The sequence below is a fragment of the Sphingomonas faeni genome (assembly GCF_024273235.1).
Taxonomy (GTDB): domain Bacteria; phylum Pseudomonadota; class Alphaproteobacteria; order Sphingomonadales; family Sphingomonadaceae; genus Sphingomonas; species Sphingomonas faeni_A.
Window position 1 is genome coordinate 57,672 of record NZ_JANBVH010000007.1, and the last position, 57,671, is coordinate 115,342.

The 57,671-nt window shown below is 64.4% G+C and carries 47 protein-coding genes and 1 pseudogene (1 of these 48 only partly in view); 23 read left to right on the forward strand and 25 right to left on the reverse strand.

All coding sequences use genetic code 11. The annotated features are described in order from the left end of the window. Window positions 1–52: 52 nt before the first annotated feature. The 6 genes from NLI89_RS05305 to NLI89_RS05330 all read left to right on the forward strand — a co-directional run bounded on the left by NLI89_RS05305 (window position 53) and on the right by NLI89_RS05330 (window position 6,774). Window positions 53–1,777, forward strand: a complete 1,725-nt coding sequence (locus NLI89_RS05305; protein ID WP_254686067.1) for a DUF885 domain-containing protein — start codon at window positions 53–55, stop codon at window positions 1,775–1,777. Between the two features lie 81 nt (window positions 1,778–1,858). Next, window positions 1,859–2,059, forward strand: a complete 201-nt coding sequence (locus NLI89_RS05310) for a DUF885 domain-containing protein (protein WP_254686139.1) — start codon at window positions 1,859–1,861, stop codon at window positions 2,057–2,059. A 165-nt stretch (window positions 2,060–2,224) separates the two neighbouring features. Further along, window positions 2,225–2,596 carry a hypothetical protein gene (locus NLI89_RS05315; RefSeq protein WP_254686068.1) on the forward strand — a complete coding sequence of 124 codons (372 nt, stop codon included), beginning with the start codon at window positions 2,225–2,227 and terminating at the stop codon, window positions 2,594–2,596. Window positions 2,597–2,628: 32 nt separating this feature from the next. Further along, window positions 2,629–3,474 (forward strand): alpha/beta hydrolase, encoded by an 846-nt coding sequence (locus tag NLI89_RS05320; RefSeq protein ID WP_254686069.1) that lies wholly within the window; start codon window positions 2,629–2,631, stop codon window positions 3,472–3,474. 176 nt (window positions 3,475–3,650) lie between these two features. Then, a complete protein-coding gene (locus tag NLI89_RS05325) occupies window positions 3,651–5,372 on the forward strand; it encodes a GH39 family glycosyl hydrolase (RefSeq protein ID WP_254686070.1) in 1,722 nt (573 codons plus the stop codon). A gap of 157 nt (window positions 5,373–5,529) precedes the next feature. After that, complete coding sequence (locus NLI89_RS05330; protein ID WP_439144474.1) at window positions 5,530–6,774, forward strand: PQQ-dependent sugar dehydrogenase; 1,245 nt, start codon at window positions 5,530–5,532, stop codon at window positions 6,772–6,774. 222 nt (window positions 6,775–6,996) lie between these two features. Here NLI89_RS05330 and NLI89_RS05335 read toward each other — a convergent pair whose 3' ends face one another. Then, window positions 6,997–7,623 (reverse strand): TetR/AcrR family transcriptional regulator, encoded by a 627-nt coding sequence (locus NLI89_RS05335; RefSeq protein WP_254686072.1) that lies wholly within the window; start codon window positions 7,621–7,623, stop codon window positions 6,997–6,999. A 50-nt stretch (window positions 7,624–7,673) separates the two neighbouring features. On the opposite strand from NLI89_RS05335, the gene NLI89_RS05340 reads away from it, so the two are divergent. Continuing rightward, window positions 7,674–8,522 carry an oxidoreductase gene (locus tag NLI89_RS05340; RefSeq protein ID WP_254686073.1) on the forward strand — a complete coding sequence of 283 codons (849 nt, stop codon included), beginning with the start codon at window positions 7,674–7,676 and terminating at the stop codon, window positions 8,520–8,522. Window positions 8,523–8,880: 358 nt separating this feature from the next. Here NLI89_RS05340 and NLI89_RS05345 read toward each other — a convergent pair whose 3' ends face one another. The 3 genes from NLI89_RS05345 to NLI89_RS05355 all read right to left on the reverse strand — a co-directional run bounded on the left by NLI89_RS05345 (window position 8,881) and on the right by NLI89_RS05355 (window position 10,543). After that, window positions 8,881–9,711 carry a 23S rRNA (adenine(2030)-N(6))-methyltransferase RlmJ gene (locus NLI89_RS05345; RefSeq protein WP_254686074.1) on the reverse strand — a complete coding sequence of 277 codons (831 nt, stop codon included), beginning with the start codon at window positions 9,709–9,711 and terminating at the stop codon, window positions 8,881–8,883. A 365-nt stretch (window positions 9,712–10,076) separates the two neighbouring features. Beyond that, window positions 10,077–10,400 carry a hypothetical protein gene (locus tag NLI89_RS05350; RefSeq protein WP_254686075.1) on the reverse strand — a complete coding sequence of 108 codons (324 nt, stop codon included), beginning with the start codon at window positions 10,398–10,400 and terminating at the stop codon, window positions 10,077–10,079. After that, a complete protein-coding gene (locus NLI89_RS05355) occupies window positions 10,397–10,543 on the reverse strand; it encodes a hypothetical protein (RefSeq protein ID WP_254686076.1) in 147 nt (48 codons plus the stop codon). Before NLI89_RS05355 ends, NLI89_RS05350 begins: the two co-directional genes overlap by 4 nt. A gap of 126 nt (window positions 10,544–10,669) precedes the next feature. Here NLI89_RS05355 and NLI89_RS05360 point away from each other — a divergent pair. After that, a pseudogene (locus NLI89_RS05360) lies at window positions 10,670–11,372 on the forward strand (acetyl-CoA hydrolase/transferase C-terminal domain-containing protein); the annotation flags it as partial. 5 nt (window positions 11,373–11,377) lie between these two features. On the opposite strand, the gene hemN reads toward NLI89_RS05360, so the two are convergent. After that, entirely contained in the window at window positions 11,378–12,709 is a 1,332-nt protein-coding gene (gene hemN, locus NLI89_RS05365; protein ID WP_254686077.1) for an oxygen-independent coproporphyrinogen III oxidase, read from the reverse strand. Window positions 12,710–12,824: 115 nt separating this feature from the next. Between hemN and NLI89_RS05370 the strand changes: the two genes are divergently transcribed. Then, window positions 12,825–13,523 carry an OmpW/AlkL family protein gene (locus NLI89_RS05370; RefSeq protein ID WP_254686078.1) on the forward strand — a complete coding sequence of 233 codons (699 nt, stop codon included), beginning with the start codon at window positions 12,825–12,827 and terminating at the stop codon, window positions 13,521–13,523. Between the two features lie 58 nt (window positions 13,524–13,581). Here NLI89_RS05370 and NLI89_RS05375 read toward each other — a convergent pair whose 3' ends face one another. Next, a complete protein-coding gene (locus NLI89_RS05375; protein ID WP_254686079.1) occupies window positions 13,582–15,231 on the reverse strand; it encodes an amino acid ABC transporter ATP-binding/permease protein in 1,650 nt (549 codons plus the stop codon). Continuing rightward, window positions 15,228–17,015 carry a thiol reductant ABC exporter subunit CydD gene (gene cydD / locus NLI89_RS05380; RefSeq protein ID WP_254686080.1) on the reverse strand — a complete coding sequence of 596 codons (1,788 nt, stop codon included), beginning with the start codon at window positions 17,013–17,015 and terminating at the stop codon, window positions 15,228–15,230. The genes NLI89_RS05375 and cydD overlap by 4 nt, the downstream gene beginning before the upstream one ends. A gap of 121 nt (window positions 17,016–17,136) precedes the next feature. Between cydD and NLI89_RS05385 the strand changes: the two genes are divergently transcribed. From NLI89_RS05385 to NLI89_RS05400, 4 genes are read left to right on the forward strand one after another with little or no spacing between them, the layout of a single operon-like run. Next, on the forward strand, window positions 17,137–18,720 hold the full coding sequence (locus NLI89_RS05385; protein ID WP_254686081.1) for a cytochrome ubiquinol oxidase subunit I: 1,584 nt from the start codon (window positions 17,137–17,139) through the stop codon (window positions 18,718–18,720). A 14-nt stretch (window positions 18,721–18,734) separates the two neighbouring features. Continuing rightward, window positions 18,735–19,874, forward strand: coding sequence for a cytochrome d ubiquinol oxidase subunit II (cydB, locus tag NLI89_RS05390; RefSeq protein WP_254686082.1), 1,140 nt, complete (start codon window positions 18,735–18,737; stop codon window positions 19,872–19,874). 25 nt (window positions 19,875–19,899) lie between these two features. Further along, complete coding sequence (gene cydX / locus NLI89_RS05395) at window positions 19,900–20,022, forward strand: cytochrome bd-I oxidase subunit CydX (protein ID WP_082470763.1); 123 nt, start codon at window positions 19,900–19,902, stop codon at window positions 20,020–20,022. Window positions 20,023–20,077: 55 nt separating this feature from the next. After that, window positions 20,078–20,788, forward strand: coding sequence for a Crp/Fnr family transcriptional regulator (locus NLI89_RS05400; RefSeq protein ID WP_254686083.1), 711 nt, complete (start codon window positions 20,078–20,080; stop codon window positions 20,786–20,788). Window positions 20,789–20,800: 12 nt separating this feature from the next. Here NLI89_RS05400 and NLI89_RS05405 read toward each other — a convergent pair whose 3' ends face one another. After that, the gene (locus tag NLI89_RS05405; RefSeq protein WP_254686084.1) at window positions 20,801–21,328 is read right to left on the reverse strand and encodes a hemerythrin domain-containing protein; all 528 of its coding nucleotides are present in this window, start codon (window positions 21,326–21,328) and stop codon (window positions 20,801–20,803) included. A 272-nt stretch (window positions 21,329–21,600) separates the two neighbouring features. Here NLI89_RS05405 and NLI89_RS21985 point away from each other — a divergent pair, with 272 nt between their 5' ends. Next, window positions 21,601–21,810: a hypothetical protein gene (locus tag NLI89_RS21985; RefSeq protein ID WP_439144475.1), complete on the forward strand. Its 210-nt coding sequence runs from the start codon at window positions 21,601–21,603 to the stop codon at window positions 21,808–21,810. A 96-nt stretch (window positions 21,811–21,906) separates the two neighbouring features. On the opposite strand, the gene NLI89_RS05415 is transcribed toward NLI89_RS21985, so the two are convergent. Both NLI89_RS05415 and NLI89_RS05420 read right to left on the reverse strand, forming a co-directional pair. Further along, window positions 21,907–23,193, reverse strand: a complete 1,287-nt coding sequence (locus tag NLI89_RS05415; RefSeq protein WP_254686085.1) for a glycoside hydrolase family 130 protein — start codon at window positions 23,191–23,193, stop codon at window positions 21,907–21,909. Window positions 23,194–23,333: 140 nt separating this feature from the next. Beyond that, on the reverse strand, window positions 23,334–24,134 hold the full coding sequence (locus NLI89_RS05420) for a class I SAM-dependent methyltransferase (protein WP_254686086.1): 801 nt from the start codon (window positions 24,132–24,134) through the stop codon (window positions 23,334–23,336). Between the two features lie 229 nt (window positions 24,135–24,363). On the opposite strand from NLI89_RS05420, the gene NLI89_RS05425 reads away from it, so the two are divergent. Then, window positions 24,364–24,648, forward strand: a complete 285-nt coding sequence (locus NLI89_RS05425) for a hypothetical protein (RefSeq protein ID WP_254686087.1) — start codon at window positions 24,364–24,366, stop codon at window positions 24,646–24,648. 3 nt (window positions 24,649–24,651) lie between these two features. Next, a complete protein-coding gene (locus tag NLI89_RS05430) occupies window positions 24,652–24,942 on the forward strand; it encodes a DUF1488 family protein (protein WP_254686088.1) in 291 nt (96 codons plus the stop codon). A gap of 122 nt (window positions 24,943–25,064) precedes the next feature. Here the strand turns inward: NLI89_RS05430 and NLI89_RS05435 are convergent, their stop codons facing one another. Both NLI89_RS05435 and NLI89_RS05440 read right to left on the reverse strand, forming a co-directional pair. Next, on the reverse strand, window positions 25,065–25,811 hold the full coding sequence (locus NLI89_RS05435) for a hypothetical protein (RefSeq protein WP_254686089.1): 747 nt from the start codon (window positions 25,809–25,811) through the stop codon (window positions 25,065–25,067). A gap of 373 nt (window positions 25,812–26,184) precedes the next feature. After that, entirely contained in the window at window positions 26,185–28,674 is a 2,490-nt protein-coding gene (locus tag NLI89_RS05440; RefSeq protein ID WP_254686090.1) for a zinc-dependent metalloprotease, read from the reverse strand. Between the two features lie 118 nt (window positions 28,675–28,792). Here NLI89_RS05440 and NLI89_RS05445 point away from each other — a divergent pair, with 118 nt between their 5' ends. The 3 genes from NLI89_RS05445 to NLI89_RS05455 all read left to right on the forward strand — a co-directional run bounded on the left by NLI89_RS05445 (window position 28,793) and on the right by NLI89_RS05455 (window position 34,373). After that, complete coding sequence (locus NLI89_RS05445) at window positions 28,793–29,284, forward strand: Lrp/AsnC family transcriptional regulator (protein ID WP_254686091.1); 492 nt, start codon at window positions 28,793–28,795, stop codon at window positions 29,282–29,284. Between the two features lie 263 nt (window positions 29,285–29,547). Further along, entirely contained in the window at window positions 29,548–32,685 is a 3,138-nt protein-coding gene (locus NLI89_RS05450) for a TonB-dependent receptor domain-containing protein (RefSeq protein ID WP_254686092.1), read from the forward strand. 50 nt (window positions 32,686–32,735) lie between these two features. Next, on the forward strand, window positions 32,736–34,373 hold the full coding sequence (locus NLI89_RS05455; RefSeq protein WP_254686093.1) for an amidohydrolase: 1,638 nt from the start codon (window positions 32,736–32,738) through the stop codon (window positions 34,371–34,373). Between the two features lie 191 nt (window positions 34,374–34,564). Here the strand turns inward: NLI89_RS05455 and NLI89_RS05460 are convergent, their stop codons facing one another. The 4 genes from NLI89_RS05460 to NLI89_RS05475 all read right to left on the reverse strand — a co-directional run bounded on the left by NLI89_RS05460 (window position 34,565) and on the right by NLI89_RS05475 (window position 42,357). Further along, complete coding sequence (locus NLI89_RS05460) at window positions 34,565–35,569, reverse strand: sugar kinase (RefSeq protein ID WP_254686094.1); 1,005 nt, start codon at window positions 35,567–35,569, stop codon at window positions 34,565–34,567. A gap of 1,007 nt (window positions 35,570–36,576) precedes the next feature. Beyond that, window positions 36,577–37,641, reverse strand: coding sequence for a serine hydrolase (locus NLI89_RS05465; RefSeq protein WP_254686095.1), 1,065 nt, complete (start codon window positions 37,639–37,641; stop codon window positions 36,577–36,579). A gap of 192 nt (window positions 37,642–37,833) precedes the next feature. Beyond that, window positions 37,834–39,261 (reverse strand): DUF389 domain-containing protein, encoded by a 1,428-nt coding sequence (locus NLI89_RS05470; RefSeq protein WP_254686096.1) that lies wholly within the window; start codon window positions 39,259–39,261, stop codon window positions 37,834–37,836. A gap of 261 nt (window positions 39,262–39,522) precedes the next feature. Beyond that, window positions 39,523–42,357 (reverse strand): TonB-dependent receptor, encoded by a 2,835-nt coding sequence (locus NLI89_RS05475; protein ID WP_254686097.1) that lies wholly within the window; start codon window positions 42,355–42,357, stop codon window positions 39,523–39,525. A gap of 513 nt (window positions 42,358–42,870) precedes the next feature. Here NLI89_RS05475 and NLI89_RS05480 point away from each other — a divergent pair. The 3 genes from NLI89_RS05480 (at window position 42,871) to NLI89_RS05490 (ending at window position 47,250) form a co-directional block, all read left to right on the forward strand. Next, the gene (locus NLI89_RS05480; RefSeq protein ID WP_254686098.1) at window positions 42,871–44,430 is read left to right on the forward strand and encodes an alpha-L-fucosidase; all 1,560 of its coding nucleotides are present in this window, start codon (window positions 42,871–42,873) and stop codon (window positions 44,428–44,430) included. A gap of 59 nt (window positions 44,431–44,489) precedes the next feature. Next, a complete protein-coding gene (locus NLI89_RS05485) occupies window positions 44,490–46,565 on the forward strand; it encodes a beta-galactosidase (RefSeq protein ID WP_254686099.1) in 2,076 nt (691 codons plus the stop codon). Window positions 46,566–47,127: 562 nt separating this feature from the next. Further along, the gene (locus NLI89_RS05490; RefSeq protein WP_254686100.1) at window positions 47,128–47,250 is read left to right on the forward strand and encodes a DUF3606 domain-containing protein; all 123 of its coding nucleotides are present in this window, start codon (window positions 47,128–47,130) and stop codon (window positions 47,248–47,250) included. Between the two features lie 268 nt (window positions 47,251–47,518). Here NLI89_RS05490 and xth read toward each other — a convergent pair whose 3' ends face one another. From xth to NLI89_RS05520, 6 genes are all read right to left on the reverse strand, one after another. Continuing rightward, window positions 47,519–48,316 (reverse strand): exodeoxyribonuclease III, encoded by a 798-nt coding sequence (xth, locus tag NLI89_RS05495; RefSeq protein WP_254686101.1) that lies wholly within the window; start codon window positions 48,314–48,316, stop codon window positions 47,519–47,521. A 25-nt stretch (window positions 48,317–48,341) separates the two neighbouring features. Then, the gene (gene ligD / locus NLI89_RS05500; protein WP_254686102.1) at window positions 48,342–50,834 is read right to left on the reverse strand and encodes a DNA ligase D; all 2,493 of its coding nucleotides are present in this window, start codon (window positions 50,832–50,834) and stop codon (window positions 48,342–48,344) included. Further along, on the reverse strand, window positions 50,831–51,844 hold the full coding sequence (locus NLI89_RS05505; protein WP_302675614.1) for an ATP-dependent DNA ligase: 1,014 nt from the start codon (window positions 51,842–51,844) through the stop codon (window positions 50,831–50,833). The genes ligD and NLI89_RS05505 overlap by 4 nt, the downstream gene beginning before the upstream one ends. A gap of 315 nt (window positions 51,845–52,159) precedes the next feature. Continuing rightward, on the reverse strand, window positions 52,160–52,426 hold the full coding sequence (locus tag NLI89_RS05510) for a hypothetical protein (RefSeq protein ID WP_254686104.1): 267 nt from the start codon (window positions 52,424–52,426) through the stop codon (window positions 52,160–52,162). A 66-nt stretch (window positions 52,427–52,492) separates the two neighbouring features. Then, entirely contained in the window at window positions 52,493–53,008 is a 516-nt protein-coding gene (locus NLI89_RS05515) for a YciE/YciF ferroxidase family protein (protein WP_056415662.1), read from the reverse strand. A 107-nt stretch (window positions 53,009–53,115) separates the two neighbouring features. Next, window positions 53,116–53,607, reverse strand: a complete 492-nt coding sequence (locus NLI89_RS05520) for a nucleoside deaminase (protein ID WP_056413848.1) — start codon at window positions 53,605–53,607, stop codon at window positions 53,116–53,118. A 350-nt stretch (window positions 53,608–53,957) separates the two neighbouring features. On the opposite strand from NLI89_RS05520, the gene NLI89_RS05525 reads away from it, so the two are divergent. Then, complete coding sequence (locus NLI89_RS05525; protein WP_254686105.1) at window positions 53,958–54,767, forward strand: SirB1 family protein; 810 nt, start codon at window positions 53,958–53,960, stop codon at window positions 54,765–54,767. 33 nt (window positions 54,768–54,800) lie between these two features. On the opposite strand, the gene NLI89_RS05530 is transcribed toward NLI89_RS05525, so the two are convergent. From NLI89_RS05530 to NLI89_RS05540, 3 genes are all read right to left on the reverse strand, one after another. Further along, complete coding sequence (locus tag NLI89_RS05530) at window positions 54,801–55,175, reverse strand: hypothetical protein (RefSeq protein ID WP_254686106.1); 375 nt, start codon at window positions 55,173–55,175, stop codon at window positions 54,801–54,803. A gap of 68 nt (window positions 55,176–55,243) precedes the next feature. Continuing rightward, window positions 55,244–55,531, reverse strand: a complete 288-nt coding sequence (locus NLI89_RS05535; protein ID WP_254686107.1) for a hypothetical protein — start codon at window positions 55,529–55,531, stop codon at window positions 55,244–55,246. Window positions 55,532–55,535: 4 nt separating this feature from the next. Beyond that, a protein-coding gene (locus tag NLI89_RS05540) for an error-prone DNA polymerase (RefSeq protein ID WP_254686108.1) crosses the window boundary here: on the reverse strand, window positions 55,536–57,671 show its 3' portion. 1,128 nt of this gene lie beyond the right edge of the window; only the last 2,136 of its 3,264 coding nucleotides appear in the window; its start codon lies beyond the right edge, outside the window; the stop codon is at window positions 55,536–55,538.

Consider the following 57,671-nt stretch of genomic DNA (forward strand, 5'->3'; position numbering starts at 1 on the left):
TTGCCTACCGGGGCAGATACGACGGCCGCAACAAGCGGAAAATGGGGACACGATGAGGTTTGAATATGTCGCGGCGACGGTGCTTCTCGCACTTGCTCCAGCAACGGCGTGGGCCCAGCCGAGCGCGGCTGATGCGCAGCTCAAGGCGATCTACGACGCTGAATGGGAATGGCGACAGAAGGAATTCGCGCAGATTGCGGACGGCTTGCGCAGCAAGTCCGACGATCATTTCCCCGCCGTCGCCCCCGCTGACTGGACGCGCCGGCGCACCTACTGGAGCACAGTTCTCGACCGCATCGCGCGTATTCCCGCGACGCAACTTTCACCCGAAGAGCGATTGAACGCCGCTGTCCTCAAGGAATCGCTCCGCGGGGAAGTCGCGAACATCGACTTCCGCACCTACGAGGCGCCGCTCAACAGCGATTCCTACTTCTGGGGCGAAGTGAAGCCCTATGCCCCGCTCGAGACCGCCGACGACTATCGCCGCTACATCGGCCGGCTCAAGGACGTGCCGCGCTGGTTCGACCAGAACATCGCCAACATGCGCGCCGGACTGAAGCGCGGCTTCACGCCGCCACGCGTGTCGCTTGCCGGGCGCGATGCGACCATTGCCGCCTTCGCCAAGCCGGGCGCCGACAATCCACTGGCCGAACCGTTCAAGGCTATGCCCGCTTCGATCCCGGCGAGCCAGCAGGCAGCGCTGCGCGCCGAGGGACTGGCTGCGGTCGATGCCGCCGCGGCCCCTGCCTATGCGAAGCTGCTCGTCTTCTACCGCGGCACCTACCTCCCCGGAACGCGCACGACGGTCAGCGCCGCCGCACTGCCTGACGGCGAGTCGTTCTACAAAAGCCAGATCCGCGAATACACGACCCTCGATCTCACACCGGAGGCGATCCATCAGATCGGCCTCAAGGAAGTTTCGCGCATCGACGCCGACATGAAGGCGACGATCGCCACCACCGGCTTCAAGGGCAGCTTCGCCGACTTCCTCGCGTTCCTGCGCAGCGACCCGCAATTCTACGCCCGAACCCCCGACGAACTGCTCGGCTTCTCAGCCTATGTGGCGAAGCGGATGGACGGACGGCTGAAGGACGTCTTCACCACCCTTCCCCGTTACCGCTTCACCATCCAGCCGGTGCCCGACGCGATCGCGCCGGTCTACACCTCGGGTCGCGGTGGGCTCAGCGCATGCCTCATGAATACCTACGACCTGAAGTCACGCCCGCTTTACAACATCGTTGCGCTGACGCTGCACGAATGTGTCCCCGGTCACAGCCATCAAGCCGCAATGGCATTGGAAGCCCCCAGCCGCCCCGCCTTCCGCCGCCAGACGTACTTCTCGGGCTATGGCGAAGGTTGGGGGCTATATTCGGAATGGCTCGGCACCAAGCTCGGCATGTACCGGACGCCGTATGAGGAATTCGGTCGCGAGACCTTCGAGATGTGGCGCGCCGCGCGCCTCGTCATCGATACCGGCATCCATTCGATGGGATGGAGCCGGCAGCAGGCGATCGACTACCTCGCCGGACACACAGCGCTCGCGAAGCTCGACGTCGAGATCGAGGTCGACCGATACATCAGCTGGCCGGGGCAGGCGCTGGCCTACAAGCTCGGCGAGATGAAGATGCGCGAGCTGCGCGCAAAGGCCGAGGCGGAATTGGGCGACCGCTTCGACCAGCGCCGCTTTCACGACGCCCTGCTCAACATGGGCTCGGTCCCCCTGCCAGCGATGGAAGCCGAGATGATGAAGTGGATCGCGGCAGAGAAATCACGCTGATACGGCCGGCTTCGCCCCGGGTGCGCGTAGCGCGAGGTCCAGCGCTATTGCGTTTCGTCCGGGCGGGCGTGCAGCTACCATATCGACCATGCTGCCCGGCCGCGCGTACGGAAGGCCAAGGCAATCGCCGGCGATCGCTTCGACGTGAGGCATTTCCGCGATGGACTGGAAGCCGGTGCGATGCCGCTGTCGATGCTTGAGCGGATTGCCGAGGAACATGCGCGCGGGCTTTCGGGCATGCTCCTTCGAAATTCGATTTGTGCCGACGCACTTGGACCATAGTCGGCCATTCGCGCGTCCTCACGCGCTTCCCGACTTCAGACGCTCATTCATCTTTACGCCATGACGCTTGGCTGCCTATCTCTGCGTCATCACTATCGTGACTGAGAGGATAGCGGCCAGCGCGGTCGTTTGAGGACTTGTCGCGGTAGCCCTCCCACTTGGGCGGTGGATCCCAAGTGGCATTCGCTGACGGTGAAGTCATCATCGTTCGGAAATGATCAGAAACCATTGGACTATGGTAGCGCTATCGATATCTATGGAAAAAACGATAAGAGTGGGAGAGCGGCTATGGGATTCGGCACCCGCATGAAATCCGTCCATCGATGGATTGGCCTCCCTTTTTCGTACCTCCCTACCTTGACGATTTGCACAACCTCGTCCGCGCTGGCGCAGACGGATTTCACGGCTCCTATCGCCACCCTGGCGCAGCCGGACCCGGTCGTCATTGGTACGGGTGAACTTCCCGGAGCAAGGGCGACTCCGGCTTCTACCCTGACCGCGCGTGCGGCAGTGGCCGCAACGGTGGAAGCCAAGTGAACCGGGCCGTACTCATCGCACTTGCGCTGCTGGTGAGCGCGCCGCTGGGAGCGCAGGATCCCGCTCCCGAGCAACCGCCGCACTACTCTGTGATCAAGCTCTGGCCCAACGGCGCGCCGGGATCATCTGCGCACCGTGGCGGGTCCGAGATCGCGCGCGACTATTGGGTTCGCAACATCCACGATCCGTCGCTGATCGCCTTCCCCGCCTCATCTGCGCATCGCAACGGGGCGGCGGTGGTGATCATGCCCGGCGGCGGCCACAAATTGCTGGTGTGGACCAATGAAGGCACCAAGGTCGCGACTGCACTAAATCGCATGGGCGTCACCGCGTTTGTGCTCAAATACCGGTTAGCGAACGAGCCTGGGTCGAAATACTCGGTTGAGGGCGATGCGGCGGACGATGCGCGGCGCGCGCTGCGCTGGGTTCGCGCGCATGCCACCGACTACGGCATCGACCCGACGCGCGTCGGTGCGATGGGCTTTTCAGCCGGAGGCGAACTCGTGTCTCTGATCGCGGACAATCCAGAGCCGGCAGGACGCAGCGCCGTCGATGCCGTCGACAAGCAATCTGCACGCCCTGATTTTCAGGTGCTTGTCTTCCCCGGACCGCGCGGCATCCCAGCCACCGCCGTCAAGAACGCGCCGCCCGCCTTCCTGGTCGCCGGAAGCCGCGATCCCTGCTGTGCGGCACCCACGGTCGCGCTCTACGAACAGCTTCGGAAGAGCGGCGTGTCGGCAGAATTGCACATGTATGCGGACAGCGGCCATGCGTTCAACCTCGACGAGTCGGGTCGGATCTCGATCCTGCATTGGCCGGATCGCCTGCAAGACTGGATGGCCGACGGCGGCTGGCTTGCTCCCCGAACGGCGAAGTGAGGTGCAGATGGTGCCGCTCGATCGGACCGAGCATCCTGGGCCGCGCTCTGCAATCTCCACCCCAGCACCGGCATTGCCGGACTTCAGCAACTCGCGTGAGATCCACTGTCCATTCCAGTCTCCGGCTTGGGTCATGCCGCATCGTGTTTGCTTCCGCAGGAACAGGTGACGGCATCATGATGCGGTTGGTAATGATCGGTGTTGCGGCGATCGCCGTTCTCGCTCCCGCAAGAGCCGATCCGACCGATGCCGCCGACGCGTTTTCCGTGGTCGTAGAGGTCGATGCCGGTCGCCCAGAACGGCCCGTCGAACCGGTGTGGCGGTTCTTCGGCGCAGACGAGCCGAACTATGCGACGATGAAGGACGGGCGAACTACCCTGGCGACGCTAGGCAAACTCGCACCCGACCACGTGTATTTCCGCACCCATAACCTTTTCACCTCGGGCGATGGCACCCCTGCATTGAAATGGGGGTCCACTGGTATCTATTCGGAAGATGCGAGTGGCCGCCCAGTCTACAACTGGACCGTGGTAGATCGGATTTTCGACACGTACCGCGCACGTGGCGTGAAACCCTATGTTGAGCTCGGCTTCATGCCCGAGGCGATGTCGACCAAGCCGATCCCCTATCAGCATGATTGGCGACCGGGCAGCGGCGCATTGCGCACCGGCTGGGCCTATCCTCCGCGCGACTACGGACGGTGGGAGGAATTGATCTACCAGTGGGTGCGTCACTGCATCGACCGCTATGGCCGCGAAGACGTCGCGAGCTGGTATTTCCAGACCTGGAACGAAGCCAATCTGCCACAATATTACTGGGACGGTACGCGTGAGGAATTCTTCCGGCTTCACGATGCCGCGGTCCGCGGCGTCCGGCGGGCGATGCCGGAGGCGCGCGTCGGAGGACCGGACAATGCCGGTGCCGGCGACGATTTCCTTACGGCATTCATGGCACACGTACAGGCGTCGGGCACGCCCACCGACTTCCTGTCCTTCCATGCAAAGGGTCAGCCCCTGCTTGTCGAGGATGGGACTGGCAGTCATGTCCGCATGGGCTTGAACACCCACCTCAAAGCCGCCGAGCACGAGTTCACAGCGATCAGCGCCAACCCGGCATTCATAGACAAACCCATCGTCATCGGGGAATCCGATCCGGAAGGCTGCGCGGCGTGCCAGGGGCCGGCCAACGCGTACCGCAACGGAACCATGTATTCGAGCTACACCGCGGCATCGTTCCCGCGGCTGCTCGCGCTTGCCGATCGCCATCACCTCAAACTCGAAGGTATCCTGTCATGGGCCTTCGAGTTCGAGGATCAGGCACCGTTCGCGGGCTTTCGCCAATTGACTTCGAACGGCATCGACCTGCCGGTCATGAACATGTTCAAGATGTTCGCGCGGATGAAAGGTCGGTACTTGCCGGCCGTGTCCGACCATCAGGTCGCGTTGGACACCGTGATGCGCGACGGCGTGCGCGGCATCGCGGATGTAGGCAGCATTGCCAGCCTCGACGGCGATGCGCTGTCGGTGCTCGTCTGGCACTATCATGACGACGATCTGCCGGGGCCCAAAGCGGCGGTACAGTTGCGGCTCCGTCGACTACCCCGCGCCCATGCCAAGGGCACCGTGATAACCCACTACCGAATAGATGCGAGCCATTCGAACAGTTTCGCCGTCTGGCAGGCCATGGGATCGCCGCTAGCCCCGTCGAACGAACAACGCGCCTCGCTGCTAAAGGCCGCAAAGCTCGCGACCATGGATGCCGAGCCCAAGACGCTTGCGGCTCGCAGCGGCGACGCCAAGCTGACGTTCGACCTGCCGCGCCAAGGCGTCTCGCTACTGGTCATTACCCCGGCCTCGCGTGAAACCAGGCGTCGAAGGATCGTGAGCAGCCGTCGATGAGACGCGCGCACATGATCTTCGGTCTATGATTGGACGGGCAGCGCATTAAACCGACGCGATACGCCTTGGCCGAATGACTGCCGTTTGCCTGTGCGCATCGGATACGGACCGGCAGGCTGAGAGAGGATCGCCTGTGCCTAATTATAGTAGAATGTCCATGGCTACACTCTTTCTGCTGGTCGGGTGTGGGCCGACTCCCCCCGCCTCGGCACCAGCCGAACCCGACACATCCGCATTACCGGTGAACTACGGGACGGCGACCCCAACCGCGTCCAAGCCCTTTAAGATCAATCCCGTCGCCTCGTTTGATTCGCCTTGGGCGCTGGCCTTTCTGCCAGATCAGAGGATGCTGGTGACCGAAAAGCCCGGCAGGTTGTGGCTGGTAACCGCGGCGGGAGTAAAATCGCCCGTCAGCGGAGTGCCTCGCGTACACTTCGAAGGACAGGGCGGGCTGCTGTTCATCGCCACTGCGCCTGACTTCGCGCAGAGCCGGCAAATATACCTTACATATTCCGAACCTGGCGAAGGCGGCGATGGCTTGGCGCTTGCCCGAGCAACGCTCGATTTCGGCGCGGCTCAACCGACGCTGAAAGACCTTCGGGTGCTCTGGCGGCAGCTGCCCCGCGGCAATGGCGGGCAGTTCGGCGGGTACATCGCGTTCTCGCCGGACGGGCGCTATCTTTTCCTCACCTCCGGTGAGAGGCAGCGGTTTACCCCGGCGCAAGACCCCGACCAGGCGCTTGGCAAAATTCTGCGACTGAGGCTGGACGGCAAGCCTGCACCCGGCAACCCCGGCGCGGGCAAGGTTGGCGCCACGACTATTGGCATCATCGATCCGCCGGCTAATACCGGTTCCGCCGCTACCACGCCGGTGCGCAAGGCCACGATACCCGGCCCGAACCTGACTCGGGCGGAGACATGGACGACAGGTCATCGAAACCCCTACGGGCTGGCGTTCGATGCGAAAGGCCGCCTTTGGTCGACTGAAATGGGTCCGCAGGGCGGTGACGAGTTGAACCTGATCGAACCGGGCAAGAATTATGGGTGGCCGGTCGTGTCGTACGGCAAGAACTACGACGATACGCCGATCGCCTCTCCTGTCGGCAAGGCGAAATTCCAGCAGCCGGCGCTGTATTGGACCCCGATCATCGCACCGGCCGGACTCACCTTTTATGACGGCACGATGTTTCCGCAGTGGCGAGGCTCCGCCTTTGTCGGTGGACTGGCGTCGGAAGCGCTGATCCGCATCGCGTTCGACGGCGCGGTCCCCAGCGAAGCGGAGCGGTGGACGATGGACGCGCGGATCCGCGCGGTCATGTCCGGCCCGGACGGGGCGCTATGGCTGCTGGAAGACGGACCTGCCGGGCGACTGCTCCGCCTGTCCTCCAACCGCGCAGGGTGAAAGTCCGACAGGGGTAGCAGAAACAAATTTGCTTAGGACCGCCAGGTCCGACGCGCGGCTTATGGCTCGACGAGCGACTTAAAGGCCGCATGGACCCAGTCGCGGACATTCAGCGCTGCCCGAGCGCTCGCCAGAACCTGCCATCCGTTCATCTCCTGCACGGTTGGTTTGAGCATCGTCGCGCTGCATAAACGGCGCAGTACGATGGCTCCTCTAGCGGTTTTATGAGCCCGGATCCCGAGATGGCCGCTCTTCGATGAAGCCAAGCAACAGGGTCTCAGCGAGGTCTCGCGCATTCGGTGCCAGCGCCCCGTCGGGCAGTTCGCCCGCAGTCCAGAACGACAGCACCCCACGAAAGGCGAAGGCGAGCTGCCCCGGCAAGCAACATAGCGCTTGATCCCGCCGAGTTGCGCTCAATCCGTCCCCCGCGCCGAGCGCCAGCGTCCAGAGCGCCGTCGAGCGCGCCCAGACCTGTCCGGGCGAAGAGCTGGTGGTGCCGAGCCAGCTCATCACTGCGCGGTTGATCGCCGGTTCCTCCAGCATCACCGCCGCCGCCGTATCGATGGCAAGCATTACGCGCGCGGCCGTGTCTGTCAGCGGGGGCGCGGCGGCGAAGCGGATTTCCATTGTATCGATCCGACGTGTGGACAGCGTCTGCATAATCGCTGCTTTGCTCCCGAATTGGTTGAACGGGGTCGCAAAACTAACGCCGGCCTCCGCTGCGAGGTCGCGCATCGAGAAATCGGCTTTGCCGTCGCGGAGCAGCCGTTCGGCCGCGTCGATCACGCGCTGACGAAGGGGCTCGCCTCTAACGCCGGGCGACGAAGGTTCGATCTTGCTGTTTGTCATCTCACTATCTATATCATGATATAAGTACTTTGACAGTTCGGAGTTTAGCCATGGCGATCCCCGCTTCTAAGACCTTTCTCATCACCGGCGTCAGCTCCGGCTTGGGCCGAGCATTCGCCGAAGCCGCGCTGAACGCCGGCCATCGGGTGATCGGCACCGTCCGCCGGGCTGGCGACGCCCAAGCCTTTGCCGCACTCGTACCCGACCGCGCTCACCCGCTGATGCTCGACGTGACCGACTTCGACGCCATCCCGGCAGCTGTGGCGGATGCCGAGCGGCAGGCAGGCGTGATCGACGTGCTGGTGAATAATGCCGGGTATGGCCATGAGGGCGTGCTGGAGGAATCCTCCATCGACGATCTGCAACGTCAATTCTCGGCGAACGTGTTCGGTCCGGTCGCGATGGTGAAGGCGGTCCTGCCCGGGATGCGCAAGAGGCGCCGCGGCCACATCATCAACGTCTCGTCCATGGGCGGCTTCATCACCATGCCGGGAATCAGCTTCTACTGCGGCAGCAAGTTCGCCCTGGAAGGCATCTCGGAAGCGCTCGGCAAGGAACTGGCGAGTTTCGGGATACGGGTGACGGCGCTCGCCCCAGGCCAGTTCCGCACCGATTGGGCCGGACGGTCCATGGATCGCACGCCACGCACCATTGACGACTATAACGCGGTCATGGACCCGATCCGCGCCACTAGGCAGGCCAAGAGCGGCAACCAGCCCGGCGACCCGACAAAGGCTGCGCAGGCACTGCTCGCGCTGGTCGAGTCAGAGAGCCCGCCAGTCCGGCTATTCCTGGGCGATGACGCGCTGGGGCTGGTTGAACAGAAGCTCGAGGCGATGAAGGTCGAACTCGGCGCTTGGGATGCCCTCTCGCGCTCGACGAGCTTCGGGGCTGATTAACAGGCAACTCGTTCGAATTATGGTCGGCCTTGCGACCCGGCAGTTTCGACCCGGTTCCTGACGTTCAGCCGCAATTTCGCACCTACCAAATTCAGACATCCATTCATGTCGGCGCTGCGCGTCGATGACCTGCCTCTGAACAAGAAGCGGGAGTCAGTCGCCGTACCCAGCGTCTTCCACAATCGACTATTTTACTGAAAAAGCAAAGCCACCGGCGGTTCCAGGTGAACACGGAACACAAGCCAGCGATGGTCACCAGTCGACCTCCAACAGGGAGCGACCCTATTGGGATGCTTTGCTTAAAACCTTCCGCGCGGGGATTCCTCCTTTGAGAGATGATGCCGATGCGAGCTTTACTTTAGCCCTCCAACCAATCGGTTGTGATCTCGCCTCTATGCCCCTCCGGCGCCAGTACGGCGCGCAGGGCTTCCAGCAGAGGTGGTAGCGCCTGTATGAAGGCGTAGGGCGGGTTTACGATGTAAAGGCCTGCGCCATTATAAATGCCGTGCTGATCGTCATCGTACAACCAATGCTCCACACTCAATAATTTCGGGATGCCGATCTGGCGTAACTGCTCCTTCCACCGCCTGTGCGCGACGCGGTCTTTCAGCGGAAACCAAATCACCGTCACGCCATGCGCCCATTTGCGGTAAGCAGCCGCAAGGGTGGCTGTGATACGCGCGCGGTCATCGGGTTGCTCATACGGCGGGTCGACCACCACCACGCCGCGCGCGGTTCGGGGCGGCAGCATCGCCAGCCAAAGCTCGTAGGCGTCGCGCTCATGCACGGCAGCGGATGTGTCGCGCATCACACCGCGCAGAGTATAGGCGTCCTGGGGATGTTTCTCGTTCAGGATTAGAAAATCCTGCGGGCGCAGTAGCTGCGCCAGGATCCGCGGCGAGCCGGGGTAGAACCGCGGCTCGGCTCCGGCATTCACCGCCTGCACGACGGCGCGGTAGTCGTTCAGCAAGGAGTTCGGGTCGGCAAAGGCCCGCAGCACACCCTGCGTGGACTCGCCGGTGCGTTGTGCATCCTCGCCGTCGAGGTCGTACAGCCCGCAGCCGGCATGGGTGTCGATCAGGGTCAGCGCACCCGGTTTTTGCTGCAGCGCCCGCACGAGGGCGATCAGTAGGCTGTGTTTCACGACGTCGGCACTATTGCCGGCATGGAAGGAATGGCGATAATTCATTGCGACTCTAAATCCTGACCATCTGCCTTTATGCGTGCCATCTGGCGCGGTTGCCGCGCGCGAGGCGACCCAAGTCACCCAGCCGGTGCTGGTATAAAGTCGGGCGGAAACCTTCAACGGCCTTCTGCGCGAGGCCTGGAGCCTGCGTTAGCGGTCGTCACCAGGAACGGAAGCGCGAGGCTCCGGGAGCGGCGCTGACCCAATCACGGCCACTGAAGCCTGAGCCACCGTCTTCCGAAACCGGACGTCCATTCATCGAGTTTGAATAGAGGCCTAGGTCACGGCCAGTGCTGGTATGAAATGCGCCGCCCCAGCCCCCATCTACGACCCGGGTGGCGGCTGCCTTCATGGCAGCGCCTGCATCGTTAATTAATAACGATGCGAGATCGCTGCATAATTGCCATGGTCGAAGTCCAGCTGTTCGACATCGTTCTCACGTCCGATGGCTCGGGATTGCCTGAAGCGGGCGGATCGACAATCTCCAAGTAGGAGCCCATCCGAAACCGGAAATGATCGGCGTCGGAGACAAAGCACAGCGACTCCTCTCCGTATCGCCCGCAGGAATAGGCGACCGTCACATCGCCTCGCTTGAATTCCTCCTGATAGTTCGACGATTTCACGCGCATGAAACCGCCGGCCCGCAACTCCGGAACAAGGCGATCGATCGCCGACCCAACCGGCTCGATCACTTGCCGCCCGCCGCCGTCTTGCCGAGCTTCACAAGCTTGCTGGAAACCGGGTCGTATTTATAGGCCTTGTCAATCAAATACTGCAACTTGCGGTCGAACCCGGTCAGCTTGGGGGTCACCGCTATCGCCCATAGGTTACGCATCGTCCTCTCCTCGTCGGAACTGAGCGCGTCGTACGCTAAACAGATTGGTCAGCGCTTTGCCGAGCCGTGGACGCGACGGCAGCCATCAGGACCAACGGTTGCTGACGGAGTGATACCAGTCGTGCCAACATCGCCAACGCGGTGCTGAAGGGCCTCGTCACCGGGCCGTTCGACGCCATGACCTCATATGCCGAGTTCATCCAGGACGGAATGCTGGACCTGCTCGATTCCGGCAAGCTGCGGATGGCGTCGGCGACCGCGTTCTCGCTCAGCCCCGAGGCGGCGGCACGGTTGAATGCCGACATGGGTTGCCTATCGCGACCGGATGATCCTGCGCCCCCAGGAGATCAGCAACCATCCCGAACTGATCCGGCGGCTCGGCTGCCTGGCGATGAACGGACTGATCGAGGCGGATATCTACGGCAACGTCAACTCGACGCACATCATGGGATCGCGGATCCAGAACGGCATCGGCGGCTCGGGCGATTTCGCACGCAACGCCTATGTATCGATCTTCATGACCTCGTCGACGGCGAAGAACGACGACGTTTCCGCGATCGTGCCGCAGGCGAGCCATGTCGACCATATCAGCCAGGACGTACAGGTGCTCGTCACCGAACAGGATCTTGCCGACTTGCGCGGGCTGAGCCCGAAGCAGCGGGCCGCGGTCGTCGTCGAAAATTGTGCGCATCCGGATTATCGCTCCGCGCTGGCGGATTATTATCGGCACGCGCGTGCAGGATCATACGGACAGCAGACCCCGATGCTGCCGGGCGAGGCGCTGTCATGGCACCAGCGGTTCCTCGACACCGGCACGATGCGGATGTGAGCGGGCTACACGGCAGTGCTGAACTGCCGCGCGCCGGGGGATCTGTAGGCGTCGATCGTCGCGGCGATCGAGCGGGCATAGGGGCGGGCGTCGGCCGAGAGGCCGAGCGTCGCGCCCTCCCATTTCACCAAGCCCCTGTGTTCGAAGGGGGCAAGGCGGTCGTGGATCAAGGCCAGCTCCGGCATTCCGGACAGGTCAGCGGCGCCTCGCGTCAGGATCGCCTCGATCGCCCGCCCCCGCACACGGTCCTCGGCGGTTCGGCGAAGGCCGCGGACGGTGGCGAACCGACCTGCCGCGAGCGCGATGTGATAACGACCGGTGTTCTTCTCGTTCTGGAGCAGGAAGCCCGGAAACTCGCTGATCGCGCTCGCACCCAGTGCGATCAGCGTGGCCGCGGAATCTTCGGTGAAACCCTGAAAGTTGCGACGTAAGGTCCCGTCTTCGCTGGCTTTGGCGAGCGCATCGCCAGGCTTGGCGAAATGGTCGAAGCCGATCGCGGCATAGCCGGCTCCGGTCAGCGCCGTATGCGCCAGTGCGGCCTGGGCGAACCGCGCCTGCCCATCCGGCAGCGCGGTCGCGTCGATCCGGCGCTGGCGCGGGATCAGGCTCGGCACATGCGCGTAGCCGAACACCGCGAGCCGATCGGGCGTCATCGCCAGGCTCTCGACCAGCGTCGCTTGCAGCGCAGCGTCGGACTGACCCGGCAGGCCGTACATCAGGTCGAAGTTGATCGATCCGACACCGGCCCCGCGGAGCAACTCCGTCACCCGACGGATCTCGTCCACCGGCTGCACCCGCCCGATTGCGGCCTGGATCACCGGATCGAGCGTCTGCACGCCCAGGCTCACGCGCGAGACGTGGAGGCCGCCGAGCATTGCGGCCCATTCCGCAGTGAACCCACGCGGGTCGATCTCGACCGACAGCACCGCATCCTCGCAGCGAAAGCTGGACGTGATACGCTCCACCAGTCGCGCGAGCTGCGCCGGGGCGACCGCGTTGGGGCTGCCGCCGCCGAACGCGATCCGGCCCACCTTCGCATGCCCGATACGGTCCGCGACGAGCGCGATCTCGTCCTCCAGTCGCGCCATGTACGCGTCGAGCCGTGCGCTGCGGTTGGCCGCGCCGGTGTTGCATCCGCAATACCAGCAGATCTGCCGGCAATAGGGGATATGCACGTAGAGCGAGACGGTCTCGTCCGGAGCGACGCCGACCAGCGCGGCGTGCATGTCCGCGGGGCCGACCGTGTCGCCGAACTCGGCGGCGGTGGGATAGCTCGTGTAGCGCGGTACCGGCACCGCGAGCAGCTCTGGATGATAGGTCCCCATGGACCGCGACATGGGCGGCGGCGGGCGCGACGTCTTTGACCGCGGTCAACCCGATTCTTGTCCGCGGTCAACGCCGGCGCGGCGACGCGCGCCTAGCCCGACGGCATTGGATTACAGGAGCCGGACCATGTCATCGTCGATCAAGAGCCTCGCCATCGGTGCGGCATGTGCCGCTACGCTCGTGGCCATCCCCGCCTTCGCGCAGACCGACGCGGTACCGCGCCAGGGCATCGCGGCGGGTGACGTCTTGCTGCGCGTGCGGACGATCCTGGTCGCGCCCAACGAGAAATCGGGCAGCATCCTGCCCGCCTTCCCCGGCGAGCGTGTCAGCGTGAACGACAGCGTCATGCCCGAGGTCGACGTCACCTACATGGCGACCGATCATATCGGCTTCGAGCTGATCGCATCGACCACCAAGCACCACGCGGACGGCCGCACCGGCACGACCGGTTCGATCGGCAAGCTCGCCTCGACCTGGGTATTGCCGCCGACACTAACCGCGCAGTATCATCTGAATCCGGCGGGGAAGGTTCGACCCTATGTCGGTGCCGGGCTCAACTACACGATCTTCTGGAACGAAAAGGCGTCCGATGGCCTCATTGCGGCGGTCGGACCGACCGACGTCCATATGAAGGACAGCTTCGGCTGGGCGGCACAGGCAGGCGTCGATATAGACATCACGCCGAAGGTCTTCCTGAACCTCGACGTCAAATACATCGACATCGATACGACCGCGCGGCTGCGGACGACGGCGGCGGGCACGCAGCGCGTCGCGATCAGCCTCGACCCGCTGGTGTTCGGGATCGGGCTCGGCATCCGTCTGTGACGACCGAGCCGGCGGAGCGAGCGATCCCAATCACGGCCGGCTAAAAGCCCGACGGTCTTCAATCTCGGCTATATCGCCGCGGTTGCGGCAAGGTATCCGTGGGTTGGGCTACGATCGCATCCGATGCGGGCGCGACGGCGATACGCCGGTCGCACAGCGCGACCATTGCCGGACGGTGGCTGACCATGATCAGCCCCTGCCCGGTTCTGGCGAGCCGCGCAGACAGGCGCCCGGCGACGCGGCGTTCGGTGTCGGCGTCGAGTCCTTCGGTCGGTTCGTCGAGCAGCAGCCACGGCGCCGGCGCGAGATAGGCACGGGCAAGCGCCAGCCGCCGCCGCTCACCGCCCGACAGTCGCACACCGTGCTCGCCGATCCAGCTGTCGAGGCCGTTGGGCAGCGCCTCGATTACGTCGGCCAGTGCGACGTCGACGAGCGCCTTCCACATCACCGCATCGTCGGACAGCGGATTGCCGAGCGCGAGGGTATCGCGGATCGTGCCCGCCAACAGCGCGGCGTCCTGGGGGGCCCAGCCGAACGTCGCGCGGCGGACGGCAAGCGGGATGGTGGCGACGTCGTGGCCGTTAATGAACGCCGTGCCGGGTTCCACCGTTCGCAGGCCGAGCAGGCGTTCCACGAGCGTGGTCTTGCCCGTGCCCGACGCGCCGACGAGCGCAACGCGCGTGCCAGGTGGCAGGTGCGTGCCGAGCAGACCGATCGACGAAGCAACGATGCACGCGGTTTGCTCGCCCTCTTCAGTGATGTCGGGCAGCAGGTCGTTCAGTCGCGCTACGGCCTCGCGCTCGGAACTCCGCTGGGCTAGGCTGCGCAACACCGGCCCCGCCCCGTCGATCGTCATCACCGCCGCTAGTGCGCACAAGGCAGCGATCGGTGCGCCCGAGGGTGCAGCGAGCAGCAACGTCGCGAGTCCCGCCATGCCGAGAGCTACCGCCTGGACGAACTCGAACCAGCCCGCGGCGCAGGCTTGCGCGCGTTGCGCCTCCGCCAGACGCCGGCTGTTCGCGTCGACCGCGGCCATCGCCTGCGCCTCGACTCCGTAGCAGCGAAGTTCCGCAGCGGCATCGGCCACGCCGGCGAACGCCTCCTTCAACGCCCCGGTCGCGCGCTGCACCTCGCGCCCGGGTGCTTCGAGGCGTCGAGCAAGCAAGGTCGCGAACGTCAGGAGGCCGGCCAGGCACAGCACCAGCGCCACCGCCGGTCGCCACCCGCCAAAGGCACACAAGACCATGCCGCTCGCCAGCGCCGCGATCATACCCGGCACCGCCGAGAGCCGGACGAACTGCGCCTCGACGACGGCCACGTCCTGCACGATCCGCGCGGTCGCTTCGCCTTGCGTCAGCGCCAGCGCATGATCCGAAGGGCCCCTCGCCAGGCCGAGGAACAGCGCAGGCCGGATGCGGGCGAGCGCGCCGAACGCCGCGTCATGACTGGCAAGCCGCTCGCCGTATCGCCCTGCGGTGCGGAGGATCGCGAGCAGGCGGATGCCTGCGCTCGGCAGCATGTAGTTGAAGCCCTGCGCGGCGATCGTTCCCGCCAGCCCGGCGACCGCCGCGGCGGTGATGAACCAGCCCGACAGCCCGAGCAGCACGACCGAGGCTGTCGCGACGATCGCCGCATAGCCACCCGCACGCCACAGGCCGCGCCGTTGCCGTCGTCGCTCGTCGGCGATCAGCGTATCGAACGCCGTCATGGCCGCTCTCCCAGGTCGATGACGACGTCGGCAATCGCGGCCAACCGCGCGCTGTGCGTCGCGATGATCGTGGTGCGCCTGACGCAGGCGCGCGCGATAGCCTCGATTAGGCGCGCTTCGGAGTCCGCATCGATATGCGCGGTCGGCTCGTCGAGCAGGAGTACGGGTGCCGGCTTCAACAGCGCGCGGGCGAGCGCGATCCGACGCCGCTCTCCCCCCGACAAGCCGCTCCCCCGTGCGTCGATCACCGCCCCCAACCCGCCGCGCGCGAGGAGCATCGGCGACAGGCCCGCGACCCGTGCGACCTCGGCGATCCGCTCGGCCGACGCGGTCGGATCGGCGAGTGCGATGTTCGAACCGATCGTCCCCGCCAGGATCAGCGGCGATTGCCCCATCCACGCAGCGATTGGCGCGATGCTGCCGATCTCCGCCAGATCGAGCACCGCGTCTTCCCCCCTCCCTGAAAGGGAGGGGTTGGGGGTGGGTTGGCCAATTTTGGCCGCCGACGACGGATAATGCGGAAGCCGACCCACCCCCGGCCCCTCCCTTTCAGGGAGGGGGGAAGGAGTGCAGATCGTGATGCAGCCCTCTGACAAGGGGGCGATACCGAGCAGCAGATTCAGCAGGCTGCTCTTGCCGCTGCCCGAGGGGCCGATCAGCGCGACTATCATGCCGGGATAAGCTTCGAACGAGAGGTCGGACACAGCGGCGCAGTCCTGGCCATCATAGCGGATCGAAACCGAATCGAAGCGGATCGTCGGCGCGACACCGGACCAGACGGGCACCGCCGGTGGCGGCGCTGCCTTGGCGCTCTCCACATCGGCCAACCGCTCGGCCGCGGTCTCCGCTGCCTGTCGGTCGTGATACGCCGACGCCAGCCGTCGCATCGGTGCATAGAATTCCGGCGCCAGCGCGAGCACGAAGAACGCGCGGCCCAAGTCGAGCGTCTCCGGAACCGGAAACGGGAGCAGGCCCAGCAGGTTGAACCCGGCATAGACCGCGACGAGCGCGACCGACAGCGCGGCGAAGAACTCGAGCGCCCCAGATGACAGGAACGCGATCCGCAGCACCTGCATCGTCCGCCGCGCAAGATCCTCCGACGCATCGCCAAGCGCGGCGGCCTCGCGCCCTTCAGCACGGAAGGCCAGGACGACCGGCAGCGCCCCGATCCGATCCGCGAACAGCCCTGACAGCCGCGCGAGCGCGACGAACTGGCGGCGCGATGCATCCGCCGCGGCCCCGCCTGCGAGAATCATCGCAGCGAGAAAGGGGAAGAACGTCGCCACCAGGATCGCCGCTGCGATCGGGCTCGCGACTGCGGTCGCGGCGAGTACGATCAGCGGCGCGATCGACGCCGCCATCCGCGCTGGCAGGAACCGCGCAACATAGCCATCGATCGCGTCGACCTCGTCCACCGCCGCGCTCATCAGCGTGCCCGTCGTCGCGTCTGATCCGGGCGCACGGTGAAGTGCGGCCTCGACGATCCGCCGCCGCAACCACGTTTTCGCCCGGTATGCGCCACCTGCGCCGACGTGCGCCGCCAGCATCGCGCACGCACCGCGCCCGCTTGCCGAAACGCCTGCCAGCAAGACCCAGGGCAACATTGCCCCGACACCGTGCGGGACCGCGACCACGCCACCCGCCAGCCCGGCCGCGAACCCGATCGCCGCCACGGAGTCGAGTAGCAGCAAGCTCGTCGACGTTCGCACGCCGCCGCCGTCCGCGACCGCCGCCTTCAGATAGGCGCGGGAAGCCTGGGCGCGCTCTTTGGCAATGCTGCTCATACCCACCGCAATCGGCGGACCACCCGCGCGCGTCTTTGACCGCGGTCAATGTTCGCGCCGCCGCCGGCGCCTAGCCCGGCCTCCAGACAGCGCCGTCGACGGCACTGTGGGGAGCTTAATCATGGACCTTGGGGTCATCGATCTGTCGCGGCTGCAATTCGCGCTGACCGCCCTGTACCATTTCCTGTTCGTACCGCTGACGCTCGGGCTGTCGATGATGCTGGTCATCATGGAAGCCGTGTACGTGATGACGAACCGGCCGATCTGGCGCGTCATCACGCGGTTCTGGGGGCGGATTTTCGCGATCAACTTCGTGCTGGGCGTCGCCACCGGGCTGACGATGGAATTCCAGTTCGGCACGAATTGGTCGTATTTCTCGCATTATGTCGGCGACATCTTCGGCGCGCCGCTGGCGATCGAAGGGCTGATGGCGTTCTTCCTGGAGGCGACATTCGTCGGGCTGATGTTCTTCGGCTGGGACCGCCTGTCGAAGCTCGGCCATCTGATCGTCACGTTCATGGTCGCGCTCGGCACCAATTTGTCGGCGCTGTGGATCCTCGTCGCGAACGGCTGGATGCAGAACCCGACCGGCGCAGAGTTCAACACCGACACGATGCGGATGGAGGTCAGCGATTTCGGCGCGGTGCTGTTCAACCCGATCGCGCAAGCCAAGTTCGTCCACACCGTCAGCGCCGGCTATGTCTGCGCCGCGGTGGTGGTGCTCGGCATCTCCGCCTTCTGGCTGCTCAAGGGCCGCTACACCGCCGTCGCTCGCCGTTCGATGACGGTCGCCGCGGCGTTCGGGCTTGCCGGGTCGCTGTCGGTCGTCGTGCTCGGCGACGAGAGCGGTTACGCGCTCACCGACAACCAGAAGATGAAGCTCGCCGCGATCGAGGCCGCGTGGCACACCGCGCCCGCGCCCGCCGGGCTGACGCTGTTCGGCCTGCCCGACGTCGCTGCGCGCGAGACACGCTACGAGGTGCAGGTGCCCTGGGTGCTCGGCCTGATCGCGACGCGCAGTCTCGACAAGGAGGTGACGGGGATGTCCGAACTGGTGCTGAAGGCACAGGAGCGGATTACGTCAGGCGTCATCGCCTATGACGCGGTCCAGCATCTGAAGGTCGATCGCACCGACGTCGCGCAGCGGGCGCGGTTCGAGGCGCACAAGCGCGACCTCGGCTATGCGCTGCTGCTGAAACGCCACGTCCCCGATCCGCGGATGGCGAGGCCGCAATTGATCGCCGCGACGGCATGGGACGTGGTGCCGAACGTTCCGCTGATGTTCTGGAGCTTCCGGATCATGGCGTTCATCGGCTTCTTCATGATCGCGCTGTTCGGCACCGCGTTCGTGCTGACCTCGCTCAGGCTGCACACCCAGACGCGCTGGTTCCTGAAGCTCGCGGTCGTCGCGATCCCGCTGCCCTGGATCGCGATCGAGCTCGGCTGGATGCTTTCCGAGATCGGTCGCCAGCCCTGGGCGATCGAGGGCGTGCTGCCGACCTTCCTGGCCGCATCGTCGCTGACCCGCGGGGTCCTGTGGACGACGATCATCGGCTTTACCGCGATCTACGGCACGCTGGCGGTGATCGAGGTGCGGCTGATCCTGGCGACGATCCGAAAAGGTCCGTTCGAGCATGACGAGGACCCGAAGCCCGTCATCGGCCTCGTTCCCACGACGCCTCCCATTCTCCCCCTGGCCGCCTGACAGGAGACACGACGATGTTCGATTATGAAACGCTGCGTCTCATCTGGTGGGCGCTGATGGGAATCCTGCTGATCGGCTTCGCGCTGACCGACGGCTTCGATCTCGGCGTCGCGGCGCTGCTCCCGTTCGTCGGGCGCACCGATGCCGAGCGGCGGATGGTGATCAATTCGATCGGCCCGACCTGGGAGGGCAACCAGGTGTGGTTCATCCTGGCGGGCGGCGCGATCTTCGCGGCGTGGCCGTTCGTCTACGCGATCAGCTTCTCGGGCTTCTACCTCGCGATGTTCCTCGTCCTGGCGGCGCTGATCCTGCGCCCGGTCGGGTTCAAATACCGGTCGAAGCGGCCGGACCCCGCCTGGCGGTCGCGCTGGGACTGGGCGCTGTTCGTCGGTGGGTTCGTGCCGGCGCTCGTGTTCGGCGTTGCGGTCGGCAACGTCCTTTCGGGCGCGCCCTTCCGCCTCGACAGCGACCTACGCGCGTTCTTCGACGGCAGCTTCCTCGGGCTGTTCACGCCGTTCACGCTCGTGTGCGGCCTGTTGTCGGTCGCGATGCTCGTGCTCCACGGCAGCGCGTGGCTGGCGATCAAGATCGAGCACGGCCCGGTGCACGATCGCGCGCGCAAATTCGGCACGGTCGCCGGCATCGCGTCGCTCGCGCTGTTTGCGATCGGCTGGGGGTTCGTGGCCTATGGCGACATCGGCTACCGCATTATCGGCGCGATCGATCCTTCGGGCCCGTCCAATCCCTTGCACACCACCAGCGAACTCGCCCGCGGCGGCTGGCTCGCCAATTACGCCCTCTATCCATGGATAATTATCGCTCCCGCACTCGGGTTCGGCGGCGCGGCGGTTGCGCTGGTCGGGATCAGGCGCGGATCGGAAGGCGCCGCGTTCGCGGGGTCGTCGGCCTCCGCGCTTGGCATCATCGCGACCGTCGGACTGTCGATGTTCCCCTTCATCCTGCCGTCCAGCATCGACTCGCATTCCAGCCTGACGGTCTGGAACGCGTCGTCGAGCGCCAAGACTCTCGGCATCATGCTGTTCGTCACCGTGGTGCTGTTGCCGATCGTCGTCGCCTACACCGCCTGGGCGTACAAGGTGATGTTCGGCCGCGTGACCACGCAGGACGTCGCGACCAACCCCGATTTCTATTGATCCCCAACGCTAAGGATATCTGATCATGTGGTATTTCACCTGGGTCCTGGGCCTCGGTCTCGCCGTCGGCTTCGGCATTCTCAACGGCATCTGGCACGAGTTCCATTTGCCGATCGAGGACGATGCCGACGCTCCGGCGAACTCGTAACGGTCACGTAAAGAATTCGCGCGGGTATCACGAGCCTTTAGCCTATACTGGATCAATGGCTCACCATGACATCTGCGCGGATTGCGCAGTCCGCGATCAGGCTCTGTGCAGCAGCCTTACGGATGTCGAACTGCAGGCGCTCAACACGCTCGGGCGCCGCCGCAAGATCGCACGCGGCCAGACGCTGATCTGGGCGGGCGACGACAGCATCATCTGCGCGAACCTGTTGTCGGGCGTCCTCAAGCTTGTCGCTGCCACGCCCGATGGTCGCGAACAGATCGTCGGGCTGCTGTATCCCGCAGATTTCGTCGGACAGCCCTATGCCGGTCAGGCCGACTTCACGATCACCGCGCTGACCGAGTCCGAGCTGTGCATCTTCCCGCGCGACGCGTTCGAACGCGTGCTGGAGGATCATGCGCGGATGGAACGCCTGCTGCTCCAGCGGACACTCGCGGCGCTCGGTATCGCGCGTACGCGGATCCTGTCGCTGGCGCGCAAATCGGCGCAGGAGAAGATCGCCGGATTCCTTCTGGACATGGCCTTGCGCGCGACCGCGACCGGCTGCCGCGCGACGCCCGACGGACCGATGACGTTCGACCTGCCGCTCACGCGTGGCCAAATCGCGGACGTACTCGGGCTGACGATCGAAACAGTCAGTCGCCAGATGACCAAACTAAAGACCGCCGGCGTAATCGCACTGCCGGGCGGTCGCGCGATCACGATTTCCAACCCGAATGCGCTTCAAGGTTGCGCTGAGGCAGCCTGAAAACGCGCGCGTTTAACCCAACTCCCGCTCGCACAGGCTGTTGGCGAGCATGGCCCGCGCATTACGGCTGAGACGCCCAGCACCAAGCGTCAGAATCGCAAGTTCGGTGAAGTCCATCGCTAGGCGACAGCCTTCGAAAAACCCGCGCAGCATATAGCCGAACGCTTCCGCACAAGGTGTTGAGGCGCCCGACAGAACGGCGAGGATATCGTCCACATGGACCGAGTCGGTCAGATGCCGCGCTCGCATGCGTCCGACAAGGGCGGCCGCGAGCGGATCGTCGAGATCTTGCGCGAACAGCGCGCCGATAACGGCACTTTCTTCTCGGGAATGGCTGTGAACGACCGCGCGCAAGCACCGGCTCATCGCCTCCACGTCCGATGGCCGGTCGGGCAGCCCGTCGGCACAGGCTTCCAACCTGTCGCATACCGCACGAACGCGGACATGATCGGCAACAAGCCGGGCGAGATCAGTTTCCTCGATGACGTGCCAGCGCGCGAACGGCACGACACGGCCGGCAGATTCGTCATGCTCGATCATCGCGGCTCTCCATGGCCGCAGTTTGCATGGCCCCGCGTGCTCAGCATTGACGGGGATCAAATCGCTGTCCTCCTAGCGACGCTACGTCCTGCCGCGGCTACAGCCGCACCGCGTTCAGCCTCGACGCGTTGGTTGTCACCGCGAGTGACGACATTGCCATCGCCGCGCCGGCAGGCGTCGGAGACAACGAGATGCCTGCCATCGGATACAATACCAAAGCAACCGGTACACCGATCCCATTCAACAGGAACGAGACTGCAAGGTTCCGGCATATGTTGCGCATCGTCGCGCACCAAGGCCGCTGGATCGCCCTTGGTCAGCGTGATGCCAGCGCTTACGATATCGAACTCCTTATCCTCGCCACGCCGGCCCGCCGGGCCGAGGGATTGCAGCGCTTCACCGAAGCTTGTCGGGCGCTAGCCCGTCTGCCTGCCACTCGGCCCAGCACGCCAATTCACGTAACCACCGTACATTTCAGCTGATGTACCCAACGGAGGCCTGGTAGAAATCAGTTTCGGTAACGTCCGAACTGTCACCATCGGCTGGCAGCGATGCCCCACTCTGCGAGCCAATATAGATCAGACGGGGTGCATCACGGACAGCAAATCATCGACGTCGCCGACCGCAAACGCCGAATACTCGTCGCCGATCGCGTACGGCAGCAGGATGCGGCGGTCCCGGATCAGCGCACCACAGCTATAGGTCACGTTCGGCACATAGCCCCCGCGCTGCTCCGCGCTGGGAAAAAGCAAGGGCGACGGCGTGCGGACGAGTACCTTCGACGGGTCGTCCTTGTCGAGCAGGCAGGCACCGATGCAATATCCCCGGACCATGCCGACGCCGTGCGTGAAGACCAGCCAACCCTCGTCTATCTCGATCGGCGACCCGCAATTGCCGAGCTGCACGAACTCCCATGGGTATTTCGGCGCCATGATCGGCGTTCCGGTTTCCCACGTATGCAGATCGTCCGATCGCAGCAGCCAGATATTCTCGCTGTCCTGGCGGCCCAGCATCACGAACTGGTTGTCGATCCGGCGCGGGAACAGCGCCATCCCCTTGTATCCGGTCATGGCGCCGGCAAGCGGCCGCATCTCGACCCGCCGCAGATCGATGCCGCGCAGGATTTCCTGGCGCGCATCCTTGCCGTCGAACGCGGTGTAGGTGCCGATGATGCTGCGGACCCCATCGTGATCGGTGAAGTTGACGAGCCGCAGATCCTCGATGCCCTGACGCTGGCTGGGCAAGACCGGGAAGATGACGGTTTCCGACGCGTCCTGGCTGTCTTCGCATACCAGGCGGACCCACGCGTCGTCATGCCGCTCGATCCGGGGCGGGACGCCGTGCGGGCTAGACGGGTCGATCACCAGTCGGTCGCCTGGTCCCCACTCGCCGGTCCGAAACGTGATCGACGAGATATGCCCCTCGCCGATCCCGCGGAGCGACATGACGAAACGCACCGCACCCGGCACCGACGGCGCTTCGTCCGTCAACGATACGATACTGGGGTTGAAGAGCGCGGCGGACTCGAACGCGTATTCCTGACTGAAATAGGCGCCGATCAAGAGCCGTTCGTCCTCGTCGAACTCGCCCTCGTCTATCTCGTGCCGCACATCCTCGAACCGGCGGAGCAGCACCTGCTCGACGTTGCGATGGCGCTCCCGCATCGGCGTCAGCAACAGGTCGCGCATCCGCTCGCGCATCGTATCGTCGAGCGCCCGGATACGGTCGACGACGACCTGGCTGCGCGGCGGATGATCGGCCTCGAACGCTGCCGGATACCCGAAGCTGAACGGCCGGATCACGGTGCGTGACGGATCTGGCTTCAACTCGACGTCGAGCGTCGTGAACACTTCGGCAGCTTTCATCGGCATCGGCCCTTCGAACAGGGTCGCGGACGGGAGGCTCGCGACCTAGTAGGTAACGATGCCGAGCCCGTCGCGATCCCAGGTCCGAGGCACCCAGGTCTGAGGCAGGCGCCCCACGGACGCTGGTCCGCGATGCTCGATCAGCGCCCCTTCACGAACTTGATCGTGAACCGATCGCTCTCGCCGATGGCGGCATATTTCGGGCGATCGACGTCCTTCAGTCGATAGCTCGGCGGCAGCGTCCAGACGCCTTCCGGATGATCGTGGGTATCCTTGGGGTTGGCGTTGATCCGGGATTCCCCGGCCAGTTTGAAGCCCGCCGCCTGTGCCAGTCGAACCACCGTCGATCGCTTGATGTAACCGCTCGTCTTTTCGCGCGCCGTATCCATCTCCTCTGGCAGGCGATGATCGACCACGCCCAGCACGCCACCTGGCTTGAGTGCTGCATAGAACGCCTTGAATACGCGTTCCGCTACCGCCGGATCATCCTGCATCAGCAAATTGTGGACGTTGCGGAACGTCAGCAGCACGTCGGCGCTTCCGGCCCGGATGGTCGATGCGCCAGTCTTGAAGTCGATGGTCGCGACCTGCACCGCGCCGTACGTCGCGGCCTTCTCAGCAAATGCCGTGCGCGTGCGTTCCGCCTGTGCGGTCGGCACCAAGGCGACATATCGCCCACGGCCCTTGACCAATGGCGCCAGGATCTCGGTATACCAGCCGCCGGCCGGCAGGAACTCGACCACCGTCTGCGTCGGCTTCACGCCAAAAAAGGCCAGCGTTTCCGCAGGGTGGCGATACCGATCGCGCGCCCGGTTCGCCGGCGCCCGCGTCGGCGACGCGACGACTGCGGCGATGTCCTTCGAGGGAGCGACAGACTGCGCGACCACCCCCGTGGCACCCAAGGTGGCGAGGCAGGTCACGGCTGTGAGCAGTCGGTTCATATCGTTACTCTCCCTGGATATCTTTCGGCTACCATGCCCCGAGCGAGCCGCCCGTACAATCTCGAGCGGGTATCTAACGGTACGCAGCGTGTGTCATCAAACATCGACACACGCGTAAAGTTCGGCATTCGTGATCGAAAACAGCGTCACTCCCGGCGGAACCAGTCTCCAAAGGTGAGCGCTTTAACAATCGAGAAACCGGCGTCGCCGGCAATGATGGGGTTCAAGCATGACGGAAGCGACCTGGGGCGACGATATGAAGACGCCGGAGATCGACTGGCGGATGAGTGCCGCGTTGGAGAACGTCCCCCGCGGGGGCGAAGACGTCGCTGAGGTGACCAGCCTGGAGGGCGCAGTCCGTACCTGGACAGCACTGGACAGCGCACATCGCGACGCTGCCATACTCACCCCGGAACGCGCCGTGCTGATTGACGGCGTATCGCATGTATCTCTCACCGACGACGGGATCGCCGCGCTGGCCGAGCGGCTGCCCAGCGCGAACGACGAGGGCTGAGGCATGGCACCCGCGAGTGTTCGGTTTGAACGCGGCGAGTATGCGTGGTCGGCAGAGCGGAACGGCGTGCTGTTCCTGGGCCACACCGCCCTGGGAATGGTCGAATTCCTGATCACGAGCGAGGCATTGGCCGAGTTTATCAACCCTGACCTCGAAGGGATCGACAGCGAGACCGCGATCGAGACGTATGTCGAATTCGAAACCGATATCCATCGCATCGCGCGCCGAGAGTTCGTCAGCCGGTTGGGCGGCGAGCCCCCTGTCCTGATTACGGCAGCTGACGTTTCGACATGAGCCTTGGAAGCCGGTCAGAACACTGGGTTACCGAAAATTGGGAAACTGAAATGCTTCGGCAGATGCTGTAATAGACCGCCTAATGTTTAGGCTTCACACCAAGCGCCCGAACAATACGGTGATCAGAAATAAGCCATGGGCCGATGACCGCGACGTACAGCGCAATGGCGACCCAGCGGCTGACGAACGCCTGCGGTACCGCCAGCATATAGAGCGCGATGCTGGCCCAGGCTTCCCAGTCGGAGCCGATCGCGGGAACGACTGCGGACATCTTGCCGTTGCAGACGATAATCACGCCTTCGGTGAGCGAATGGCCTATTGCGGCGAGCCCGAGCACGATCCCATGGCCGCCGCCGCGCCCGCCGCGCCAGGAACGCACCACCGGTATAGAGTAGCATCGACTGTACGATCGGTCGGAACACCTCGTCGCGGAAGCGGTAGCTGAACTGATCGGGGATCTCATCGAACACCCCCGGCAGCGCCTGCGAAAGACGTCCGGTACTCGCGATCTGCTGGAACGCCGGGGGCTCGCTACCGGGAAAGGCCGCGAGGAAATCCTGGGTGTTGCCCAACGCATTGCCCTTGGCCCCCGCGAGATCGACCGACAGCGTCTTCTCGGAGACGAGATACTGCGCCGACGCAGTGACGATCGGTCGGTGCAGCATCCGCATCGCGTCCGCCCCCGTCTTCGCCGCATCGACACCGTGATCGGCGGCGCTGAGGGCACGCGACGTTCGATCCAGCCGCATCTGGGCCGCGTCGCCGCTGAGCGCGGTCTCCGCCTCGGCGGCCGATGCGAGGAACACCAGCGCGAGCGGGATCGACCAGTGCCATGTTCCCCTAACCGCTATCGGCCTCGAAGTCCCCATTGGACAACGCTCTTGCAGCGCATTCGGCGCGATGCGACGGATAAGCAGGTCAGGGTGCCGCCCAGAATCTCGGCTTACTGGCGCCATAGTCATCCGCTGATGCAAGCGGCCGTCCATCTCATACTGAGTTTCGGGCGATGATATGGAATCTGGGACACGGCATTCGAGCGCTCTTCGCGCGCTAATAGCGCGAGTAATGCACGGTATTTGCCTCGTTGCCACTGGGAAGCTTACCAAGCGAGCAGCGCGTCGCCACCAATCGACAAGACCACACACGATCATTGGCGCACCTTTTCGCGGCTCCCGACTTCAAGCGCACATTCACACCGACATTCGCCGGCGTGCGGCAGATACGGTCCGAACATCGCATCGCTCAATCGTCGAACCAGCCGGTGTCGCCGCCGATCGGCATGCCCGGGGGAATCGTCGGTACCGACTGCCGCTTGTCGAGTTCGCGCGTCAACTTGTCGTCGTCGCTCAGCAACATAGCGACGTGCCGACTCCATGCCCCGTCTTCGCCGTTGCCGGCCTTGCCCAATTTGGTGGCGATTCCGCGCAAGCAGTCGCCGAGCAGCGCGGCGACGTCGGGCGATGTCGCGTCGTCCCGCGCGGTGCGCGCCATCGTCATGATCGCGCGGTAGGCGATCCGGCGGCCGACCGCATCGCGGCGTGCATCGACGGTGGCGGCTATCAATCGATCGAGCAGGGTGTCGACGCCCGGCATTCCCGGTTCGCGACGATGCTGTTCGTACACCCGGGCAAGGCGCGCTGGCGCCAGCAGCGAATCCAGCGTCACCTGCGCGGCGACATCGGCCGCGACCAACGGGTCGAACGCGGCAGCCCCGGCATTGCGAAAGACCTCCTGATCGAACTGGATGTCGCTGCGCCCGTTCATCGGCGACGACAACGGCATCACCAGCGTGGCGGGAACGGTCAACGCATCTGCCGACAGCGTCGCCAGCATCGCGGCGATCGCCGCATCCTGAGTTGCGGCGGCTACGGGAGCTGCAGGAGGATGATTGTCGCCGGCCACCGCATAGGCATAGTCGATCCCGCCGACCAGCTTGCCCACCGCGTCGATATCGTAGCGATGCAGCAGCCATACCGGCACGAACTTGCGCCGCAAGTCGGACAGCGCCTCGCCGTTCCGCAGCACGCCGGGGCCGAACTGCGCGATCGCGATGCGACGGACCGCCATCATGTGATCGAGCGAGGCAATCGGATCGGGGCCGTCGTCCCACATGCTGCCCCAGGGACTCGGCGTGTCGGATGCGCGGCCGTCGACATCGGTGATGAAACGCACGCCCTTCGCCTGGATCGCCAGTGCCTTGGCGCGCGCCGCGACGTCCGGATCGGTACCGGGTGCGGAATCAGCGTAGAGCCAGTCGACCGTGAAATCGTCCCACGCGCCGCCGCCCGGCGCATAGGCCTCGGAGAGGTCGATCCGGCCATCGGTCAGCTTGATCCGCGGTCCGGGGTAATCCATCACCGTGGTGCGCCCCTGCGTGCTGCCCGCGAAATTGTGCATGAAGCCGATCGCGTGGCCCACCTCGTGCGCGCCGAGCTGGCGGATGCGGTCGAGCGACGCCTTGACCGGGTCGTTGCCGCCCCCGCTGTTGGTCTGCGCGGTGCCGACAAGCCCCTCGAAGATCGCCATGTCCTGACGCACGCGGAGCGCGCCGATCACGACATTGCCCTTGATGATCTCGCCGGTGCGCGGATCGACGATGCCGCCGCCATAGGACCAGCCGCGCGTCAGCCGGTTCGACCAGTTGACCATGTTGTAGCGCACGTCGAGCGGGTCCGCGCCGACCGGGAGCAGTTCGGCGCGGAAGGCGTCGACCAGCCCGGCCCTGTCGAACGCCGTCGCCCAATAGTTGACGCCTTCCAGCAGCGCGGTGCGGATCGGTTCGGGCGCGGCGCGATCGATGTAGAAGATGATCGGTTTCTTCACGCGCGAGCGGGCGGCGGCGGGGTCGAGTTTTTCCAGCCGGAACCGGTTGGCGAATTGCTGGACCACATCCTCGCCGAGCGGGGTGCCATAGTCGTAATATTGGCTGCCGCCCGCGGCCGAGCGGATGTCGAACTTGCGCGAGACGAATCCGGGCGCGGGCAACAGGACGAAGCTGTGATGGACGGTGAAGCCGATCTGGCGCGGTTCGCCGGCGATCCGCTCGACCTCGCGGCCGGGGGTGTCGGACTGATAGGTCTGGAGCGCGTCGACCTCGATATTGTCGGGGAACACCTTGACCGACGCGGCGTCCGCCACGCTGAGCGCATCGACCAGACGGAATCCCTTGCCCGCCGCCGTACCGCCAGCCGCACCGGCCATCGCCCAGCTGGCATTGAGCGACTCCGCGATCCCCAGCGTGTCGCGCGTCAGGAAGGGGGCGATGTCCACCGTCACGCCGCCGCCGGGTTCGGTCGAGACGATATCGAGCATCGCCATGATGCTGGTCGGGAAGCTGGTGCGTCCGCCCGCCATGACGCCCGCGTCGCCGGTCGCGCGGAACCGATGGTTCTCGAACGTCACCGCGACCTTCTTGCCGATGCGCCGGAACGCGACGATGTGTTCGGGGCCGAGCATCCCGCGATCGAGCCGCAGATTGGCGGATCCGATCCCGGTGCGCAGCGAGGTGGCGTAGATGAAGCGTCCCGACGCCCCATCGGCATCCGCAGCGGGCAACGTGACGAGGATGCGGCCGTCCGCGGCGGTCGCCTTCACCGGCAGCAACAGGCCGCCTGCCGCCACGCTCGCAGGCGCGGCGGCCGCACGACCGGCGGCCGGTTGCGCACCGGCGGGAACAGCCGCGCTCGCCAATGCCGCCAGCCCGACGCCCGTGCTCCACATGATTCCGCGCATCATTGCCCCCTTTTTGCTGCCGTGCAGCGAAACTAGCACGATCGATGTTGCGGTATCGGGCAATATTGCGCAACTTTATGTTCAGGATTGACGCAATGCAGCAATCTTAGGGGGAACAATGCGCGAAATTGAGAATAATCCGGTCGATACCACCGATTACCGTATCCTGCGCGAGGTGATCCGTGATGGCCGCGCGTCGGATGTGATGCTGGGCGAGCGCATCCATCTGTCCAGCACGGCGACAGCACGCAGACGCAAGATCCTCGAGGAAAGCGGCGTCATCGCGGGCTATACCGCCAAGCTGGACATGGGGAAGCTGGGGTTCAGCATCACCGCCCTGGTCTCAATCGAACTGAGGTCGCAGGCCGAACAGGTGCTCAACGAATTCGAGTCGGCGGTCATCGCGTGTCCGTCGATGTCGTTCTGCAGCTTCGTGTCGGGCGAGGTCGATTTCATCATGATCGTCCATGTCCGCTCGTTCGAGGATTACGACCGGGTCTATCGCCGCGAGCTGTCGATGCTGCCGCACGTCGCGCGGATCCGCAGCAGCTTCCTGATGCGCGAAGTCGCGCAGCGATCGGTCGCGCCCGCCGTCGTCAACGATCAATGATGACGAAAGACTCGGCGATATCGCAACTTAAAAATCACACAGGCGCTCGAAACCGTCGAAGATTGCCCGAATGATCGAGGAATCTGCAAAAGTAACATGGATTTCATGTGCAGATTGCGAGGAAGCGGCAGGCAGCATCTGATAGGCTCCGGACAGGAACAGGACCGGGATACCCGGCCATCCCGATAGCAGGCAGGAACCAACGAGAACGATAATCCGGGAGGATATCTGGACGGCACCCGATCATTCGAAGGGGGCTATCCATGACTGTTCTGTACGGCGTCGACCGCGGCGCTTCCGCCACGTGCGCCTATTCCATGCCGCGCTCATTCGCGCATTCGAAAAGCCGCAGGCTGGTCGGCGTCGGCGTGGGGGCGCTGGCGCTTTGTCTCGCCACCGAAGTCGCGACGGCGCAGGCCGGCGCAGAACCGCAGGCGATCGCGTTCCAGACCGAGCGCGGCCCGGCCAAGTCCGCGCCGACCGACCGGGAAACGACGAACGTTCCCGGCGGCAAGCCGGAAATGGCGGTCGATCCCGTGACCGGCGATACGCCAGCCGACGAAGGCGACGCGATCGTCGTCACCGGATCGCGGATCGAGCGCAACGGCTACAGTGCGCCCACGCCCGTCAGCGTCATCACCGCGAAGGAATTGCAGGCCGAGGCGCCCGCCAACATCTCCGATTTCGTCAACACGCTGCCCGCGGTCCGCGGCAGCGGCACCTCGGCCAGCAGCAACGGCTCGCTCAGCAACGGCGCGGCCGGGATCAACTCGGTCAACCTGCGCAATCTCGGCGCGAACCGTACGCTGGTGCTGTTCGACGGCCAGCGTTCAGTCGCCTCGACGACCACGGGCCAGGTCGACGTCAACACCTTCCCGCAGGCGCTGATCGAGCGGGTCGAGGTGGTGACCGGCGGTGCCTCGTCGGCCTATGGATCGGATGCCGTGTCGGGGGTCGTCAACTTCATCCTCGACCGCGACTATACCGGGTTCAAGATGGAGTATGAGCACGGCGTCACCACCTATGGCGACGCGCCGAACCACAAGGTGACGGCGACCGGCGGCAAGGCATTCGCGGAAGGACGCGGCCATCTGATCGTGTCGGGCGAGCATTTCTCGCAAAAGGGCATCCAGTCGATCGATCGCGACTGGAACGACAGCGGCTATTTCCTGGCGAACAATCCCGCCTATTCCGCAGCACGCTGCACCGATGCCGCCACGCTGGGCACACCCTGCGTCAACGAATTCCTGATCGCGTCGGGGATCGGCACCGGCCAGTTCACGCCGGGCGGGCTGGTCAGCACCGGCCCGTTGCGCGGCACCTATTTCGGCTCGGTCGATCCGACGACCGGCAAGGCGAGCGTCAATCAGCTGAACTTCGGCGCCACCAGCGGCCAGTGGATGGTCGGGGGCGACACCGACATCACCACCGCCGGCCATCGTAGCAGCGCGACCCTGCAACCCGAGGAGAAGCGCAGCAGCGTCTTCGGCCGGCTGAGCTACGAAGTGTCGCCGCTCGTCGAACTGTACGGCCAGTTCTCGTACAGCAACTATCGCGGCCAGAGCTATTACCAGCAGACGCCAACCACCGGCGTGACGATCCAGCGCGACAACGCCTATCTGCCAGATGCGACGCGCGCGGCGATGGTGGCGAACAATCTCAGTTCGATCCAGATCGGTACCAGCAACATATTCCTGCCACCGCAGGGCAGCGACAACGAGCGCCAGGTCTTCCGTTATGTCGCGGGAGCGGACGGCGCCTTCTCGACCGGATCGATAGACTGGAAATGGGGCGGCTATTACCAGCTGGGCAAGACCAAGACGAACGAACTCCTGACCAACGCCTGGAACGTCAGCCGGATGGCGGCGGCGACCGACGCGGTCGTCGCGGCGGCGGGCAACAGCGGCGGCTACGCGGCCGGCACGGTGGTGTGCCGGATCAACGTCGATGCGAACCTGAACAATAACGATCCGTCGTGCGCGCCGCTCAACCGGCTCGGCACCAACGGCGCCTCGCCCGAGGCGATCGCCTACGTCCTCTACAACGGCCGCCAACCGCTCCGGAAACAGGAATTGAAGCAGCAGGTCGCGGCGATCAACTTCTCGACCAACAGCCTGATCGATCTGTGGGCAGGCCCGATCTCGGTGGCGTTCGGCGCGGAGTCCCGCAAGGAGTCGGTCTCCGGGTCGGTCGATCAGCTCTACCAGCCGATCGTCGCCAATGGCGTCACCACAGGGACCTGGATCTACGGCAACTACCTGCCGACCAAGGGCCGGTACACCGTCAAGGAAGCCTATATCGAATCGGTCATTCCGATCTTCAAAGGCATGGATTTCAACGGCGCGTTCCGTTTCACCGATTACTCGACCTCCGGCACGGTCAATACATGGAAGACCGGCCTGACCTGGCAGGTGATCCCCGACATCAAGCTGCGCGGCACGATCTCGCGTGACATCCGCGCGCCCAACCTCAGCGAGTTGTTCGCACCCGGCACCGGTCGCACCAACACCGTCAACGTGCCGCAGGTGAACGGCAGCGTCGCCGCCAACCAGTTCAACGAATCCACCGTCGGCAATCCCGACCTGCGCCCGGAAATCGCCAAGACCTACGGCGCGGGCGTGGTCCTGACGCCCAGCTTCCTGCCGGGCTTTGCCGCCTCGGTGGATTATTACGACATCAAGCTGGACGGGGCGATCGACTCGCTGCTCGCCCAGACGATCGTCGACCAATGCTATCAGCAGGCGATCGCCGATGCATGTTCGTTCATTTCCACCACCGGCGGTCGCGGCGTCACGACCCTGGGCCTGCCCGTGACGAGCATCGAGGTGAAGCCGACCAACTTCGTCAGCGTCAAGACACGCGGCATCGATATCGAATCGAGCTATCGCCGTGCGATCGGCCCCGGCAACCTGACGCTGCGCGCGCTCGCCAGCTATGCGTTCGAGTTGACCAGCAACAACGGCGTCACCGCAACCACGGATCTGGCCGGCCAGAACACCGGTGGCCTGCCTGACTGGACGTATCGCTTCAGCGCCGGCTACGATCTCGACTCCGGATTCAGCATCCAGGGTATCGCCCGCGGGGTCAGCGGCGGCGTCTACAACAACAACTACGTCGTCTGCACCACGGACTGCCCGCTTTCGACCGCCGATTACCGCACGGTCAACATGAACAGCATCAAGGGCCAGTTCTTCTACGATCTGAACGCCAGCTACGCGTTCGAGACCGGCGGCGCGAAGGCACAGGTCTTCCTGTCGATCCGCAACATCCTGAACAGCGATCCGGTGCTCGTCGCCAACGGGCCGACCGGCAACAATACCCCCGCATATCCGCAGACCAACCGCGCACTCTACGACGTGCTCGGCCGCGTGTTTCGGATGGGCGTGCGCATCGGCATCTGAGGGGCGCGCCGCCCCTCCCCTCACGACATCACCGTACAGGAGTTTATGACATGGCCGATACCCGTTCACTGATCGCCGCGCTGGTTGCCACCGGATTGTTCAGCACTGCCGCTACCGCTGCCGAACCCGCGCCCGCCCAAGCCGCTTTCGCGCCTGCGGGCATCGATCGGGACGCCCTCAAGAAGCAGGCGGTCACCGACGTCGAGGCGCATGCGAAGCTGATCCAGCAGATGGTCGACTCCCTGTTCAGTTTCGCCGAACCGGGGTTCCAGGAATTCCAGACGATGGAATATCTCACCGGCATCCTGAAGAAGGAGGGCTTCACCATCACCAAGGGCGTGGCCGGCATCCCCACGGCGTGGACCGCGACATGGGGCACCGGCGGGCCGCTGGTGGCGCTCGGCAGCGACGTCGACGGTCTGCTCGGCCTGTCGCAATATCCGGGCTCGCCAACGCTCAAGCCGATGATCGCGGGCGCGCCGGGTCATGGCGAAGGCCATAATTCCGGCATGCCGATGATGATCGCCGCAGCCATCGCCGCCAAGGACGTGATGGTGAAGAACAAGATACCCGGCCGCATGATGCTGTGGCCCGGCATCGCCGAAGAACTGCTCGCGACCAAGGCCTGGTACGTCCGCGACGGCCTGTTCAAGGGCGTGGACATGTCGATCTTCGCGCATGTCAGCAGCGATTTCAGCACCGGCTGGGGCAACAGCGGGAACAACGCGCTCGTGTCCGCCGAATACACCTTCCACGGCAAGACGGCACACGCGGCCGGCATGCCGTGGGAGGGGCGCAGCGCGCTGGACGGGGTCGAGGTGATGGACGTCGCCTGGAACATGCGTCGCGAGCATCTCCCCGTCACGCAGCGGTCGCACTACGTCATCACCAATGGCGGCGGGCAGCCCAACATCGTGCCCGACATCGCCAGCGTCTGGTATTATTTCCGCGACCTGGATTTCGGCAGCGTCCGCGACCTGTACACCACGGGCAACGAGATCGCCGACGCCGCGGCCAAGGCGACCGGCACCACCGTCGAGCACAGGCTGCTCGGCTATGCCGCGCCCAATTACGGCAACAAGCCGCTGGCCGAGGCCGCCTATGCCAATATCAAGGCGGTCGGCATGCCAAGCTGGAGCAATGACGACCAGGCCTTCGCGAGGACCGTGCAGGAAACCAACAAGCGCACCGTCAAGGCGCTGCCGACCACGATCGCGGACCTGTCCACCCCGGCCAACCGCGAACGTTCGCTGGGCGGCGGATCGGACGATATCGGCGACATCATGTGGACCGTGCCGACGATCACGGTGCGCTATCCCTCAAACATACCCAGCATGATCGGCCACAACGTCCTGTCGGCGATCGCGATGGCCACACCGATCGCACACAAGGGCGCGGTGGCGGGCGCCAAGGCGGTGTCGATGACGGTGCTCGATATCATGACGACCCCTGCACTCGTGACCGAGGCCAAGGCGTTCCAGCAGACCGTGCAGTTCAAGGACCAGAAATACGACCCCGTCGTCACCGCCAACGACCCGCCGGCCATTCACCTGAACAAGGAGATCATGGATCGAATGCGGCCGGCGATGAAGAAATTCTATTACGATCCGGCGAAATACCCGACCTATCTCGACCAGCTGGGCATCAGATACCCCGCAGTAACGGCTCCCTCGCCGACATCAGACTGACGCTCCTCACCAGGGTCGGGGCGATGGTGACGGCGCATTGCGTTCCGCCACCATCGCCCTTCTGACTAAGGCAGGCGGACTGGGTACCTGGCTTGTCGCCGTAGGAAGGATCGGGACATGGTAATGCCTTTGATCCGCCCCGCGTCCAGGGCGCAGTCGCACATCCCTTGCAATTCGAACGACAACATCATTTAGCGCCGGACATCCCCCGCAGTCGCTGTAAACATCCGCGCTTCGATGGACGTCGTTCGGCTATGATCTCCGGCAGTTGCATGCTTCAAGGCCGCCAGCACCAGCCCGCGCGCCGCAGCGACCTCACAGCTGTCTTCCATGCTCGACAACACGCCAGCGGCGAACGCATCGCCCGTGCCGATCCGGTCGACGATCTGGCTGACCACGATCGTCTCGGTCTCGAACGCGTCGTCGCGGCGATCAACACGCGCGGACAGTTCGTGCGTGTCGGCATCGATGACACGACGGGCAGTCGAAGCGATACAGGTCAGGCGCGGGAATAATGCGAACGCCGCCTCGCACGCGCGACGGCGGGCATCCGGCGTGTCGCCTGCGAAGTCTTCGCCGAGCAACAGCGAGATATCGCGGTGATTGCCGAATAGCAGGTCCGCGCCGGTGACATGATCGAGCAGGATTTGCTGCGGATCGGCGCACCAGCGCGCCCACATGCTCGCGCGGAAATTGCCGTCAAACGAGACCTTCACGCCCGCCGCCTTGGCCGCGGCGATCGCATCGAGCGACAGGCGAGCGGCGTCCGGGCCGATCGCCGGGATGATCCCCGACAGATGCAGCCATTCAACACCGTCGAGCGCAGCAGGCCAGTCATAGGCCTCGGACGGCGTCACCGCGAAGCTGCTATCGAGGCGGTCATAGACGATGTGCGCGCCTCTCGGGCCGCTTGGCGGCGATAGAAAATACAAGCCCAGCCGACCGTCCGCGCGCAGAACGCGCGACACGTCAACTCCGGCAGCACGGACCGATTCCAGCGCGGCATCACCGATCGATCCGGACGGCAAGGTCGTGATCACAGCGGCAGGTTCGCCTAGCCGCGCGAGCGCCACCGCAACGTTTGCTTCTGCTCCGCCAAAATGTGCATCGAGCCGCGATTCCTGGAACAGATGCCCGCGATCAGGCGCAGCGAGGCGTAACAGCATTTCGCCGAAACAGAGTACCACGCCTGTCATACTCCGGACTCCTGTGTCGCGACACTTGGCGCTGCCTGAGGGCCAAGCATGCGCCATAACGCCAATGTATCAGCGAGTGAATGGGGGACTGCCGCGTCCTTGATAACGCGGGAAATAGGCCGAACTCGGCGACGACGCGAGCGACGACCTGCTGCGGATCGCCCGCTGGCTCCGCCCAGATCGCAGCGAACCGCGCGCACAACGGATCGTCGGAGACGTGCGGGGCATCGGCGGTGTAGGCGATCCGCCCAGTAATGCTCCGGCGATGGCGCCGGCTGTCCGCCCCTTGCGTCAATCGGTCCGCCACGGTCGCGATCCAACGTTGCGGCGCTTCTGCGAGCCGTCGATCGCGACCTGACTAAGCGGCGTAGCATTCCGCGAACGCCGTAGTCCGCGGCGCCAAGAGAAACGGAACTGTCCAGCGCATCCCTGCGCCAGCGGGCTGTGCGATACTCATCGCCGCTACGTTCGGCTCACCAGTGCCCAACTTGCGAGCGTTTCCCGTGTCGATTGGTTCTCGATCGCGACCTCATCGAAGCTCACGGAAACCGCGCTGAGCGGCGTTACACCTTGCCAGCGGGCTGACGGCGCGGAACCGTCGATCCATCGGGAAAGCGGGATACGCGCCGGCGCAGGCGACCCCTAAGCCCCTGATCGTAGAGCTTTCCGCCCCGGTTCCCGCCCCCTTGTCGGTGGAAATCCTTGCGAGGCGGGGCGTCTGGCGGGGAAGCGCCACAGCATCGATCCCGAGCGTGGCGAGTGCCGGCAACCCGGTCTTGCAGGTGCTGCGCAAACATCAAGGTCGCGCAATCCCGAATCCCTCAATGGCCTCTTCCGGAGTGGCCGGAGCCACGGCCAAGCCAGCTGCGACGAGGCGACGGTTGCGCGGCGATGGCACGTGCATCCGTGAACCGTAGCAAATTTCCCGAGATGCTCCAGACCGCGTGTCGTGCATGTCCGACACGAACGCCAGCGCCGCCGCCCCCCAAAAAAACTCCCCGCCGCAATCAATCCATCGTGGCGACGACCGCGCGCGTCACGTTTCCCATCAGCCGCATTCGCATCGCGATCGGCTGGCGGGTGCTCGCGATCATCACGGCGACGGCGTAACGATGACCGTTCGGCGCCACGAGCAACCCGACGTCGTTATACCCGGTCGACAACGTACCCAGATCCTGTCCCGTGCCGGTCTTGTGGGCGAGCGTCCAGCCGGGGCGCAGCCCGGACTTGAGACGCAGCGGTCCGGTCTTGCTGGAGCGCATCAACGTCAGCAGGGACTCGGTCGATCGTGCGCGCAACAGCTTGCCCTGCGCCAGCAACGACAGCCCCAGCGTCACGCCATTGGCCGAGGCGCCGTCGATCGGCGCGGCGAGGTACCGCGTCAGCGCTCGTTCGCGCGCCGCATACGGCATCGCAGCGCGTGCCTGCAGAAAGCCCCAGCCCCCTGCCCATTCCTGGCGCCATTCCAGCCCCGCGGTACGTGCTTGCAACTGCCGTTCCCCGGGCCCGAAACGGACGCCGGCAACGCGCTTTTCCGCGAGCATCCGGTTGATCGCCGCCGGTCCCCCGACCCGCCAGAGCAGCACGTCGTTGCAGGTGTTGTCGCTACGCGTCATCGCCCCCCCCAGCAGCGCACCGATCTTCGTGCGATACCCGTCCTTGCCGACCAGCGCGCGAATGGGCTGGTGGAAGAGCGTGAGATCGGAGCGGGTCACCGTCACCGGATCGCTCAGCGACAGCCGCCCCCGATCGACGGCATCCATGACGGCGATCGCGACCCAGAGCTTGCTGACGCTTTGCTGGGGACGCGGCCGGTCGCCGTCCCATGCCACCACCCAGCCCTCGTCGATATCGCGCACGCTGATGCCGACCTGCCCCTTGAAGCCCGCGCCCAGCGCCTGCACGGCGTTGAGCAGATCCGCCGGTGGCTGGCCCGACCGATAGCTGGAGCGCGCGGGTCGCGCCGTCGACGTCGGCCGGGGCGTCGCCGCAGGCGCTGTCGTCTGTACCGTGATCGGCAGCGCCGCAGCAGGAACAGGCGCGCGTCCAGCAGGGACACAGGCGGCGAGCACGCAAGCACTCCCGAGCCCCACGGTGCGCCGAAACAATAATACAAACGACAATAAGACTTCCCTTTGCAGGCTTTGTAACGTCGTCGCGTTCGGACGAAACCCGACGACCGCGGCGTTCGACGTGAATTGAAGCCCGTTCGACGCAGGGGCGATCCGACATGGCCTCGCTCGAGGTCACGCCGGATCGCGCCGTTAAGGTCCGCCCGACGTTGAACCGGCGTCCGCAGCCTCCCCTAAAAGAGCCCATTCCAGACGGAGGCGCCCGCCAGCGCTGCCGACCGCTGCCCTGCCGCCGCGCGCGGCAATGCCCTCGGCCACCGCGGTTCGCTGGCGCAACGTTCCGCCGCTCACGTCGAGCGTGCGGGCCAGCCGGACGGACACCCATTCCGCCTGATCGAGGGCGGCATCGTCGATCACGCCCGCCTTGATCGCGATATCCGGCAAGGCGACGTCGCCCGGCGGGGCAAGGGTCATATGCCAGTCGGGCACGGCGGCATCCGCCCGTCGCTCGAGGTCGCGATACCCCGCAATCCCCAGGCCGGGCAGCGGCGCCGCGGTGGCGCGTATCGTTCGCGCCGCGCCATCGACGATGACCGACGTGGCCGGAACCCCCGCGATCAGCGCGACATCTGCGATCGCCCGGTCGCGGGCTCGGGCGGCGAGCAAGGCGTCGCCATTGCCGGCGCGGGCGATCTGCGCCGCCTCGACCGCGCCGGTTTCGGGAGAAATCCGGACCTGGTCGATATGGACGTCGACCGGTCGGGCCAGCCGCCGGCGCAGGTCCGCGGCGAGCTTGCGGTCCGCATCGGGCTCGATCCGCGGCGTCAGCATCACCGCCCGCACCCGGACCGGGGTGACGCCGTGGTCGATCTCGACCTGGCTCAGCCGCGCGCCTGCCGGAAAGTCTTCGCCCAGCGCATCGCGGACCTGCCGCTGCGCGACCGCCTCGAAGGCGATCCTGCGCAGCCCGGCGCCGAGCGGGATCGACAGCACGCCGATCGCGACCGCGAACAGGACGAGCTGCAAGCCGGTATGGTGCGGCGACAAATGGCTGCCGAAGCCATAGCAGCGCGCGACCAGCGCCGCGGTCAGCGCGATCGTGATCGCATTGGTCAGGAACAGCAGCAACGCGCCGGAGAAGACGACCCAGTTCCACGTCGCGATACCGAAGCCGACCACCACCAGCGGCGGCATCAGGGCGATCGCGATCGCCACCCCGACGACCGTGCCGCCACGCCCGCGGATCAGCGCATAGCCGCCCGCGATCGCCGACAGCAGCGCGACGAGCAGGTCGAACAGCGTGGGCTGCGTTCGCCCGGCGATCTCGCTGGTGATCGTCTGGACCGGGGACAACAGGATCAGCGCCACCGACAAGGTGACCGCAATGACCGCCCCCAGCAAAAGCGCGGTCGCGGCGCGGCGAATCTCGTGGAAATCGAGCGTGGCGATACCGAAACCGAGGCCGATGATCGGCATCATCAGCGGCGACAGCAGCATCGCGCCGATCAGCACCGCGACCGAGGGCATGAGCAGGCCGAGCAGCGAGATTGCGGCGGAGATGACGATCAGGAACGCGTACCGGCCCGACCATCCGGCCTCCTCGGCGATCTGTCGCAGCACGGATCGACTCCCTGCGTCGCGCCGTGCCTCGCCAGCGCCAGCCAGGTTCGGGGCAGCGCGAGGACTCCCGTGGGTTTCACATCGATGGGAAGGCCTCCGTCATGGCGAACGTTTTCGAAGCGACCCTGATACAGCTTCTCGACGCGGACCCAATGGCTTGCGCCACCGCTTTCGGGCATTCCATCGGCTGACGCGCTCAAAAAAAATGGGCCGGATCCGAAGATCCGACCCAGTGGGGAGAAACGCCTGAAGTGCGGCGGATCAGAAGGTGATGCGCGCCACGCCGCTGATCTGGCGATCGCTCATGATAGAATCGCGCGGCCGGGTGGTGATGCCGTAATAGGTCGACCGCACGGTGTTGGTGAGGTTGGTCCCGTTCAGCGTCAGCGACAGACGCGGCGTCACATTGGCGGTGATCGACGCATCCAGCTGCCCCGACGCCTTCTGGAACTGCGGCAAATTGCCGGTGCCGTTTGCCGACGTCGTCACCAGGAACTCGCTGCGCCAATTATAGGCGACGCGGGCGGAAACGATCCCGCGCTCGTAGATGCCGATCAGGTTGTAATTATACTTCGACAGCCCCTCGAGCGACAATTGCGTCACCGGACCGTCGCTGGCCGGGCTCGGCGCCTCGGAGTCGACGAAGGTGAAGTTCGCCTGGACGCCAAGACCGGCGAGCGGCCCCGGCAGGAAGTCGAAGAACTGCTGATACGCGACTTCGGCGCCCTTCACCTTGGCCTTGGCGGCGTTGCTGTAGGTGGTGACGTCGTAGGTCGCGGTGACGCCATCGGTGAAGGTGACGTCGCGGGGCGTGATGACCGTCTGGATGTAGTTCGAGATATCCTTGTAGAACCCGGCAATCGTCAGCGATCCGGTCTTGGCGAAATACCATTCGAGCGAAGCGTCGAAATTGGTCGACTTCATCGGCTTGAGATACGGATTGCCGGTCGAGGTCACGTGCTGCTGGTCGATCTGCGCGGTGCCGGGCTCGGTGATCGTCAGGCTCGGATTGAGCTGGTTGAAGTTCGGGCGCGAGATGTTCTTCGACGCGGCAAAGCGCAGCTGGAGACGGTCGGTCAGGCGCCCGCGCACGTTGAGGCTCGGCAGGACCGACGTGTACTGGTTCGCCTCGTTCACCTCGGTGAAGGTCGGCGCCGCGGTCGACTGGGTGCCGTCGGGCGCGGTGATCAGGTCGACCTGCTGGTAGAAGCCCGATACCGCGACCTTGCTCTGGACCACGCGCACGCCGAGGTTGCCGTCGATCGGCACCGGCAGGTCGTCCGCCTTGAAGAACGCAGCGGCATAGCCGGTATAGGTCTTCTGCGCCTGCGTGTTGGTCCCGCTCGGCACATAGCCCGGCGTGGTCGTGATACCGAGCGACTCCCGCGTATCGTCGTAGTTCAGGACCGTCGGCAGCGAGAAGGCCTGGATATCGCCAAACAGATCGGCCTGCCCGCGGAAGAAGCCGCTGAGGTCGACATAGCGCAGGTTGGTCGCAGCGCCGGTCAGCCCGGTATAGCGATAGCCGGTATCGCTGGTCCGGTTGCGGCGGTCCGCGAACCGGAAGCCGGCCTTGATCGAGCTCAGGATGCCCCCGTCGAAGCGGTATTCGCCGTCCAGGCGACCGACCTTGTCGGTACCCTTCGAGTTGTTGAGGTTATCCAGGTAAAAGCCCTTGCTGTAGGTCGCGGGGTTCGCGAGCCCATCGGCGGACGTGATCTGGAACGACGGGATCTCGCCCGAGATGTCCTGCGTCAACGTGGTGGCGACGCCGCTCAATCCGACGATCGAGTTCAGGTTGTCGGTCTTGGAATCGACATATTGGAGATCGCCGGTGATCGTCAGATTGGCGGTCGGCTTCCACTTGCCGTTGAGCGAGTAATCGGTCGTGACCGAATGGCGCGAACCGAGCGAGGTGTTGTTGCCGATCGGGACGTCGGTGAACGTGCCGCTCTGGAAATCGCCGTTCGGTGCATAGGTGAACGGCGCGCCGGCGAGCGGCGTGATCGATGCGCCGCTGGTGTACGCGAAGTAGCTGTAGCCATAGGACCGCAGCTTGTAATCGTTGCGGAAGACCTCGCCGGTGAATTCCAGCGTATCGGTCGGCCGCCACTGGAGCGACACGTCGATGCCGAGGCGACGACGGTCGCCGAACACCTCGCCGATGCCGGTGCCGTGGGGGAGCGTCGTGGTCTGGCCGGTACGCCCGAGCAGCGCGGCGGTCGCGACATCGGAAGGACTGTTCGGCGTTCCGTCCGCCTTCAGGCTTTCATCGAGCGTGTAGAACGGCTCGGTCGAGATCGTGTCCTGCCGGAAATTCGTCTTCTGATACGACGCGCTGGCGAGAATGCCGATCTCGCCGATGCCGGTGTTCCAGCGATCGCTGACCAGCAGCGACGCCGCCGGCTGGCTCTTCTTGATCAGGTCGTAATAGGTGTTCGTCACCGCACCCGAGATCTTGAAGCCATCGAAATCGAACGGCTTGCGCGTGCGGAAGTTGATCGTGCCGCTCAGCTGATCCTCGATCAGGTCCGCCGACGGGTTCTTGTAGACGTCGATCCCGGCGAGCAGCTCGGACGGCACGTCCTCGAGGCTCAGCGCGTTGCTCGAACCGCTCGCGGTGAAGATGTCGCGACCGTTCAGCTCGGTGCGGACCTGCGTCAGGCCGCGGATCGCGACCGAGCTGCCTTCGCCGAAATTGCGCTGGATCTGGATGCCCGAGATGCGCTGCAAGGCTTCGGCGATGTTGCGGTCGGGCAATTTGCCGATGTCTTCGGCGACGATCGAGTCGACGATCTGCGCCGAATTGCGCTTGATGTTCTGGGCGGACTGAAGGCTTGCGCGGACGCCGGTGACGACGATGTCGTCTCCAGCCGCAGGTGTTTCGGGAGCCGGGTCGATGGACTGGCCCTGGTCGCCGCTCGGGGCAATGGTACCGCTATTCTGCTGCGCATCCGCGATCGGCGCAGGGGCCGTCTGCGCTGCACCCGTCTGCGCTTGCGCCGCCGAGCCCATCAGCATGATCGCCAGCAGCGACACCGTCGTGTTGAGATTGCCGATCCTGCCGACCGCAGTGGGTGTCCACGAACCCTTCATCATACTCTCCTTCAGCAGGTCGGACGCTACGGCCGCCTGTGTTTGCCTTACGAATTCCGCTCGCGGAGATCCGCAGACGTATCGTGGCGGGCCGCCTACATCACGATTAAACTGATTTATATGCTTATTCGAATTACGCCGACAATTTCGCCGGAAGGCTGGCAAAAATGTCGCACAATGTGGAATTTGCGGCGGTCCAACGCGGGGCATGAGGACGCGTTCGGGCAAACCTCGCTGAGGCTGATTTGCTTGTTCGCAGTGCGGTTGGCGCAAAATGGCCAATTCGGGCCTTGTGAACGTCGCCAGTTTATGCGGTTGCCGAACCCGTTGCGATATAATCGGCAAACCCATGTGCGCCCATGGTTTTTTCCGAGGCGATGTCTGAACAGCCTTCGCCACGCTAACGACAGGACTTGCAATTGTAGGACTTAATCGCGAAGCTCGGCCAGCTCGTCGTTGGTAAGGGATCGTCGCCTATTAGCGGCCCCGCCGGCCTCTGGCAGGGAGAGGCGGATGGTAACGTTCAACAAGCGCGAGATATTGGGAGCGCCACTGGCAGCAGCGCTTGGTCTCGAGGGAATGTCTCGGGCCGCAAACCGCGTCGCGGCCGGGGGGGCGCAGCCGACCAATCTCGGCATCACGCCCGGAAAATTCGAACCGACGGCGCAGTCGCTTGCCGGATATCGCGCACCCGACTGGTTTCGCGACGCCAAGTTCGGCATCTGGGCGCATTGGGGACCGCAGGCCGTGCCGAGCCAGGGCGACTGGTACGCGCGCTTCATGTACGTCCCCGGTCACCCGCATTACGATCATCACGTCAAGACCTACGGCCACCCCTCCAAGGTCGGCTACAAGGACATCATCCCGCTGTGGCGCGCGGAGAAGTTCGATCCCGATGCGCTTGCCGCCCGCTATGCCGCCGCTGGCGCGCGCTACCTCGTCTCGATGGGCGTACACCACGACAATTTCGACCTGTGGCGGTCGAAGCATCACCGCTGGAACGCGGTGGCGATGGGCCCGAAGCGCGATATCGTCGGCGAATGGAAGGCGGCCGCCACGCGGCGCGGCCTTCGCTTCGGGGTGTCCGAGCATCTCGGTGCAAGCTATAGCTGGTGGTATCCCAACCACCTCTACGATCAGTTCTGGCCTAAACTGGGCCTTGCCTATGACGGCGCCGACCCGCGCTATGCGGATCTCTATCACACCAACCGCGACGAGCCGTTCATCAACACCCCCGCGAGCTGGTACACGACCAACCCGACATATCACGCGATGTGGTTCGACCGAATTCGCGACCTGATCGACAGCTACCAGCCCGACCTGCTCTATTCGGACGGCGGCCTGCCGTTCGGCGAAGTCGGACGCTCGCTGCTCGCGCATTTCTTCAACAGCAGCATGGCGCGCAACGGGAAGCTCGAGGCGGTCTACAACTGCAAGGATACGGGCTCGGGCGCGTTCAGCACGGACTGGGCGGTGCAGGACGTCGAGCGCGGCGTCTTGAAGGGTATCAACCCACACCCCTGGCAGACCGATACCTCGAACGGCGACTGGTTCTTCAACCGGACCGACACCTACAAGACCACCGACGAGGTCGTCGCGATGCTCGCCGACGTCGTCAGCAAGAACGGCAACCTGCTGCTGAACGTCGTGATGCACGGCGACGGCAGCCTGCCCCCCGAGTCCGACCGGTTGTTGACCGATCTGGCGCCGTGGATGGCCGCCAATGGCGAGGCGATCCACGGCACGCGTCCGTGGAAAGTCTACGGCGAGGGCCCGACGACCGCCGTCGCGGGCGCGTTTGCGGAAAAGACGAGTTACACGCCGCAGGACATCCGCTTCACGACGAAGGGCGAGACGCTGTATGCGATCACGCTCGGCATGCCGCGGGGGCAGACCGTCATCACGTCGCTCGCCCAGTCCAACCCGCACGAACGACGCCGGGTACGCGGGGTGCGCCTGCTCGGCCGTCCCGGCGGCGTCACGTTCCGCCAGACCGGGCAGGCGCTGGTGATCGATCTACCCGCGACCTTGCCGACGCGACACGCCAGCGCGTTCGCGATCGATTTCGCCTGACCAGAATACCGCACGTGCACGATGTGCGCGTCGATCGAACACGAGCTTGGAGAGGCTATTTGAAACACCCACTGATCCGCGCCCTGCGTTTTGCGATGCTCGCGGCTGCAACGCTGTCGGTACCGCTTGCCGGCATCGTTCCAGCGCAGGCGCAGAGCGCCGCCGGGCATCCCGACTGGCCCGGCCGCGGCGACCTGTTCGTCGGCGCCTGCTACCAGCCGATCGACCGTTCGCCCGAGCAGATCCGCCAGGACATCGCGATCATGAAGAAGGCCGGGTTCACCATGGTCCGGATGGGCGACCTGTCCTGGGATTCGTTCGAACCGCAGGAAGGCCATTTCACCTTCGAGTGGTTCGACCAGATCCTCGACCAGATGCACGCCGCCGGGATCAGGGTGCTGCTCGACATTCCCGGCCAGCCCGCCCCGACCTGGCTTCACAAGACATACCCCGGCGTCGACCTCGTCACGCAGGACGGTGTTCGGCGCAACGCGGCGACGCGCTATTGGGACAATATCAGCGATCCCGATTATCGCCGCCTGGTCCGGCGGCTCGCCGAGCAGATGCTCAAGCGGTACGCGCATAATCCCGCGGTGATCGCGGTCGGCTACACCAACGAGATCGGCAACGGCCAGATGTCGTATTCGCCGGCCGATCGGCAACGCTTCGTCGGTTGGCTGCAGAAGAAATACGGGACGATCGCCGCCCTCAACACGGCCTGGGCGACGCAGCGTTGGTCGCGTCGGATCAACAGCTGGGACGAGGTCGACCTTCCCTATGGCAATGGCCCCGGACCGAACGAGCGCAATCTCGATCTCCGCCGCTTCTGGTCCGACGACACGATCGGCGCGCTCACCGACCTCGAAGCGGTGCGGAAACAATACGCGCCCAACCTGCCCGTCGCGTCGAATTTCTGGCCCGACGCGTGGACCAAGGGGTTCGACTATCTACGATCGTGGGAGAAGGTTTCGACCTATGGCGGCCAGGGCTTCTATCCCGGCGAGCCGCTCGGCGCGGCGCTCGACGTGTCGCGCAACCGCGCCGGGCACGATACGCCGATGTGGCTGAACGAGTTCACCGCAGGCGGCGGCGGCTATTACGGCACGCCGGGCCGGTCGCGGATGTGGGCCTATTTCGGGCTGATCTATTATGCGCAGACGTTCCTCGCCTGGACGTTCAACTCGCATAGCGGTGGCGAGGAACAGGGGCTGTTCGGGCTGGTCGATCATGATGGCCGCCCGTCGTGGAAGGTCGGCGAGTTCGGCCAGATCGCCAGCGAATTCACCAAGCTGAAGTCGATGGGCTTCCCCCGCTACCGCAAGCCCGAGGTGGCGATCGCCTATTCCTTCCAGACCAACTGGCTGACCTCGCCCCCGCCGGGGCCGAACACGATGCAGGAATATTTCAAGACCAGCTATCCCGACCAGGCCAAGGCCGCGCTTGCACCGCTGTTCGCCGACAACATCGACACCGCGGTGATCGACATCGGTCACGACGCGATCGACCGCTACAAGCTCGTGATCCTGCCGAGCGCGTACATGATGGACAAGGAAACCGCCGAGGCCGTGCGGCGCTATGTCGCGAATGGCGGGACGGTGATCATGACCGGCTATTCCGCCAAGGTCGACGAGACCGGCAAATGGTTCGAGACGCCCCTGCCCGGTCGGCTGACCGATGTGTTCGGTGTGCGGACCAACGAATTCTACCGCGCCGAACAGCCGCTGAAGGTCATGTTCGACGGCAAGGAGCAGACTGGTAGCGATCCCTATTACGAAGTGCTCGAACCGAGCACGGCCAAGCCGCTGGCGATGTTCACCAACACGCCCAGGCCAAGCCCGGCGATCACCGTCAACCGCTTCGGCAAGGGCCGGGCGATCTACCTCGCGACCGCCGCGCAAGCAGCGTTTCTCGATCCGCTGGTCCGCTCGCTCTACGCCGAACTCGGGATCGAGCGCGGCCCTGTCACCCCGCCGGGGGTGGTCGCACGCGTCGTCGACGGGCGGACGCTGTACGTCAACACCGGCACCACACCCGCGAGCGTCGCCGTAGACGGAACCAAGCGCGACATGCTGACGGGCGCCGCCTATGCCGGAAAGATCGATCTCGCCCCGTACGGCGTAGCGTTCGTGCAATGATTCCGAAGATCCGTTGCGACTGCTCGCGGACCACGATGCCGCCTGCGAATGTCCACATGACCATCGCCGCCTACAGTCGCGCGATCCGACCGTTCAACGTACGCATCCGATAGAGGCCGCAGGTTGACGGCTCGTGGAGCCGGCGCGCTTCAGACCGGTCCTTCGCCTGACCGGCAAGGCGGCCGCTACCGGAGGCGTACCGTTCACCCCTCCTGCCCCGTCCGATACCGGGGTTGGAGGTTGGGTGGATATCGAACGTCGGACTGACGCGCGGCATCCGCTTGGGGCTTGCGATTAAACACGACGCAGCGAAACGCGCAGGTCAGCGCCAGAAACGACGACAGCCCCGGAGCTTGCGCTACGGGGCTAGGAGTGTCGTCGAAGATGGTTGCGGGGACAGGATTTGACCGCTGTAGAACTCGATTTTGCCTGACGAGAAGCGCCATCGTGTCACCCGCCACGGTGGTTTAGTAGACGACTTAACAGAGCTATTTTCCGAGATTTTTGGGGAACGTCTTGGGGCCCAAACGCTTCAAAATCCCGAAGTTGTAAGGACGTGAAAATGGCAGATGACAAGAGCAAGACAGACGGCCGTGATCGCAGCCGTGTTTCGGGTAGCGAACCATACGAGGTCGAGTATTTCGCCCAGAAGCATGGACTGAGTGCGCAGCAGGCGCGTGACTAGATTGCCGAGGTCGGGAACGACCGTGAGAAGCTCGACGCTGCCGCTGGCAAGGTAAACGGTCAACGCGGTAGCGCCTGACCACCGGCAAGGTGCAGCCCCATCACGTCAAAATGAGCAGACGTCACGGCCCTGCAATAGCCTGAGCGCGACGCTCGAGTTCATGAGGAATGGCGACGTGCTCATGCAAGTTGGAGCGGCGCTGGATGGGCTGACAAAGCCGACGCATTTGAAGTTCGAAGTGTGATGATCGCGCGCGCCGGCCCGACAATCAGGTTGCGGAACGCTTCCGTCGGGCAGCCTTCAGTTTGAGCCACACAGGGGCATGGTCGCTGGACTTCTCCCAGCCCCGGACGTGATGATCGACCTGCGCGTCCGCCAGTCGCGCGGCCGCAGGGGCGTTCAGGAGAAGATGATCGAGCCTTAGCCCGGCATTGCGACCATACGCGTTCCTGAAGTAGTCCCAGAACGTGTAGATCGTTTCGTCGGGATGCTTTGCCCGCAGCGCATCCAGCCAACCTTGATCGATCAAACGAAAGAACGCGGCCCGGACCTCCGGCGCAAACAGCGCGTCCTTGATCCATCGTTCCGGCTTGTAGACGTCCATCTCGGTCGGCATCACATTGTAGTCGCCGGCCAGCACGACTGGCGCATCGGTATCAAACAGCGTGGCCGCATGAGCAATCAGGCGCTCCATCCAGGCGAGCTTGTAGTCGAACTTCGGACCCGGCCTCGGATTTCCATTGGGTAGATAGAATCCTGCGACCAGAATGCCGCCAACGGCCGCTTCGAGATAGCGGCTCTGCACGTCTTCCGGGTCGCCCGGCAACCCCCGTCGAGTTTCAACGGGTTCGGCGCCACGGGCGAGGATGGCGACGCCGTTCCAGCTCTTCTGACCATGCCAGATCGCGCCATAACCCGCCGCTTCGATCGCACTCAACGGGAACTTCTCGTCCGGCGCCTTCAGTTCCTGCAGGCAGACGACGTCGGGCCGTGCTTCCTCCAGCCAGCGCAGAAGCACCGGCAGGCGACCGTTGATGCCATTCACGTTGTAGGTTGCGATCTTCATCGGGGCACCAAGCGAACAGAGTCGATCATAGGTCGGGCAAAATTTGGTCAGCGCGTCCCCAACCGACGAGATCCTTGGACGCCGCGCGTTTCAACAGCGCACCCGCATCGCCGATATGCCAGCCCGATGCGCGGTCGAGTTTTCCGAGCTCTTTCCACGTGATGGGCACGGCAACGGGCGCGCCTTCGCGAGCACGAGTACTGTACGGCATGACTGCCGTCGCCCCCCGCTGATTACGCAGATAGTCGATGAAGATGCGTCCGGTTCGCTTGGCCTTGGCAAGGGCTGCGGTATATCGATCGGGTTCGGACTGGGCCAGGACGAGCGCCAGGCGGTGGGCAAAATCCTTCACAGCCGGCCACTCGGCTTGCGGTGTCAGCGGCGCAATGACGTGAACGCCCTTTCCGCCCGTCACCATCGGAAAGGTCTCTAGGCCCATCTGAGCCAGTACGTCGCGGACGTGAAGGGCCGCGGAAATGACGTCCTTAAAATCGAGGCCCTCATCGGGATCGAGATCGAACACGAGCCGGTCGGCCTTCTCGACGTCCTCGATCCGCGCACCCCAGCCGTGGAACTCAATCGTACCCATTTGGACGCAAGTGACGAGACCCTCAGCGTCGTCGACGAACAAATAGGGTTCGTCGTGTCCGTCCTTCTCGGCGATCCCGACATGGTGGACATGATCGCCGAAGCTGCCGGCGTCATGCTTTTGGAAAAAGCACTTCTTCCCTCGGCCCTGCGGACAGCGGACCAGGCTTATCGGGCGACTTCCGCACCAAGGCAGCATGATGCCGGACACAGCCTGGTAATAGTCGGCAAGCTGGCCTTTCGTGATTGCGGACTCGGGAAAGATCACCCGTTCCCGATTGGTCACTCGGACGATGGAGGGCTCGGGTGCCTCGAGCTTAGCAACGGGCGCGGGCTTCTCGACGACGACCGCCTCGGGTCTCTTGTCCTGGCGCAAGCCCAGGTAGCTGGAATGGCGCAATACCCCGTCGCTCGTCACTTCCATGAACGCCACTTCGGCCACCAGCTGCGGCTTGATCCAGCGTGCGCCGCGTACGGCTGCGCGTGGTGCGATGACGGTCGGCTTCGTGACGGCCAGCGGCGTCATCAGATCCATCAGCTTGTCGATCTCCTCGGCCGTATACCCTGTTCCGACCTTGCCGGCATAGCGGAGATGACCGTCCTCGTTGACGCCCAAGAGGAGCGACTTGAACCCTCGCTGCTTGTCGGACGGCAACCAGCCGACGATGACGAACTCCTGTCTCTGGATACACTTCGTCTTCAGCCAGCTGCCGGACCGCGAGCCAACATAGCGCGCGTCCGCGCGCTTCGAGATGACACCCTCGAGTCCTTCGGCACAAAACGTGTCGAACAGTTCCTCGCCGCGGCCGACGATGTGGTCGGAGTAGCGGATCCGGTCGGTGCCGCCCGCGAGCAGCGACGCTAGCTTTGCCTTGCGCTCCAACAGCGGTTGTCCGGTCAGATCCTCACCGTCGAGCGCCAGCAGGTCAAACGCGTAGTACAGGATCGCGTCCGGGTCTCCTTTCAGCGCAGCCTGCAACGCCTGAAAGTCGGTTTTGCCGTTGGCATCGACGACCACTGCCTCGCCATCGATGAGAGCCGACGACGCATCCAGATCCGCGGCGTCGGCAACGAGGCCCGCGAACTTGTCCGTCCAGTCCAACCCGGATCGCGTATAGGCCCGCCCCGCCCCCCCACCGACCGCCACCAGCGTTCGATACCCGTCATATTTCATCTCGTGCAACCAGGCGTTGCCGGCGGGCACATGATCGACAAGCGTCGCGAGCTGGACAGGTTGGAATGGCGGGGGTGAGCCTGCCTTCTTACGGCCTGTCGCTCGTGCTTTTGCAGCTTTCGTCGCAGGCTTTGCGGAAGGCGTTGCCGGCGCCCTCGACTTGCCTCGCTCGCCTGAGGCGATCTGTTCCATAGTCAGTCCGCTGACCACCCCCGTAAGGTGTGTTCCGACAAGATCGTCCGATCCGCCGACCTGGTCGTCGGTAACCTTGCGCAGGATCCAGTTCTCGCCCTTCTCTTTCCCGCGCGGCTTTAGCCTGAAGAGCATCCATTCGCCTTTGAGGCGATGCCCATGCAGGAAGAAGTGGAGATGTCCCTCAGGCAGCGTCTTGCTCGGGTCCTTGCCAGCGAGCGGCTCCCACGTTCCCGTGTCCCATAGCATCATCGTCCCGCCGCCATATTCCGACTTCGGGATCGTGCCTTCGAACGTGGCGTACTCGACGGGGTGGTCTTCGGTACGAACTGCCAGACGTTTGTCGTCGGGATTGATGCTGGGTCCACGCGTGACGGCCCAGCTCTTGAGAACGCCGTCGAGTTCGAGCCGCAAGTCATAGTGCAGGCGAGACGCGGCATGCTTCTGCACGGCGAAGCGATTGCCCCCTGCTTTGGCGATCCGGCCCTCGGGCTCGGCGGTTCTGGCGAAATCCCGCTTCTCCCGGTATTTCGCCAAGGCATCGCTGGAGGAGGAACCGGTCATGACGCTATGCCCAATTCAGCAGGGCGAAGCTCATGCTCCAGCTGATCCATGGTGCACGCCTCAGGTGCCTTGTCGGGACGCCAGCGCAGGATGCGCGTACCGTGCCGGAACCGGTTCCCGGTCACCTGATCGTACAGGACTTCGACGACGAGTTCTGGCCGCAAGGGGACCCACTCGCTCTCACGACCATCGTTCCAGCGACTGGGACCGCCGGGAGCTTTGCCGGTGAAGCCCGGTGCTTCAATCAACGGCTCGAGCTTCGCGGTAAGCGCCGCGCGGTCGGCCGCGGCTATACCCGAGGTGAAGCCGACATGGTTGAGCTTGCCGTTATCATCGTAAAGCCCGAGCAGAAGCGATGCTACCTCGCTACCCTCCTTCACCCGCCTGAAGCCGCCTACGACGCAATCCGCGCTGCGATGTTGCTTCACCTTCAGCATGGCGCGTTCGCCGCCACGGTAAGGCTCGTCGAGCCGTTTTGCGACGACGCCGTCCAGCGCCCCGCCGCTCGTCGCCAGCCAGGCCGCAGCGTCGTCGATATCGTCGCTACAGGGCGACAGCAGGAGACCAGCGCGGGCATGGCGAGTATAGAACGCCTCCAACGCTTTCCGGCGAGCCGAGAGCGGTGCGCTGCTGAAGTCGGTATCATCGACGCTAAGGCAATCGAATAGCATCAGCTGCGCAGGCGTCTCTTTTGCCAGACGATCGATCCGACTTTGCGCCGGATGCAGCCGTGCCTGAAGCGCATCGAACGACAGAATGTTCGCGATCGGCAGGATGATCTCGCCGTCGAGCACGAAACGCTCCTGCGGGACCGATGCGACAAGCGCGACGATTTCGGGAAAGTAGCGACCGAGCGGTTTTCCCGATTTGGAAAGGATGTCGACAGCCTCGCCATCACGGAAGACCAGCGCTCTGAAACCGTCCCATTTGGGCTCATATTGCCAGCCCGGTTCGACCGGCAGCTCATTTACGAGCTTGGCTTCCATTGGCGAAGGCCGGTCTGCGACCATCAGTTCTGGTCCGGGGCGCAGCAGGCACACTGCTTGGGAGCCAACCGCTTTGCCTTCGCCGCCTGGCGACGTCGTTCCTGCCGGCTTGGCAGCGGGGCAATGCCAGCCGAACCGGGCAGACCGTTCGGCTCAGTCGATTTGGTCACGGCATCTTTGAACATAAGATCACTCCAGACGGCTTTCCGTTATAAAGCCCCCCAGTCGCCATCTGTTCCTGCTACTCCGACGCGGGGATCGGTGGTCCTGATCAGAACAGCAAACCTGTGCCCCCTGCCCCTGACAAGGGACGTAATCGCTGGCTTGGTAGGGGCGGATTCAATGCTCGTTGGAGTGCCGGTCTTCGGCCGGCGTGTAGTAGCGCGCTATATCCGCTTCGGTGAGCGCATGACCGCTCGATACTTCGACAAGCGCGGCGATTTCGCCATCGGTCCTGCCAGCGTCGCGCAGCTGCTCGATCTCGTCGCTTACCATGTTGATGAAGGCGGGCACCGGGAACCGTTCCTCGCCCAGGCCTAGCGCATCGCGCATGTGCTTTTGCGCACGCAAGGCTTCGGGAAGCGTGAATGCGATATCGTCGGCCATCGAACGTGCCTTTCATGAAAAGCTGGAAACTGGTCGGGGGGCATCGGCCCCCCGACACTGAAACGCTTATGCGGTAACTGCTTCCGCCTTTGCGTTCACGCTCGACGTTGCCATCGCCGTCAGCTTGTCGTCGGTCGCATATTCCTCGTCGAGCGTCTCTTTCAGGATCGCTGCGATATCGGCGCGGCCGAGCTGGTTCGCCCAGGCGATCAGCGTGCCGTACCGCGTGATCTCGTAATGCTCGACCGCCTGTGCCGACGCGATCAGCGCAGCGTCGAGCACGGCCTTGTCCTCGATCTCGCCAGCGACTTCGTTGGCTTCCTTGATGATGCCGTCGATCGCCGGACAGGTCACTGCCTTTGCCTTCTCGCCGAGGAGGTCGAAGATGCTCTCGAGGCGTGTGATCTGCCCTTCCGTCTCACGCAGATGGGTTTCGAAACCTTGCTTCAGTGCCGGTGCCGTCGCTTTGTCGACCATCTTAGGCAAGGCCTTGGTGATCTGGTTTTCCGCGTAATAAACGTCCTGCAGCTGATGCAGGAACAGGTCGTCGAACGTCACGATGTCTTTGGAAAACAGGCCCATGATAGTGTCCTCGCTGAGCGGATAGCCGCGAAGCAAACTGCTCCGGCACCGCCGCAACGCGCCGACTCAGGGGTAAGTTTCGTTCGGTTTAGCGCCGCCTCAGCACGCTATAGATTGGCCTGCTCGTCGACTGGTAGCTCAGCGTCGGGGCCATAATAGAGCTTGGCGCAGTCGTTGCGAAGGCACCCTCCCTCGATGACGATGTCGTCGCGGTAGGCGTCGCCGATGAACGCGAGCGTGTCGACGTGCTGCGCTTCGAAATACATCTCGTGGACATCATCGCGGCCCGCCCCGTAAACGACGCGGCCGACCTTCGACCAGATCGACGCCATCGTGCACATGCCGCAGGGCTGCAGCGTGGAGTAGAGCGTTGCACCGCGCAGTTCCAATTCCCCCGTGCTTTCACACGCCCGTCGGATTGCCATCATCTCCGCATGCGCTGTCGCGTCCGGCAATTCCTTCGTCTGGTTGCGCTCGCCCGCGATAACCTTGCCATCGAGCACGATCACACACCCCAGCGGCGAGGTCGAAGGATCGGAGCCCTTCGATCGGGCGATCGCGATCGCTTCGCGCATCCAGCGTTCGTCATCCTGAGTCATCGTCTTGGCTCCCTGTCACCGTCTTACAACACGCAGCGGACACAATGGATCGTTCGGCGCGGTCATTTTCGAATGCCAAGGATACCGAATGCTACCGTTCCTTACTGCGGGTTGCGAAGACAGGCCCCGGACGGTCATTTTTGCAGGGTCATAAGGTTTCTGCAGGCTAACGATATCGTCATAGGATCCGCGCAGCCACGTATCGATATCGGCGGGTCCAGGATCGTGATCATCGCTTTTGGGTGAATCGACGCCCAACATGTTAGGATCGCACGTGACGCGGCGTACGCCGGGCCGCCTAGCCTTACGTTGCCATAGAAACGATCGAAGCAGCCCCCATCTAACGGCTCATGACCAATAGCATTCTTCATCTCGGGCTGATGGAAGACGGCGAAATTGAGCTTGATCTGGCCGCCCTGGAACTCGCAGTGCTCGATCATCCCGGTATCGATCTTGATGAATATATCGACGAGCTCACGGACATGGAAATAGCCCTGCGCGCTGCTGACGGCGACGCAGTAGGTAGTATCGCTCAGGCCCAAGCCCTGAGCAGCGTGATGGTTGAAGAGTTCGGGTTCTCCGGCGACCGCGTACACTATGACGATCCGCAGAATGCGGACCTGATCGCGGTCGTCGATCGCAGGCTCGGTCTGCCGATCAGTCTGTCGATCCTTTATGTGGCGATGGCACGACGTCTCGGATGGTCGGCAATGCCGCTCAATACCCCCGGTCACGTCCTGGTGCGCCTTGGCGACGCGTCGGATGCGCTGATCATCGATCCCTTCAACGATGGTCGCATCGTTGCCCCTGCACAGGTGGAAGCCTTGCTGGAGCAGATGACGGGCCAGGCCCGGTTTTCCGACGGGATGCTTCCCCTGTCGAACCGATCCGCACTCGTCCGCCTGCTGCTCAACCAGGCGACCCGTGCCGAGCGGGCCGGCGATCCCGCGCGTGCGCTGGTCCTGTACGACCGTATGACGATCGTGGCGCCCACGCATGCCCATGGCTGGTGGGAGCGAGCCAGACTTCAGCTGGTCGCAGGCGATGTGGCCGGCGCCCGCAGCAGTCTTAGCGCGATGCTGGAAATTACCCGGGACGACGATCTGCGCCTGCAGGTATCGGCAGCGCTCGACGCCCTTCCCCGGCCAACACCGTCTTGAAAGTCGGGGCGGACTGGCTCTCGCTGTGACGGCTTATCCCAAGCGCGTCCATCGTCGCTCATGCCAGGCCCGGGACTGAACCGCGTCTCCGAACCGCCAGAACCGGGTTTCCCGCGTGTGGGGACCTGCACGAACGAGCGTCCAGCATTCGCCTGTTGGCAGCTCGACGATGCGGTGAATGTGTCCGGCGTCGACATGGTAGGTTTCGCCCGGGATGCGATAAACCAGTTCGCTGTGCCAACCGCCGCTCGCATCCACGTGGAACACCTCTTCGACATAGCCGCCATCGAGAATCTCGGTGTCAAAACTCCAGGGGTGATCATGTGGGGTCGCGTGCGGCTCTTCCAACTTGAACCGGTGTAGCGCACGTCCGTCATCAAGATGGTATTTGGTAAACGCCCGCGACATTCGCTCAACGCTGACGATCCGCGCGCCTTCCGGAACGCGAGCAACGGCCGCTCGCGGTAGTCTCATACTCACGGTTCAGACACCTCTTCATAACAGCCTGCGCGGCGCAGCTGGCGGACAATACCGTTGAACGCCGCGGTGACGCCCTGGGCGCGTCCGATCTCGTTCGTCTGCGATCCCGAGTCCCAGTAGAGAGCGAGCGGCCATTTCTCGGGGCAATGCGGCAGCAGGCAGCGGAGTGCCAAGCGAATCTCAGGCACGTCAACGCGGGCTTCAGAACAGCGCGACACGCCACAGCGCAGAATATGTACAGACAGCGCGATCACGACGCGCTGATGCCTCGGCAGCTTGGACATAGGATCAATGGAAGTCGTGCGACTTGAACCGAACGACCTCCTCCGGATCCATGCCGTCCGCATGTGGCGGCCAGTATTGGTTGCGTGCCTCAGGCTTCCAGCCATTGTCACCGCGATCGGGTGAGCCTGGATGCTGGCCAGCATCACCGCGGCCAGTCCGATGCGGAAACGACATGTCGCCAACCCGGTGCAGCAGGTCGCCGTGATCGATGATCCGGTCGCAGATCACGTGGATGATCTCGCCTTCCTTCTGGATCCTGCCTTTCAGGCCGACCATCGAGGCGGACATGATCGTGCGGCGTTGGGCCTCGAAGCGATCAGGCCAGAGGATGCCGTTGGCGATCCCGGTCTCATCCTCGATCGTGATGAAGAGCACGCCCTTGGCAGATCCCGGCTTCTGGCGGACCAGCACAATGCCGGCGACCTCGACGTGGCGGCCGTCGCGGATGTTGGCGAGGTCGACGCATCTTGTGACGCCGCGCCTGACCAACTCATCACGCACGAACGTCAGCGGGTGGGCGCGAAGCGACAGCTGCAGCGCGCGGTAGTCCTCGATCACCTCACGCCCGTCCGTCAGCGCCCGCAACGCTACGTCCGGTTCCATCCCTTCGGCGCGGAAGGTCTCGGCCAAACGGTCGGCAGCAGCAAACAGAGGTAGCGGCGCGTCACCAAGCCCCCTCACCTTCCAGAGACCCTGCCGGCGATCGACGCTGAAGCCGTGGAAGGCGTCGCCATCGGCCAGCTTCTCGATTGCAGCGCGCTGGACGCCCGACCGCCGCCAAACGTCCTCGACGCTTTCGAAAGCGGTAAGCTCACGCGCACCGACGATCTTTGCGCCATCGGCGTTCGACAGCCCGCGGATCTGCCGCAGCCCGAGCCGTACCGCGAGATAGCTCCCGCCGTTCTTCTCCAGCGTGCAGTCCCACCGGCTCGCATTGACGCATGGCGGTCGAACCTCGACACCGTGCGCGCGTGCATCGCCGACGATCTGCGCCGGCGCGTAGAACCCCATCGGCTGCGCGTTCATCAGTGCCGCGCAGAACACATCGGGGTGATGATGCTTTATCCACGACGATGCGTAGGAGATCTTGGCGAACGAGGCGGCATGGCTTTCCGGGAAGCCGTATGAGCCAAAGCCCTCGAGCTGGCGGAAGGTGCGCTCAGCGAAATCACGCGGGTAACCGCGCTCGACCATGCCCTCGACCAGCTTCTCCGAGAAATGGGATACGCCGCCCGTCACCTTGAAGGTCGCCATGGCACGGCGCAGCTGATCCGCCTCGGCCGGGGTGAATCCGGCACCAACGATCGCGACCTTCATCGCCTGTTCCTGAAACAGCGGCACGCCGAGGGTCTTTTCCAGCACCGCACGCAGCTCGGGTCGCGGATATTCCGGTTTCTCCAGTCCTTCGCGCCGGCGCAGATAGGGATGAACCATGTCGCCCTGGATCGGACCCGGCCGCACGATCGCAACCTGAATCACGAGGTCGTAGAAGCGGCGCGGCTTCATCCGTGGCAGCATCGACATCTGCGCGCGGCTTTCGATCTGGAAGGTGCCGAGCGTGTCGGCCTTCGAGATCATGGCGTAGACGTCCGGATCATCGTCCTGCAGGTCCGCCAAACCGACCCGCAGCCCCTTGTCCGCCTCGAGCATGTTGAAGGCCCGGTTCATGCAGCCGAGCATGCCAAGGCCCAGCACGTCAACCTTCATGAACTTCAATGCATCGATATCGTCCTTGTCCCATTCGATGATCTGACGATCTTCCATCGCCGCTGGCTCGATCGGCACCAGGTCATCAAGGCGATCGTGCGTCAGGACAAACCCGCCTGGATGCTGGCTCATGTGCCGCGGCACACCGATTAGCTTCCGGGCAAGCTCAAGCGTCAGGCGGAGCCGGCGATCACCGATGTCGAGGTTGAGCTCCTCCACTTGCTTCTCGCCGACGCCGTCGGCTGACCAGCCCCACACCAGCCCCGCCAGCGAGGACGTCAGGTCCTCCGGCAGGCCGAGCGCCTTGCCGACATCGCGGACCGCTCCGCGCGCCCGGTAGCGCGTGACGACGGCGGTCAGCGCGGAGTGATTGCGACCATAGGTCTCGTAGATCCACTGGATGATCTCTTCGCGGCGCTCATGCTCGAAGTC

What these genes read in the sequence shown, in the direction of transcription:
- NLI89_RS05440 (WP_254686090.1), bottom strand. Translation starts at nt 28,674, where the DNA reads ATGCGCGGAATCATGTGGAGCACGGGCGTCGGGCTGGCGGCATTGGCG.
- NLI89_RS05450 (WP_254686092.1), top strand. Translation starts at nt 29,548, where the DNA reads ATGACTGTTCTGTACGGCGTCGACCGCGGCGCTTCCGCCACGTGCGCC.
- NLI89_RS05490 (WP_254686100.1), top strand. Translation starts at nt 47,128, where the DNA reads ATGGCAGATGACAAGAGCAAGACAGACGGCCGTGATCGCAGCCGTGTT.
- cydX (WP_082470763.1), top strand. Translation starts at nt 19,900, where the DNA reads ATGTGGTATTTCACCTGGGTCCTGGGCCTCGGTCTCGCCGTCGGCTTC.
- NLI89_RS05370 (WP_254686078.1), top strand. Translation starts at nt 12,825, where the DNA reads ATGTCATCGTCGATCAAGAGCCTCGCCATCGGTGCGGCATGTGCCGCT.
- NLI89_RS05510 (WP_254686104.1), bottom strand. Translation starts at nt 52,426, where the DNA reads ATGGCCGACGATATCGCATTCACGCTTCCCGAAGCCTTGCGTGCGCAA.
- cydD (WP_254686080.1), bottom strand. Translation starts at nt 17,015, where the DNA reads ATGAGCAGCATTGCCAAAGAGCGCGCCCAGGCTTCCCGCGCCTATCTG.
- NLI89_RS05445 (WP_254686091.1), top strand. Translation starts at nt 28,793, where the DNA reads ATGCGCGAAATTGAGAATAATCCGGTCGATACCACCGATTACCGTATC.
- NLI89_RS05505 (WP_302675614.1), bottom strand. Translation starts at nt 51,844, where the DNA reads ATGGTCGCAGACCGGCCTTCGCCAATGGAAGCCAAGCTCGTAAATGAG.
- NLI89_RS05305 (WP_254686067.1), top strand. Translation starts at nt 53, where the DNA reads ATGAGGTTTGAATATGTCGCGGCGACGGTGCTTCTCGCACTTGCTCCA.
- NLI89_RS05385 (WP_254686081.1), top strand. Translation starts at nt 17,137, where the DNA reads ATGGACCTTGGGGTCATCGATCTGTCGCGGCTGCAATTCGCGCTGACC.
- NLI89_RS05330 (WP_439144474.1), top strand. Translation starts at nt 5,530, where the DNA reads ATGGCTACACTCTTTCTGCTGGTCGGGTGTGGGCCGACTCCCCCCGCC.
- NLI89_RS05340 (WP_254686073.1), top strand. Translation starts at nt 7,674, where the DNA reads ATGGCGATCCCCGCTTCTAAGACCTTTCTCATCACCGGCGTCAGCTCC.
- NLI89_RS05530 (WP_254686106.1), bottom strand. Translation starts at nt 55,175, where the DNA reads ATGTCGCGGGCGTTTACCAAATACCATCTTGATGACGGACGTGCGCTA.
- xth (WP_254686101.1), bottom strand. Translation starts at nt 48,316, where the DNA reads ATGAAGATCGCAACCTACAACGTGAATGGCATCAACGGTCGCCTGCCG.
- hemN (WP_254686077.1), bottom strand. Translation starts at nt 12,709, where the DNA reads ATGTCGCGGTCCATGGGGACCTATCATCCAGAGCTGCTCGCGGTGCCG.
- ligD (WP_254686102.1), bottom strand. Translation starts at nt 50,834, where the DNA reads ATGACCGGTTCCTCCTCCAGCGATGCCTTGGCGAAATACCGGGAGAAG.
- NLI89_RS05435 (WP_254686089.1), bottom strand. Translation starts at nt 25,811, where the DNA reads ATGGGGACTTCGAGGCCGATAGCGGTTAGGGGAACATGGCACTGGTCG.
- NLI89_RS05525 (WP_254686105.1), top strand. Translation starts at nt 53,958, where the DNA reads ATGACCAATAGCATTCTTCATCTCGGGCTGATGGAAGACGGCGAAATT.
- NLI89_RS05520 (WP_056413848.1), bottom strand. Translation starts at nt 53,607, where the DNA reads ATGACTCAGGATGACGAACGCTGGATGCGCGAAGCGATCGCGATCGCC.
- cydB (WP_254686082.1), top strand. Translation starts at nt 18,735, where the DNA reads ATGTTCGATTATGAAACGCTGCGTCTCATCTGGTGGGCGCTGATGGGA.
- NLI89_RS05405 (WP_254686084.1), bottom strand. Translation starts at nt 21,328, where the DNA reads ATGATCGAGCATGACGAATCTGCCGGCCGTGTCGTGCCGTTCGCGCGC.
- NLI89_RS21985 (WP_439144475.1), top strand. Translation starts at nt 21,601, where the DNA reads ATGTTGCGCATCGTCGCGCACCAAGGCCGCTGGATCGCCCTTGGTCAG.
- NLI89_RS05475 (WP_254686097.1), bottom strand. Translation starts at nt 42,357, where the DNA reads ATGAAGGGTTCGTGGACACCCACTGCGGTCGGCAGGATCGGCAATCTC.
- NLI89_RS05400 (WP_254686083.1), top strand. Translation starts at nt 20,078, where the DNA reads ATGGCTCACCATGACATCTGCGCGGATTGCGCAGTCCGCGATCAGGCT.
- NLI89_RS05455 (WP_254686093.1), top strand. Translation starts at nt 32,736, where the DNA reads ATGGCCGATACCCGTTCACTGATCGCCGCGCTGGTTGCCACCGGATTG.
- NLI89_RS05335 (WP_254686072.1), bottom strand. Translation starts at nt 7,623, where the DNA reads ATGACAAACAGCAAGATCGAACCTTCGTCGCCCGGCGTTAGAGGCGAG.
- NLI89_RS05325 (WP_254686070.1), top strand. Translation starts at nt 3,651, where the DNA reads ATGATGCGGTTGGTAATGATCGGTGTTGCGGCGATCGCCGTTCTCGCT.
- NLI89_RS05375 (WP_254686079.1), bottom strand. Translation starts at nt 15,231, where the DNA reads ATGACGGCGTTCGATACGCTGATCGCCGACGAGCGACGACGGCAACGG.
- NLI89_RS05535 (WP_254686107.1), bottom strand. Translation starts at nt 55,531, where the DNA reads ATGTCCAAGCTGCCGAGGCATCAGCGCGTCGTGATCGCGCTGTCTGTA.
- NLI89_RS05355 (WP_254686076.1), bottom strand. Translation starts at nt 10,543, where the DNA reads ATGCGTAACCTATGGGCGATAGCGGTGACCCCCAAGCTGACCGGGTTC.
- NLI89_RS05425 (WP_254686087.1), top strand. Translation starts at nt 24,364, where the DNA reads ATGACGGAAGCGACCTGGGGCGACGATATGAAGACGCCGGAGATCGAC.
- NLI89_RS05345 (WP_254686074.1), bottom strand. Translation starts at nt 9,711, where the DNA reads ATGAATTATCGCCATTCCTTCCATGCCGGCAATAGTGCCGACGTCGTG.
- NLI89_RS05430 (WP_254686088.1), top strand. Translation starts at nt 24,652, where the DNA reads ATGGCACCCGCGAGTGTTCGGTTTGAACGCGGCGAGTATGCGTGGTCG.
- NLI89_RS05460 (WP_254686094.1), bottom strand. Translation starts at nt 35,569, where the DNA reads ATGACAGGCGTGGTACTCTGTTTCGGCGAAATGCTGTTACGCCTCGCT.
- NLI89_RS05420 (WP_254686086.1), bottom strand. Translation starts at nt 24,134, where the DNA reads ATGAACCGACTGCTCACAGCCGTGACCTGCCTCGCCACCTTGGGTGCC.
- NLI89_RS05480 (WP_254686098.1), top strand. Translation starts at nt 42,871, where the DNA reads ATGGTAACGTTCAACAAGCGCGAGATATTGGGAGCGCCACTGGCAGCA.
- NLI89_RS05415 (WP_254686085.1), bottom strand. Translation starts at nt 23,193, where the DNA reads ATGAAAGCTGCCGAAGTGTTCACGACGCTCGACGTCGAGTTGAAGCCA.
- NLI89_RS05515 (WP_056415662.1), bottom strand. Translation starts at nt 53,008, where the DNA reads ATGGGCCTGTTTTCCAAAGACATCGTGACGTTCGACGACCTGTTCCTG.